Annotated in this window: 38 protein-coding genes and 1 rRNA gene (1 of these 39 cut by a window edge); 16 read left to right on the top strand and 23 right to left on the bottom strand. The window is 41.2% G+C overall.

The window, feature by feature from the left end:
• Positions 1 to 65: 65 nt before the first annotated feature.
• A 5S ribosomal RNA gene (rrf, locus tag ATH1_RS0111805) occupies positions 66 to 176 on the top strand.
• A gap of 278 nt (positions 177 to 454) precedes the next feature.
• Complete coding sequence (locus ATH1_RS0111800) at positions 455 to 2,299, top strand: tetratricopeptide repeat-containing sensor histidine kinase (protein ID WP_010421914.1); 1,845 nt, start codon at positions 455 to 457, stop codon at positions 2,297 to 2,299.
• On the opposite strand, the gene ATH1_RS0111795 is transcribed toward ATH1_RS0111800, so the two are convergent.
• The 4 genes from ATH1_RS0111795 to ATH1_RS0111780 form a co-directional block, all read right to left on the bottom strand.
• The gene (locus tag ATH1_RS0111795; protein ID WP_010421912.1) at positions 2,300 to 2,929 is read right to left on the bottom strand and encodes a ribonuclease H1 domain-containing protein; all 630 of its coding nucleotides are present in this window, start codon (positions 2,927 to 2,929) and stop codon (positions 2,300 to 2,302) included. It lies immediately after the preceding gene.
• A gap of 68 nt (positions 2,930 to 2,997) precedes the next feature.
• Positions 2,998 to 3,570 carry a MarC family protein gene (locus tag ATH1_RS0111790; protein ID WP_010421910.1) on the bottom strand — a complete coding sequence of 191 codons (573 nt, stop codon included), beginning with the start codon at positions 3,568 to 3,570 and terminating at the stop codon, positions 2,998 to 3,000.
• 214 nt (positions 3,571 to 3,784) lie between these two features.
• Positions 3,785 to 5,917, bottom strand: coding sequence for a S46 family peptidase (locus ATH1_RS0111785; protein ID WP_010421907.1), 2,133 nt, complete (start codon positions 5,915 to 5,917; stop codon positions 3,785 to 3,787).
• A 390-nt stretch (positions 5,918 to 6,307) separates the two neighbouring features.
• Positions 6,308 to 8,458, bottom strand: a complete 2,151-nt coding sequence (locus ATH1_RS0111780; protein ID WP_010421904.1) for a S46 family peptidase — start codon at positions 8,456 to 8,458, stop codon at positions 6,308 to 6,310.
• Between the two features lie 21 nt (positions 8,459 to 8,479).
• Here ATH1_RS0111780 and ATH1_RS22620 point away from each other — a divergent pair, with 21 nt between their 5' ends.
• The gene (locus tag ATH1_RS22620; protein WP_081467447.1) at positions 8,480 to 8,674 is read left to right on the top strand and encodes a hypothetical protein; all 195 of its coding nucleotides are present in this window, start codon (positions 8,480 to 8,482) and stop codon (positions 8,672 to 8,674) included.
• Between the two features lie 918 nt (positions 8,675 to 9,592).
• On the opposite strand, the gene ATH1_RS0111770 is transcribed toward ATH1_RS22620, so the two are convergent.
• From ATH1_RS0111770 to ATH1_RS0111745, 6 genes are all read right to left on the bottom strand, one after another.
• The gene (locus tag ATH1_RS0111770) at positions 9,593 to 10,390 is read right to left on the bottom strand and encodes an outer membrane beta-barrel protein (RefSeq protein ID WP_010421901.1); all 798 of its coding nucleotides are present in this window, start codon (positions 10,388 to 10,390) and stop codon (positions 9,593 to 9,595) included.
• Positions 10,391 to 10,529: 139 nt separating this feature from the next.
• Entirely contained in the window at positions 10,530 to 11,297 is a 768-nt protein-coding gene (locus ATH1_RS0111765; RefSeq protein ID WP_010421897.1) for a tetratricopeptide repeat protein, read from the bottom strand.
• A gap of 19 nt (positions 11,298 to 11,316) precedes the next feature.
• Positions 11,317 to 12,186 (bottom strand): hypothetical protein, encoded by an 870-nt coding sequence (locus ATH1_RS0111760; protein ID WP_010421895.1) that lies wholly within the window; start codon positions 12,184 to 12,186, stop codon positions 11,317 to 11,319.
• A 6-nt stretch (positions 12,187 to 12,192) separates the two neighbouring features.
• A complete protein-coding gene (gene yidD, locus ATH1_RS20155) occupies positions 12,193 to 12,630 on the bottom strand; it encodes a membrane protein insertion efficiency factor YidD (protein WP_010421893.1) in 438 nt (145 codons plus the stop codon).
• A complete protein-coding gene (locus tag ATH1_RS0111750) occupies positions 12,597 to 13,394 on the bottom strand; it encodes a hypothetical protein (protein WP_139035370.1) in 798 nt (265 codons plus the stop codon). Before ATH1_RS0111750 ends, yidD begins: the two co-directional genes overlap by 34 nt.
• 81 nt (positions 13,395 to 13,475) lie before the next feature.
• The gene (locus tag ATH1_RS0111745) at positions 13,476 to 13,895 is read right to left on the bottom strand and encodes a TM2 domain-containing protein (protein ID WP_010421886.1); all 420 of its coding nucleotides are present in this window, start codon (positions 13,893 to 13,895) and stop codon (positions 13,476 to 13,478) included.
• 691 nt (positions 13,896 to 14,586) lie between these two features.
• Here ATH1_RS0111745 and ATH1_RS0111735 point away from each other — a divergent pair.
• The 3 genes from ATH1_RS0111735 to ATH1_RS0111725 all read left to right on the top strand — a co-directional run bounded on the left by ATH1_RS0111735 (position 14,587) and on the right by ATH1_RS0111725 (position 17,923).
• On the top strand, positions 14,587 to 14,841 hold the full coding sequence (locus tag ATH1_RS0111735; RefSeq protein WP_010421881.1) for a hypothetical protein: 255 nt from the start codon (positions 14,587 to 14,589) through the stop codon (positions 14,839 to 14,841).
• 180 nt (positions 14,842 to 15,021) lie between these two features.
• Positions 15,022 to 15,660, top strand: coding sequence for a porin family protein (locus tag ATH1_RS0111730; protein ID WP_010421878.1), 639 nt, complete (start codon positions 15,022 to 15,024; stop codon positions 15,658 to 15,660).
• A 292-nt stretch (positions 15,661 to 15,952) separates the two neighbouring features.
• On the top strand, positions 15,953 to 17,923 hold the full coding sequence (locus ATH1_RS0111725; protein ID WP_010421876.1) for an IS1634 family transposase: 1,971 nt from the start codon (positions 15,953 to 15,955) through the stop codon (positions 17,921 to 17,923).
• Here the strand turns inward: ATH1_RS0111725 and ATH1_RS0111720 are convergent.
• The 9 genes from ATH1_RS0111720 to ATH1_RS19405 form a co-directional block, all read right to left on the bottom strand.
• The gene (locus ATH1_RS0111720; protein ID WP_010421874.1) at positions 17,920 to 18,552 is read right to left on the bottom strand and encodes a ribonuclease HII; all 633 of its coding nucleotides are present in this window, start codon (positions 18,550 to 18,552) and stop codon (positions 17,920 to 17,922) included. The genes ATH1_RS0111725 and ATH1_RS0111720 overlap by 4 nt on opposite strands.
• Positions 18,553 to 18,787: 235 nt before the next feature.
• A complete protein-coding gene (locus ATH1_RS0111715) occupies positions 18,788 to 19,813 on the bottom strand; it encodes a M28 family peptidase (RefSeq protein WP_010421872.1) in 1,026 nt (341 codons plus the stop codon).
• Positions 19,814 to 20,361: 548 nt separating this feature from the next.
• Positions 20,362 to 21,840: a cysteine--tRNA ligase gene (gene cysS / locus ATH1_RS0111710; protein ID WP_010421870.1), complete on the bottom strand. Its 1,479-nt coding sequence runs from the start codon at positions 21,838 to 21,840 to the stop codon at positions 20,362 to 20,364.
• A gap of 467 nt (positions 21,841 to 22,307) precedes the next feature.
• On the bottom strand, positions 22,308 to 23,087 hold the full coding sequence (locus ATH1_RS0111705) for a toxin-antitoxin system YwqK family antitoxin (protein ID WP_010421868.1): 780 nt from the start codon (positions 23,085 to 23,087) through the stop codon (positions 22,308 to 22,310).
• Positions 23,088 to 23,558: 471 nt separating this feature from the next.
• Positions 23,559 to 23,921, bottom strand: a complete 363-nt coding sequence (locus ATH1_RS19415) for a carboxymuconolactone decarboxylase family protein (protein WP_010421859.1) — start codon at positions 23,919 to 23,921, stop codon at positions 23,559 to 23,561.
• A gap of 36 nt (positions 23,922 to 23,957) precedes the next feature.
• The gene (locus ATH1_RS0111690) at positions 23,958 to 24,920 is read right to left on the bottom strand and encodes an L-histidine N(alpha)-methyltransferase (RefSeq protein WP_010421856.1); all 963 of its coding nucleotides are present in this window, start codon (positions 24,918 to 24,920) and stop codon (positions 23,958 to 23,960) included.
• A gap of 22 nt (positions 24,921 to 24,942) precedes the next feature.
• On the bottom strand, positions 24,943 to 26,256 hold the full coding sequence (locus ATH1_RS0111685; RefSeq protein WP_010421854.1) for a sulfurtransferase: 1,314 nt from the start codon (positions 26,254 to 26,256) through the stop codon (positions 24,943 to 24,945).
• A 99-nt stretch (positions 26,257 to 26,355) separates the two neighbouring features.
• Positions 26,356 to 26,601 carry a carboxymuconolactone decarboxylase family protein gene (locus ATH1_RS21950; RefSeq protein ID WP_010421851.1) on the bottom strand — a complete coding sequence of 82 codons (246 nt, stop codon included), beginning with the start codon at positions 26,599 to 26,601 and terminating at the stop codon, positions 26,356 to 26,358.
• 8 nt (positions 26,602 to 26,609) lie between these two features.
• On the bottom strand, positions 26,610 to 26,852 hold the full coding sequence (locus tag ATH1_RS19405) for an RNA polymerase sigma factor (protein WP_010421847.1): 243 nt from the start codon (positions 26,850 to 26,852) through the stop codon (positions 26,610 to 26,612).
• Between the two features lie 1,029 nt (positions 26,853 to 27,881).
• On the opposite strand from ATH1_RS19405, the gene ATH1_RS0111665 reads away from it, so the two are divergent.
• Positions 27,882 to 30,140, top strand: coding sequence for a PAS domain S-box protein (locus ATH1_RS0111665; protein ID WP_029164102.1), 2,259 nt, complete (start codon positions 27,882 to 27,884; stop codon positions 30,138 to 30,140).
• On the opposite strand, the gene ATH1_RS0111660 is transcribed toward ATH1_RS0111665, so the two are convergent.
• Entirely contained in the window at positions 30,070 to 30,369 is a 300-nt protein-coding gene (locus tag ATH1_RS0111660; RefSeq protein WP_245531778.1) for a 4a-hydroxytetrahydrobiopterin dehydratase, read from the bottom strand. The genes ATH1_RS0111665 and ATH1_RS0111660 overlap by 71 nt on opposite strands.
• A 758-nt stretch (positions 30,370 to 31,127) precedes the next feature.
• Between ATH1_RS0111660 and ATH1_RS19400 the strand changes: the two genes are divergently transcribed.
• The 5 genes from ATH1_RS19400 (at position 31,128) to metA (ending at position 39,085) form a co-directional block, all read left to right on the top strand.
• Positions 31,128 to 34,325: an efflux RND transporter permease subunit gene (locus ATH1_RS19400; RefSeq protein ID WP_010421835.1), complete on the top strand. Its 3,198-nt coding sequence runs from the start codon at positions 31,128 to 31,130 to the stop codon at positions 34,323 to 34,325.
• 57 nt (positions 34,326 to 34,382) lie between these two features.
• On the top strand, positions 34,383 to 34,907 hold the full coding sequence (locus tag ATH1_RS0111650) for a DUF3267 domain-containing protein (protein WP_010421833.1): 525 nt from the start codon (positions 34,383 to 34,385) through the stop codon (positions 34,905 to 34,907).
• Positions 34,908 to 35,126: 219 nt separating this feature from the next.
• A complete protein-coding gene (rnr, locus tag ATH1_RS0111645) occupies positions 35,127 to 37,289 on the top strand; it encodes a ribonuclease R (protein ID WP_010421832.1) in 2,163 nt (720 codons plus the stop codon).
• Between the two features lie 168 nt (positions 37,290 to 37,457).
• Positions 37,458 to 38,069, top strand: coding sequence for a TetR/AcrR family transcriptional regulator (locus ATH1_RS0111640; protein ID WP_010421830.1), 612 nt, complete (start codon positions 37,458 to 37,460; stop codon positions 38,067 to 38,069).
• A gap of 107 nt (positions 38,070 to 38,176) precedes the next feature.
• On the top strand, positions 38,177 to 39,085 hold the full coding sequence (metA, locus tag ATH1_RS0111635; protein ID WP_010421826.1) for a homoserine O-acetyltransferase MetA: 909 nt from the start codon (positions 38,177 to 38,179) through the stop codon (positions 39,083 to 39,085).
• Positions 39,086 to 39,446: 361 nt separating this feature from the next.
• Here the strand turns inward: metA and ATH1_RS0111630 are convergent, their stop codons facing one another.
• Positions 39,447 to 40,340, bottom strand: coding sequence for a hypothetical protein (locus ATH1_RS0111630; RefSeq protein ID WP_010421824.1), 894 nt, complete (start codon positions 40,338 to 40,340; stop codon positions 39,447 to 39,449).
• 90 nt (positions 40,341 to 40,430) lie between these two features.
• On the opposite strand from ATH1_RS0111630, the gene ATH1_RS0111625 reads away from it, so the two are divergent.
• From ATH1_RS0111625 to ATH1_RS0111615, 3 genes are all read left to right on the top strand, one after another.
• The gene (locus ATH1_RS0111625; protein WP_010421822.1) at positions 40,431 to 42,272 is read left to right on the top strand and encodes an Ig-like domain-containing domain; all 1,842 of its coding nucleotides are present in this window, start codon (positions 40,431 to 40,433) and stop codon (positions 42,270 to 42,272) included.
• A 27-nt stretch (positions 42,273 to 42,299) separates the two neighbouring features.
• Positions 42,300 to 42,587: an MTH1187 family thiamine-binding protein gene (locus tag ATH1_RS0111620; protein ID WP_245531777.1), complete on the top strand. Its 288-nt coding sequence runs from the start codon at positions 42,300 to 42,302 to the stop codon at positions 42,585 to 42,587.
• A 160-nt stretch (positions 42,588 to 42,747) separates the two neighbouring features.
• Positions 42,748 to 43,605: a DUF3108 domain-containing protein gene (locus ATH1_RS0111615; protein WP_010421818.1), complete on the top strand. Its 858-nt coding sequence runs from the start codon at positions 42,748 to 42,750 to the stop codon at positions 43,603 to 43,605.
• A gap of 341 nt (positions 43,606 to 43,946) precedes the next feature.
• Here the strand turns inward: ATH1_RS0111615 and ATH1_RS0111610 are convergent, their stop codons facing one another.
• Positions 43,947 to 44,417, bottom strand: a complete 471-nt coding sequence (locus ATH1_RS0111610; protein ID WP_010421815.1) for a hypothetical protein — start codon at positions 44,415 to 44,417, stop codon at positions 43,947 to 43,949.
• Between the two features lie 346 nt (positions 44,418 to 44,763).
• The gene (locus ATH1_RS0111605) at positions 44,764 to 45,870 is read right to left on the bottom strand and encodes a glycosyltransferase (RefSeq protein WP_245531776.1); all 1,107 of its coding nucleotides are present in this window, start codon (positions 45,868 to 45,870) and stop codon (positions 44,764 to 44,766) included.
• 115 nt (positions 45,871 to 45,985) lie between these two features.
• Here ATH1_RS0111605 and ATH1_RS0111600 point away from each other — a divergent pair, with 115 nt between their 5' ends.
• Positions 45,986 to 46,406, top strand: partial view of a DNA polymerase III subunit gene (locus ATH1_RS0111600; protein ID WP_029164101.1) — the beginning only. 719 nt of this gene lie beyond the right edge of the window; the window shows 421 of its 1,140 coding nt (coding positions 1–421); it begins with the start codon at positions 45,986 to 45,988; its stop codon lies off the right edge, out of view.

Genomic DNA, 46,406 nt, shown 5'->3' with positions numbered 1-46,406 from the left:
GCTTCCAATATGTCAACACATCACCTCCAATCCCCCTCCCTGGGAGGGGTTAGGGGAGGCCCTCTTAAGGTGGTTAAAGCAACAGGGTTCCACCTCTTCCCATTCCGAACAGAGAAGTTAAGCCTGTTAGCGCCGATGGTACTGCGTAAAAGCGGGAGAGTAGGTCGCCGCCGACTTTTTAGAAGAAAGCCGTTCCGGAACACCGGAGCGGCTTTTTTTATGTAACGGCTTGACTGCCTCGCGCCAAAGAAAGGATATTGTCGCGGCTTATCTTATCGTACTTTAATTGATGTCAGATGATTAGAGGTTAGTTTTATATTACATCTTACATCTAAAAATCTAACGATCTATTGTTTAATCGGTTTTTATCAGTTGATGTTACTTTTAAATGAGATAATTCCTTAGTTTTGTGTGACGAAATTGAGATATATCAGTTTTATTAGTGTTTCAAAGCATGAAGAAAGGTCAAGGATTTTCGTTTCTGGTTTTCTGCTTTATTATTCTGGGGTGCTCAAGTAAAGTGTTCTCAGAAAATGATTCACTTTTTGTTTTTGGAATTGAAGACAAGCTGAAAAAGTTATTGCCGGATTCGGTCGAAAAGGCCGATTCTCTTGCCAGGGTGCTGATTACTTATGCAGAAGACTCCGGGAATGACACTCTTGCGTCGAGCGGATGGTATTTTCGTGGAGAAGCGGCTTATTATCAGGGACATTTTGATTTTGCCGGTGATTGTTATGAAAAAAGTATTGGATACCTGAACGGTATTGAGAAGCCTGAAAAAAACGCCATTTATTTTAACAATCTTGGACTTACCAGGTATTTTAAAGAGCGATACAATGAAGCGCTTGAAGCATTTTTAAAATCGTCGGAGTATGAAAGAAAAACCGGGAATGACTATGGTTTTGCTCAATGTCTTCACAATATTGCTCTTGTACAAGACAAGGCAGGCAGGTATGAAAGTGCTGAAAAGTATTTTGATCATTCGTTAAATATATTTCTCGAATTGGATTCATTGGCCGATGCGGCAGCAGTTTTGAATGATTATGCCATTTATCTTGCCGGAAGAGGCTTGAATAATCGGGCGATAGAGAAATACGGTGAGGCTATTGAGATATACAAAAAAATTGGTGATTCAGAAGGCATTGCAAAAGTCAAATGTAATATTGGGGCCTTATTTTTGTACGAAAAGGATTATGCGAAATCTGCCAGTTATTTGAAAGAAGCACTCGATTATTTCAATACTCACTCATCTTCATCTTATCTCATCAACATCTATAGTCTTTTAGGTGATCTTTATTACGAACAGGGGAGAAATTCCCTTGCGGTGGTTTTTTATGAAAGGGCTGAACATACCGCCCGGAACATGGGATGGAATAATTTAAGACAGAAAAATTTGTATTCTTTATTTAAGGCATTAAAAGCGGAAGGAGATTATGAAAAAGCCATTGATGTTCTTGAAACTTATTCGCAATTAAAAGATTCCCTGATTATTTCCAATAAAGCCTATCTTGAAGAAACGATTGATAATGAGCTGGAGAAAGATTTGATGGAAAAAGAGTTTAATTTGATGAGAGCCAGAAATAACCAGAAAAATTTGATTCTAATTATCCTTGGCTTAATGGTTATTCTCGGTATTGTGGCCTGGTTTCTTTACGGACGAAGTAACCTTCTGAAAAAGGAGAAAGAAAAACAGGTTCTTCAGCAAAAGATTCATCAGCTTCAGATGAATCCACATCTGATTTTTAATGTATTGTCGTCGGTACAAAATTATATTCTTGAGGATAAGAAAGATGAAGCCGTTGAATATTTAAATGATATCGCTGATTTGGTAAGAAAACTTCTTGATGTAGGGGATATGGAACTTATTCCTCTTGAAGAAGAAATAGACCTTCTGAATAAATACCTTAAAGTACAATGCCGCCGTTATTTCCAGAAAATTGATTGTGGTGTAGATTTCCGCGTTATTTCCGGGTCGCGGTACTTGCTGGTACCGCCAATGTTGGTTCGACCGCTGATTGATGCATTATTTTCGAAAGGAAAAGTTAAGGACAATCAGTGCCCCGGAATAAATATTTACTACGAGCAAAAGGAAGATGGTTTGGAATTGACCCTTGAGAATAAAGGAGTTTATGTAAAGAATGACATATCCAAAGAGAGCATTGAGTTAATTGAAGAACGTCTCAGTCTCCTTTCTCCTAATGGCAAGAAGCCCCGTCTCGAGATTATTGATCTTATTTCGGAAGATGGAAAATCCGGAAGTAAAGTGAGATGTCGGTTGCCTCTTATCACAAAAAATTAATTATTTTCTTCCAAAATCGGCGGGAATCTCACCCCAATTTTCAGTATCCCATTTCAGAACGGGTTGTGACCATTTGTTGTTTTGGAGCCAGTTTTCGGCACGACGTATCCGTTTAAACAATTCTTCTGTTTTTTGAGAATCTTCCAGTTTTGTTATGCATTTTTTCTTTTTTACCCATCCGATGGCAATAGATGAATCGCTGTAAACCGGAATATTCAGGTTTTTGCGTTTCAGCTCGGCCAGACCATGTACGATGGCAAGAAATTCTCCTATATTATTGGTACCAAGGGGGAACTTTGCATGAAACCATTCCTTGTTGCTTTTCACGTGCACTCCGCGGTATTCCATGGGTCCGGGATTGCCGCTACAGGCCGCATCGACAGCCAGACTCTCCCAAAAAGGACCATCGTCTGAAATTTTTTTCCGGCTTTTTGGTGAAGTGGTTTTTTTGTTTGACGAAATATTTTTGGTCCATGGAGATTCATACGCTTTTTGGGCTTCCTCGAGGGTTTTAAAGGATTTATATTTGGCGCCTTTATATCCGTTGATGCGTTTTTTACATTCTTCCCAGTTGTCAACAATGCCTGTTTTATGGCCCAGCCATATCACGTAATACTTTTTAGAAGCCATTCTGGTATGCGTTTTTTCTGATTAATGGTACGGAAAAATTGTCCTGCTCCTATATGCCGGTCTTATGACTAAACCAGGTTTGAAACATTATTTAAAAAGAGTTTAATCGACATGGCCATCAGAATAATGCCAAAGAATTTCTTTAAGACATATATTCCGGCCTGACCGATAATTCTTTCTACCTGATTGGTAAGTCGAAGTACTATATAAACAAAAACAATGTTCAGAAAGAGTGCGATAATAATGTTGATGGTTTCATATTCAGCCCGTAAAGAAAGCAGGGTAGTAAACGATCCGGCCCCGGCAATGAGCGGAAAAGCAATAGGAACGAGTGACGCACCCGAGGGGGAATCGTGTTTGAAAATGGTCACCCCGAGTATCATCTCGATAGCAATCATGAACAATACAATAGATCCGGCAATGGCAAAAGAAGAAATGTCTACTCCGAATAAACCGAGAAGGGCTTTCCCCACAAAGAGAAAGACGATCAGAATAGAAAATGAAACCAGAGAGGCCTGAGCCGCATTAATTTTATTCCCTTTATTCCTTAAATCTACAATAATAGGGATGGAGCCGAGTATGTCTATAACGGCAAAGAGTACAATAAAAGCGGAAACGATTTCCAGAAAATTGAGTTCCATAACCGGGGAAATTTAAATTAACTGTTGGATGCAAATGTAGAAATATTTTCCCGGCTACAGCCATGTAAAATATCAGGGTTCAGATGGCTTATGAATACAGGAGATGGTTAAGAATCCTTCCGGCAGGATAATTATAGCCCCGAAAGCGGTCAAAAGTTTATAGCATCTTTCAGGATTTAAACTTTGCGTCATTGCGTTTCCGCAATCAGTCCTTTTAGCCGGCTGTAATTTTCAATTCTTCCGACAAATAATGTTCTCCCGCGAATTTCTCTATCAAAAACAGGATATAGCGGATATCTACACTGATACATCTTTGTAGTTCGGAAGAATATGAGATATCGGAGGCCATTCCTTCCCAGTTGCCGTCAAAAGCCAATCCCACTATTTCTCCGCGCTTGTTTAGCACAGGACTTCCGCTGTTACCACCTGAAATGTCGTTGTCCGAAATAAAGCATAATGGAAGATTTTTACCAAACGCCTTATCACCTGAATCAAATAATGATTGCACATCTGTTTTCGTCTGATAGGCGGGGTTTCCTGAATTGATTTTTTCCATCATTCCGCTACAGGTCGAAAATGAAGCATAAATAATACCGTCTTCAGGGGAATAAGGTTCTATTTTACCGAACGAAAGTCGTAGTGTACTGTTGGCATCAGGATATAAACTATCGATGGAATCGCCTCGCATTAACATGTTTAGATAGTGGTGCATCGAATAATTTATCTGATCGTCTATTCTGCTATACATGGCATATACGGGGCCAAATTCCTGAAAAAGATCATAGTAAAGACCAAAGCCGGGGTCTGACATGAGTTTTTCTGACGAGGGAGCATCAATGAAATCATTAAATTTTTCGGAATCGGCAAAGAGTGATCCTGAATAGATTTTATCACTCAAATCTCTTGTATTTGTCGCATTTTTAAAGAGTACATCATCGTTCACCCTCAGGCTGTCGTTTAGGTTCTGCAGATAATAAGTCAGCATTTCTTCAAAAACCTCTTTGTCAATAGCAGCCGAAAAATCTTCAAAAAACTCGTCGCCACTCTTTTTAAGTTTTTCGAGTTCTTTTGTCAATGCCTCCTGCCGGACATGATCTTCTTTGAGCAAGCCATACAAATTAAAGGATTCGATAATGAGTGAGCTGATTTCGGGACCGTTGATCAGGCTTTCGATGGTAATAATTGTTGTTTTTGTGAGGTTTTTACGCATCAGGTACAGTATTCTGGAAGAGGTAAGGATTCTCCGGAATTTTTCATCATCATTGATGCGTTCCTGAAGGTGATTTTCCAGTTCTTCTCTTGAATCAATCAGGCCAAGTTCCTCAATGCTTTCATTTTGTCCTGTTGCGTATTTCCGGAAGTTGGCTGAATTGGCATATTTATCGGCATACCGGATGCCTGTCACCTTCGAGTTCTTCATATTTTTTTCCCAGATGGCCTGTTTTATTTTTCTGACATCAGCAATAACAGGATTTATAATATCAAATGATTCCTTTATGCCGGCAGCAGTAATATATCTGTTGGTTTCACCCGGGTATCCGAGCGTCATCGTGAAATCGCCCTCTTTCACACCCTGTTTCGATATGGTAAGAAATCTTTTGGGCTGGAAGGGCACATTACCGGGATCGTAGTCGGCCGGCATTCCTTCGGGGGAACAGTAAACTCTGTAAAAGGCAAAATCGGCCGAATGCCGTGGCCACATCCAATTGTCTCTTTCGCCACCAAACTGTGCAATGTCTTCAGGGGGGGCCGCGACCAGCCGTACATCCCTGAATGTTTGTGTGATAAGGAGAAAGAATTGGTTTTGGAACAGAAAATCCTTTATTTCCGCATCTTGTCCTTTTGCAAGTGAAACCGTGTCGAGGATGACTTTTGAGATACTATCGATAATATGTTCTGTTTCAGGTCGACCGGAGGCATTTTTCAGTGCAGAATTGAAAACAGGCGTAAGATCCTTTGCATCAATCAGTATGGTTGCAGTCTTTCCCGGATTAGGAATTTCTGATGCCGGAGATTGTGCCCGGAAACCATTGCTCAGTAAGTTGTTGTCTACACTGCTGTGTTGCTGAATGTCGCTGTAAGCACAATGGTGGTTGGTAAGCAAAAGGCCTTTGTTGCTGACAAAACTTCCGGTACAGCTGCCATCGTCAAGAGAAACTATACTGAAATTGAGGGCGTTTCCACTGGAACTAAAAATTTCATCTGCCGATAATTCCAACCCCATCTCGTACATCTTTTCAATTTGAGACTGAGGTAAATGCCAGGGTAACCACATGCCTTCGTCGGCAAGGAGAGTAACGAAAAAAAATGTATTCAATAACGTCAGAAGTAATGCCCGCTTCCACATATCAACCAATAACTTAACAAATTCTTAATGTTGCGAAACTACAACAGAATGATTGCATTTACCGATTTTGTAAAATATTTTTAAGATTATTTAGGAATTCCATTTATCAATAATTTTTTAAAAACCTAAACGCAGAGACGCAGAGACGCAAAGTTTTTTATGACGATAATCCATTAAATTTCTGCAATATATTGAAAATCAATCGTCTATTTTAAAGATGTTTGTTTTTTTAAATGCAATATATCAAGGCTGTAAGAATCATCTCACATCTTATATCTAAAAATCTAATAATCTATTGTACGTTAGCTGCTGCAGCTAAAATAATACTCTCATAACATGGACTTTGCGTCTTTGCGTCTTTGCGTTCAGGCTTTAACGCACTATATTGAATTATTCAACAATCGTCATCTCATCAATCAGATTTTGAGCGCCTGCATATTTATCGATGATGAACAAGACGTACCGGATATCGACATTGATACATTTTTGCAATTCCGGTTCAAAGGCGATATCGCCGCTCATGGCTTCCCAGTTGCCGTCGAAAGCCAGTCCGAAGAGGTATCCTTCACCATTGATAACGGGACTGCCGCTGTTTCCGCCGGTAATATCGTTGTCGGTTGTAAAATTGACATACATTCTGCCATCTTTGTTGGCATAGCGGCCGTAATCTTTATCACGGTAGAGTTGCTTCAGCTTTTCGGGGACAGAAAACTCATAGTCGTCGGGTTTTTCCTTTTCCATAACCCCTTTGAGGGTTGTATAATGCTTGTAAATGACGGCATCCCGTGGTTCGTAATCACCGACTTCACCATAGCTCAGTCGCATGGTAAAATTGGCATCGTCGTAATATACTTTGTCGGGATTCATCTCCTGTAGCCCGGCAATAAACAGGCGGTGATTCTTGTCGATGGTAAGGTTCGATTCACGGATTTGACTCATTAATTTCAGATATAACTCCATCGTGGATTTTCCGGCCGAATATGCAGGATCCTTTTTCAGTTTTTTTAGTTTCGGATTTTCCAGAAAATCGTAAAGTTCTTCTTTGCTGACAAAAATGGATTTTCTGAATAATTTATCGGCATACTCTTCGAAGCCGTCTTCTTTGTCGGTCTTTATCTCTTCGAAGAAAGAAGGATAAAATTCTGCGTCGATCTCTTCATGGTAGAGTTCCAGCAGAGCACTCATTACCTTTTGGTCGGTGGGCGCATGATAATCTTTGTAAAAATCTTCGGCATTTTTTTTCAGATTTTCGGTTGCCTGCTTTATCTTTTCTTCATCTTCGGATTCGAGGGCCTGTTCCAGTTCCCGGGCTGCAAGAGAAAAACCAATGATTTCGGTGCCCCTCAGCATACATTCGCGTACGAAATTCTGGGCAAGATAGTAAGGCGCCCTGTTTTCGTAAGCTGCTTTAAGGGAGGGCAGCACGTCGCCATATTTTTCCTGACGCTCGGGAGACTCGTTTACCCAGTCACTGAATTTTTCTTCCAGTTTCTGTTTCTTTTCGATGACATTCAGGTTTTTCAGCCCTCTGTTCATCCCGATGCTGTTTTTCCAATAGTTGGAACTGCGCGAATATTTCGAGGCATATTGAAGTCTTATCTTATCGCTGGAGTTCATGGCCTTCTCCCATATTTCCTGTTTTACCCCTCTGGGTTTGATCAGCGAGAAATTGAAGATATTCATCCGTTCGTCAATGCCCCAGGATGTCAGGTAACGCTGAGTGCTTCCCGGGTATCCCAACGTCATGGCAAAGTCACCTTTTTCATATCCTTTGAGTGATATGGGAAGGTGATGCGCAGGTTTTAGCGGCACATTGTCGGGAGAATATTCGGCGGGTTTTCCGTCTTTATCGGCATAGACCCTGAAAAGGGAAAAATCGCCTGTATGCCGGGGCCACATCCAGTTATCGGTATCGTGTCCGAATTTTCCGATTGAGGAGGGAGGAGCACCGACAAAGCGAACGTCGTTGAACACTTCGTAAACCATCATGAAATATTGGTTACCGCCATAAAAATCGCGTACCAGCACCCGGTAATGTGAGTCGCCTTTTACGCTGTCGGCAATTTGTGTGGAGATGCTGTCGATAGCAGACCGGCGTTCTTCTTCGGTCATATCGGCGGTGAGTCCTGCTTCTATTTTACTGGTGACATCTTCCATCCGTTTCATAAAGGTGACGGAAAGTCCGGGTGCGGGAATCTCATCGTCAGTGGTTGGCGCCCAGAAACCATCTTCCAGATAATTGTTTTCCATGGTACTCAACGCTTGTATGGTTCCGTAACCACAGTGGTGGTTGGTCAGTATGAGACCTTTATCCGAGATGAGTTCTCCGGTACATCCGCCACCGAAGATAACAACGGCATCCTTCAGACTCGAATGGTTGACACTGTAAATATCTTCTGCGGAAAGTTGCAGTCCCATCGACTGCATTTTTTCAATGTTCAGTTTTTTGATCAACGGCAGTATCCACATGCCTTCATCGGCCTTCGATAAGCCTGAGAAAGCAAATATCATGGCCATTGCAAGGGCGGTCATTTTTTTCATCATAGGTGTTTTTTTGTTTTTATGTTCTTGAATTATACGAGTCGTTTTTCTCTTTTAAGAGTTGAGTGCAGTCTAAAAAGCCTTTTGACCCCTAAATCCCCTAAAGGGGACTTTTTCAAACTGCTGATTTTTAGCAGTTCCCTTTTAGGGGTCAGGGGTAAAAATGGTAAAAATCAGCAGTTTGAAGGCTTTTTATACTACACTCAGAGTTTGTAAAGATAATATTAACTGTACAAAATACATTCTATGAGGCCGGTCTAAAAAGCATCTTTATTGCCAAACTCGTTGTTGTTTTAAATTTTTGCATCCTCATTAACAACAAGTTAACTCTGGCACAAAAATTTAAAACGCCTGGATTTTGACAAAAATATGCTTTTTATACTGCACTCATTCTATAAATTTATTAAGGTCGAATAGTCTACCCCGATTTATCGGGGGGAACTCGCATGCAGGTATTAATTGTCAACATATCACAATTTAAAAGAATGTCACAATAATGAACGATTTTAACTATTAAAAAGGCGCGGTGGCCTGTCCGCTTTCCGGGCCGGCGGATGGCGGGAAGCCAAAATGGGCGACGTTCATGGCCTTGCGCAATGGCCGGAAATTTTGGCTTTCGCGGGGAGATAGGTTTAAGCGGACTAGACCTTTTTGGTTCTTTTTGGGGCAATGCCAAAAAGAACAATAGAAAATAAATTTGAAACAGACTGCTGACTTTTTTAGCAGCCTCTAATTAGTCTAAGTCATTGGTCGAATGGAACTCGCATGATTGATTTTGTTCATCAACTTTTGTGACAAACCTTGCCATGCTCGTTTCATTTGTTTGTAAACAATGTTGTGGAAGCTTTCTGCTTCTGAAGGGAACAGGTTGAATCCTCACCCAATCGGTTAAGGAATCAGATGGCTGTTTTTATTGCTGAGAGCTAAGTGTTTGTAGTTTTAAGTGACGATTAATATGCCCTTTGTTCGGAAACGTAGGCGTGCAGTAGACATTGTTCCTCTGTGTCTGCTTTGTGGTGTTCCGGATCATTTGTTGTTATGCTGAGTTTCACAAGGCAATTACAGGGCACCACAGAGCTACACAGAGGAATCACTGAGTTTATTTGGTAGTTGTAATTATTTGCAGGATGAACCTTAGAAATATACGGATATTCCGCCATTTAGGGAAAATCCTTTGATCGTTTGTTCTATATCTTCATCTATGTATTCGTCTTCATATTCACCCGAAATATTTGTATATCCCAATCCTAAATCAAGTGAGATGTTTTTATTCAGGAAGAATGCGACACCGGCACCTAATCCCCAGCCATTCATTTTTATTTTTTCTTCATCTGAATTATACTCTTGTTTGTTGTTTCCAAACATATATTCTCCCTGAATAAAAGGTTTAATGTTGGAATCACCGAAATAGTATATGACACTTGGTCCAATTAAAAAACCAGAGTTTTTATATTCGTCTCTATCATCCTCTTGTTTAGTTGATTCGTAATCGATGGTTAAACCTATGGCAAAACCGTCAGCAACAAACCATCCGATGGAAGGCTTAAATGAAAATTCATTAATGTCAATTTCATAGTCTCCACCCTGGTATTCTTGTTCGTTGGTCACAGAAGAATATGATAAATTGGTGCTGCCCGAAACAATCATTTTCCCTTTAGCAGTTGGAGAAGTGAAGTCCTGGTCGCTATTGCTCCTCGAAGACTGGCTTTCTGAAATTTTTTCCTTCGACATCTTCGCAATTTCATTCATTTTATACACGAAAACACTTCCATCCGAAGTTTCGATTTTAATTTGTTCGTTGGGAACCTGTTCAATTATGATTCCTTTGATGATGCTGCCGTCCTTCAGGTGTACGACATCGCGATAATTGTTTTGTGATAATGCGTTGACTGTCAACGCAACCACAACAATGGTCAAAAGCAATTTTTTCATGATGTTAATTTTTAGGGTTTAAATTATTGATGCCTAAATTAAAGAAAATATTCAATTTTTTGTATTGAATATGCTTCGGCCAGGCTTAACGAGAGACGAGTTTTAATACTTGTAAATCAACACATAGGCTGTTAGCCCTTTAGAAATCAAATTTTTGTATTATTTTTCTGTTGAATTCAGAGGCATTTTCAATGTTCTTTTCACGGGCAATGATTTCTGCTCTGTGTTGACCGCCGGAGTGAAACTTTTGTAATAAGGTAACACCAACCACGTAACCGGTAAAATAATAACCGTTCCATACCTGCCATGCCCCGAATCCGAGCGCCGATGCGTTCAGCAGGAAATTGAAGCTGCCTTCAACTATTTCCCCGCAATACACTTGTCCTAAGCCGGGAAGGAGAGAAAGATGCCGGGCTTTCTCCGGATTTTTATATTTAGGGGAATTGACGTACATATTTTTAATTTCCTGGAAATTGCCATTGGTATTCGACAGTTTTTCCAGCTTTGTTAATGTTTCGTTTGCTTTGTCAAATTCAAAAAGGTGATTGTAACAGAAAATTTTTATAGTTAATATTTTGGGTTTGATGGTGTTTTCTTTTGATGAGATTGCTTCATAAAGTTCAATGGTATTAATGGCATCATTGTAATTACCGTTCATATACTGGCAAAATGCCAATTGATAATTTTTTTGTGCGAAGAGAGTATCTTCGGGATTTCTTATGTTGAGTCTTTCAAGTGTGACAGAAGCTTTTTCATATTTCCCGGCATTTTTATATGTCAATGCTTTTTTGTAAATGGCTTCTCTTTTGCTATCTGCATCGTCTGAAAAAAATACAATTCTTTCATATTCAACAGCACTTCCTGTCATATTTCCTGAAACGGCCAATGAATCGGCCTTTCTGAACAATGTGTTTATATTTTGTGCCTCAATCGTAAATATTACGAAGAGGAATATGGAGATTAAACAATATTTGTTTGTCAGTAAGTTCATTGTATTCATTGTTTGCAATTTTTGCTGAAAATGTGGCGCCCCAAATATTTCCTATGTAAAAGACTGAAAAGACCGTTCCAAAGAATATGGTTTCAAATCGCTCCGGTCCCCGTTTGGAATAATTTTCAATAGTGACTAAGGCAAGTCCTGATGACATGAGGAAAGCGGCGATTCCCTGTCCGGTTTTCCCTGAGTATATCTGTCCGGAGCCGGGAATTATTCCTGAGAGAATACCGGCAATAACAGGCGACTTTTTATGTCTGTTCTCCAGCTCCTTCGAAATTTGATCCATTCTTTTCAGTTCACTTGAAAACCCAAAGTAATCGGAGGGTATATCTTGCCGGGTTGTTTTGTAACCTTCAATATCTCTTTTTAGCAGATAAAGGCCAGAATTTAAAAAGGATTTAAAGTTTCTGCCTGTTTCTGTGAGGGGGTAATAACGAGATATTGCAGAGTCTGCACTTTCGAAATTCTTCAGATGAGTAAGGTTGTATATTCCAAAAAGTCTTGATTTTTCATAGAATGTTGAATTTTTCGTGACTTCATTAAGATAGCCGGCAGATTCCTGTAGTTGTTTTTGGTTGTAAAGCGACCATCCTTTCAGATAATAAAGAGAGTCTTGCTGTGAATGAGACAAGTTTTTCAAGAGTAGCTCATCAGCTTCATAGATACTTTCGTCAAACATTCTCTGATTGACGAGGTATGATGTGAATTTTATCCTTGCCGAAACTTCCTGGCTGAAAGCGGAAGGGATTGAAACAGCCCAACCCAGAATGATAATGGTTATTGTAATGTAATACCGCATTTACGTTTATTCATGGATTCTGAAACGATATTTTGTATAATCGTCTGTGGCACGTCCTGAATTCGTGTCAATTGTCAGGGGATGAAGAGACGTCTGAGCTATTCTGTTGCACCTGCTGAGTCGGTCTGCTGTAAGGAATACGCCTTTTAATATGCCATAATGTTGTATAACATCATTGCTGAAGTTTGAACAGGATGGTTCATACAGGCAATCGGCTGAAAAATGTTTCGACAGGGATGTCTGGTAGATATAAAGTACCCCCCCCAGTGTCCACCTGACAGGATTTAGCTTTTCCACAAGCGGGGCATCTTTAGCGATTAAAAACTCTCTTTTTCTGTTTCTTTCTGTTTCTATTTCCCTGATTTTAGAATTTTCCGATTTTAGTATCAGGGATAAATCCTGTTCAAAGTTTATTTGAGCAGGAGCATTAATGAAGATGAGCAAGACAAAAAAGAGGCTAAAAAATCAATTTTTTCAGCATCAGAAGGGATTTTGAAATTAAAAATATCCATTTGAATATCCTTACCCGAGCAAATGTCAGAAAAGGTAGTTCTTTTAACTGTGCTATCCTGTCTGGCAGTATAAGCTACTTCCGTGATTTTTTTTGGAAAACTGAAGTTTTCCAAATGAATGTAATCGTAGTAATATATCTTTTTTAGTGATTTTCCATTGTTATCTACATATTCGGCAAAGACGGGAAGAAAATTATCAAAAACCAGTTCAACGGTACTTATTGCTCTCATTCCCGGAGGGGCCTGCCATGTTGCTACGACATATTTCCCGTCACGTTCTGTGTTTACGGGCGTAAACCCTTCCTTCCTCAGCCCCATATCCTGTATCTGATTGTTTACAAAATAATAGATTAACTCATTAGAACTTGAGTATTGGCTGTTTTGAGTGAATGTAACAGTATTTTTTCCGGGATTGTAAATAGTGATTTCTCCCAAAGAGTTTATTTTTTTATAGAATTCTTCCGGCTGAAAATAATGAAATATTATTTCTGATGATTCGCCGTCGTAAAGGATTGCTGATTTGGCATTAAAGAGGTTTCCTTCGTGGTACACCTGATGCAAAGCCTCTATGCTTACTTTTCCCTGATAATTCTGGCTGGTTACCTCGGGGAAAAGAAGAAAAGAAAGAAACGTTACGATAATTATCGTCCGAAGGTTTAAACTGATGCGATGCAGGTGCTTTCCAATGTTATTCATAAAAGTGATGAAAAATCTTAAAATCATCCACAGGTCCATCAGGACCCATGGATAATAGATGTTTTAGCTTTTGGTTAACAGCTACCACATAAAGAATTTGGGATTATCAACATAAGCGCTGATATCGTTCCAGTTGACTGCCAAGACAATAAGGTCGATAAGAGGCATCAATCCAAAAAAACCTCCAAAAGTCAATATATACCCAATCCCGGTCATTACCTTTGTTCCCAGATAAAAACGGTGTATCCCTAATCCACCCAGGAAAAAGTCAAGCAAGACAGCAATCAAAGGATCTTTTTCGCTAACAGCTGATGCAACGGCTGAAGTCGGAACTGCTTCAAAATCAAGAGCACTTGAAATCATGCTGAAAGAAGTATGAGTTGCGGAAGCAAATAAATTTTCCACAGCATTGTCATCAATTGTGTAGGAAGTTGCAGATGCCTGACTACTGAACACCGCAATCCCTAACAACAGAGTCAGAGTAATTAAAACTTTTTTCATAATAATGATTTTTAAATTATTTAATTCAACATTCGTAATTTAAGATAAATTTTCTTCTTAAGGACTATTTTTTGATGCATTAAATAATTTAGAATTATTATTAATAATAAAATAGTTTGGTCAGATAAGTTATCATTCCAGCCAGAGATTTTGTATCATTGAAGACAGCAATAGGTTAGACGGGATTGAGGGAGTTAATGTTGACGTAACTGAGAGCCTCGATTATATTGATATTCCTTTAATGTTAAAATAAGAAAATGAGCTGTAACCATTAAAAAATAATACGCATGATTCATGTCGAAATCAGAAAAGGGGGTGTTGTTCTTTTTCTGAAAGTTCTTTTATACTCTTGTTAATTAGCTCGTCAGCTCCGTATTCATGTGATTTACGAACGATTGTTCGACCTTGAAATAGTGATCTTCTCCGGCTTTTAGCAGCATTTTATTTTCCTTTTTCCTTTGACCATTTTGCACGCAACGCATAAATAATAATAGCCCTCCACGACCTGAATTTTTTCGCTTGTTGAAGATAATTTTGTTATTTTCGAGCTCATAAAAGATAGTCTTATTTGTGAAATGATGAAGTGTCGTTTTTTTATTTGCCTCTAATACACACATTATCATGGAAATAAACAAAACATCTTTTATTTTTTTTACTGAAAATCGCTCAATATAAGTAAAAATAACTGACCATGAATGGCAAATTAATAATCATTTTTTTACTTAAAAAAATGATTTTAGAACTGATTATATTAACTTTATTTGAAGGATTGGGCTTATTTTTTCATCCGTACATAATTTATTTATTAAGGTTTGATGGAACTCGCATGCAAGAACTTATACATATTCTTGTTGTGACAAACCTTGCCATGCTCGTTTCATCTTTTATATTTAAAAAAAAACAAGTGATTATTTTTATTAGCCGTAATTTATTTAAATTATTATAGTAGCATGAATATTTTGATTTTATTGTTTTGGTCTCTGGTCAGCAAAAGATATTAATTTATCCACAATTTATATTCATTAGTCATAAAAATGCTAATATAATCTGTCTCTATTTATGGTTAACTATCCAATTTTATTACTTTCGTATCGTTATTTTATTGTTCAACTTAAAACTTTAAACTATGAAAAAGTTATTTTTTATTGCTGCAGTAATGCTGCTTTGTGTTTCAACAGCTTCGTTTGCACAAGCTAAATTTGGCGTTAAAGCCGGTTTGAATATTGCTAGCTTGAGTGGGGATGATGCAGAGGATCTTGATTCAAGGCTAGCTCCGTTTTTTGGGGGGTTTGTCAATATTTCTTTTTCTGATAAACTGTCTTTTCAGCCTGAGTTGCTTTACTCTATGAAGGGAGCCAAATATTCTGACTCCGGCTCTGAAAGCATTGGCGGGATCACTTATAATTATGAAGAGGAAAGCAAGGTTAAGTTAAATTATTTGGATATTCCCTTAATGCTGAAAATAAATCTTGGTTCTGGCTTTAATTTACAAGCCGGACCTCAAATTGGATTATTGCTTTCTGCAGAGGAAGAATTTGAGTATACTGCCAGTGGCGGGGATATGAATGAATCAGAATCAGAAACAACAGACATCAAAGATGATTTAAAAGGAATGAATTTTGGATTAAATGTTGGTGCTGGCTATGACTTTGGTTCTTTAGGAGTAGATATACGTTACAGTCTGGGGCTTTCCAATATTGCTGATTATGATGATGGCGATTTAAAAAGTAATGCTTTTCAAATTGGTGTTAGCTATGCTTTCTAAAAAACAGATATTCAATATTTTCAAAATATCTTGACAAAAAAAAAGGCTGTCTTCTTTCTGAAGACAGCCATTTTTTTTGTCTTAAAACGTCAACTTCAGTTGTTGCTCCGTTAATTTAACCCAACTTGCGGGGTTTTCTATAAAAATGCAGCTATTTTAGGGTAAAAACGTGTTATTATTTTCATTTTTATTGTGTAAGTAACTGATATTCAGCTATGGCATTCCGCCTGTTTTCATTTGTAGTACACAGGGGGGTATTGGTTATCAGCTAATTTGGTGGTAATTTGCAGCCATGTATTTCAAGGTATCCATGCGCACCAATCCTGTCACGGGAAGCTACTGCGGTTATTACCGGTTAGTGGAGAGTTATCGCGACCATAGCGAGAGGGTATGCCATCGGACTATTTTGAATGCCGGGTATCTCAACGGGCTGACCACAGACCAGCTGAACCTGATTCAAAAGATACTTACCGCCAAGGTGGCCAACCACGACAACCCGCTGTTTGAACTTCCTTACACCGATGACCCAACGGTGATCCGCTATGTCGATGAGTTTTACAAGCGGATGGTTGCCGACAAACGCATCGATGTGTTTGTAGGGGAAAAGGATAAAAAGGCAAACCAAAGCGGTAAAGACATGCAAATGATTGATCTGAACAGTATTCGAAACAAAGACGTGCGGGAGATTGGTGCCGAATGGTTGTCGTACCAGGCCATACGCCAGTTGCAGATAGCTCCGTTTTTAGAAAGCCTCGGATGGAATGAAGACCAGATTAAACTGGCCCAGACCCACCTCATCAGCCGGGCAGTTTATCCGGCCTCTGAGCTGGAAACCACGCGGTGGATCAGGGAAAATTCGGCGGTATGCGAAGTCACCGGGTTCGACATCAAACAAATTACCAAAGACCGCCTGTATGGGATATCAAAAAAACTGTATGCCCAAAAGGAAGCCTTGGAGCAACATTTATCAGTGCGCACCAACGAATTGTTCGACATTCAGGATAAAATAATACTTTACGATCTGACCAATACTTATTTTGAAGGCCGGAAACAAGGCAGCAAACTGGCAAAATACGGGCGCAGTAAGGAGAAACGCAGTGATGCAAAAATAGTTGTGCTTGGGCTGGTGATCAATCCTGAAGGGTTTATCAAATACTCCTCCATACTGGAAGGGAACATGACCGATAGCAAAACACTGGAAGGGATGATCGGCAAATTGCGCATCAAAACATCTTCATCGGCAAAGAAAGCCTTGGTGGTAATCGATGCGGGCATTGCCACCGACGATAACCTGAAGATGATATTGGACAATGGGTATGATTACCTGTGTGTGAGCCGTTCAAATTTAAAAAACTACCACAACGAAGCTGGTGCAACCAGTGTTTTAGTAACCGACAACCGGAAACAGAAGATTGAACTGTGTCGGGTAAATTCGGATGGTAATACGGATTATTATCTCAAAGTAGAAAGTCACTCCAAAGAGCTGAAGGAACGTTCAATGAACGAGCAGTTCCGTTCGCGATTTGAAGCCGGACTGCAACAAATAGCCGACAGTTTGACCAAAAAAGGTGGCATAAAACAAGAGGACAAAGTACACCAGCGTATTGGGCGGTTAAAGCAAAAATACCCTTCCATCGGGCGGTACTTCGATATTGAAACACAAGTGAGCGATGAGCCTGAACTCAAACGGAAAAAGAAAGGCGCCCAACCAGGCAAAGAGAAAAAGCGGATTGTAAGTTCCATCAAATGGGCGGTTAAAAAAGGGGTTGACATTAACGCCCGCAGTGGGGTTTACTTTCTGCGTACATCACTTCAGGCCCAATCGGAGGAAAATGTATGGCAATTTTACAACACGATTCGCGAAATTGAGGCCTCGTTCCGGGTCTTGAAAACCGACCTTGACTTGCGCCCTGTGTATCATCAAAAAGATGAAAACACGATGGCTCATCTGCACTTGGGGCTGTTGGCTTACTGGGTGGTAAACACCGTCCGTCACCAACTAAAGCAAGAAGGCATCCATAGTGGCTGGCGCGAGATCGTAAGAATGATGAACACGCAAAAAGCCGTAACGACTTTGGCCCAAAACGATCACGAAAAAGTGATCATGATACGACGTTGTTCCGAACCAAACGGACAGGTACGCACGCTTTATGATGCCCTAAAATATAAATATGCACCTTTCGTAAAACGAAAATCTGTAGTACACAAATCTGAACTCAAAAATTGCCAATTCATTGAAAAGCAACAATTTCATTCGGATTAACTGCAAGTTGGGTTAAAAGACCTGCGGTGCAGTGGTGATACCCCGTGTTGTTCAATACCGGCCCGGTGCATTTTTGTGGGGTAACCTTTGTTTTTGTCCCAGGCATAAAAGGGGTATTTCTCATGCTGCTTCACCATGTACTCGTCGCGATGTGTTTTGGCCAGTATGCTGGCGGCGGCTATGCATTTATAGATGCTGTCGCCTTTAACAATGCACTTGTGCTTCGTTTTTTCGTAAGGGTGAAACCGGTTTCCGTCGATAAGTAACGACAGTGGTTGGGGCTTCAGTTGTTCGATGGCCAGATGCATGGCCCGGATGGAGGCGTTGAGAATGTTGATCTGGTCGATTTCTTCGTTGTGTACCATTGCTACGGCCCAGGCCAGGGATTCCTTTTCTATGATGGTGCGAAGAAGGTCGCGTTTCTTTTCGGAGAGTTGTTTGGAATCGTTCAGTAAAGGGTGGTCAAAATCTTCGGGTAATATGACGGCGGCTGCCACTACGGGACCGGCCAGACAGCCGCGTCCGGCTTCGTCGCAACCTGCCACCAAAGGCCCATCGGCCGGGAGCAATTCCTGCCTGACTTTTGGTTGTTTGGTGCCTGATAAAACGCTTTGTTTTATGCCGGTCATATTTTGGGTTTTTCTGAGGCTGTCTATAAACCCTGTGATACTCTTTGTGTCATTTGGGAAACTCTCCCGAAGGAATCAGGATGAGTTTTGTAATTTATTGTTTCACAGAACATCACGGAGAATAAACAGGGTCACTCAGAGTGGTGGATGAACCTTTTTATTCACTCTCAATCAGAAGAGTACCTTTATCCCCCTTGGGGGAGTCAGAGGTGGCCTTCTCCTCCCTTTGTGGGAGCTAGAAAGGACTGTTGTACAACACTTCCATAACCGTTTGCCCTACTGCTTTAAGGGTGTTTTTGTCAATGACGTCCATATTATCATCGTGAGTGTGCCAGTATTTACCAAAGGAAGTATTACTTGCCGGGTCAAATTCTATAATATCAACAGTGGGGATGCCGGTATGCTTGTTTACATAAAGGTGGTCGTCTGTAATGTATCCGCCTTCTCTGAAAATAAAAAATTTGCCATAGCCGATTTTTGCGGCGGTGTTCCAGATTTGATCAACCAGGTCGGGAGCCATATCCAAAGAGTGTCGCTCCTGAAAGAACCTGGCCTCTTTGGCGCCAACCATATCCAGCAGAATGCCATAACGGGCATAATAGTTTTTTTTATGCGGATTTTTGCCCCAGTACTGGCTCCCCAGGCACCAGGTATCTTCCTTGTAGGGAAGATTACGATGTTGCGGGGTGCCATAATCTTCGGCATCGAAAAAGATGATGTCGATACCCGTATGTGTCGGGTTGTCTTTCAGGTGACGTGCCATTTCCATCAGTACACCTACGCCACTACCCCCGTCGTTAGCTCCGTCGATGGGTTGATTGCGCTTGTCGGGATCGGGGTCATAATCGGCAAACGGACGTGTGTCCCAATGGGCAAATAGGAGAATGCGATCATTCTTTTCGGGCTGGAACTGTGCAATGATGTTTTTGATGTTTAAGACCGAGTTGTCAAAAGCCGTTACTTTACCTTCCTGCACAATGACTTCGGCACCCATGCTTTTCATTTTCGCTTCGAGCCAGTTGGCACAAGCTTCGTGCTCCGGGGTGTTTGGCACGCGTGGACCAAATTCAACCTGCTTCTGTACATATTGATAGGCCGAATCTGCATTGAAGTCGGGGGTCTGAAGTTCGGGAAGTGTTTTTTCATCCTTTCCTGATGATTTCTTCGAACCTGTGTTGTTACATCCCGAACCAAAGGATATCAAAGCAACCACTGATAATACCAATGGAATTTTAATGAATCGGGTGATTTGCTTTTGCATTTAATTCAAATTTTATTGAACAATATTCCGTTAAACTTTTGCAATGCCCTGCAAACCAATTGCTTGTGTTTACAGAGATTTGTTTATTAAAATACAGTATATCAAGGTTGTACGAAACGAGCATGACAAGACTTAACACAACAAGAACATGGATGAAACGAGCAAGGCAAGTGTACCGTTCTATTTATTTTTTTGTTTCACAGAGTTTCACGGAGTAGACACAAAGTCCCACAGAGTAAAAAAATAGTCTTTTCAGACAGCCTTTAGCCCGGCGCAAGGTTTTGATAAATTGTTTTTTTCCGTATTTGATTGGCTCAAGTTATGGGTGATCTTCAACCTCAACCTCAACCTCAGCCTTAACCTCAACCTTAGTCTCTATTGTTGCCGGAGGCAAGGTAATCTTTTAATTCTAAATTGATAATTGCTCATTGAAAATCTGCATTCATCTGTGTAATCTGTGGTGAATATTGGTTAATTCGTTGATTGGTTTTTGAACATTGAAAACACTTTTTGCACTTGCCCTCTCTCTCACCTGAACCTTGGGGGATTTAGGGGGCTTTTACCACCCACTCAGCTCCGTCTTTACTGTCGCGCACTTCAATACCGAGTTGTTTAAGCCCATCCCGGATGCGGTCGGCCGTTTCAAAGTCTTTGGCATTTTTTGCCTGTTGGCGGACTTCAAGAAGGAGTTTCATAACCCCTTCAAGGATTTGGGGATTTGCCGTTGCTCCTTCCGCTTCAACTTTCAGGCCAAGAATATCCTCAGAGAAAAGGTGCATAGTTTGGGTGAAAATTTCGAGGTCTTCTTTCGTAAATGATTCCTTTCCGGCTACTGCTGCCTTGATGATTTTTGCTCCTTCGAAAAGGTGAGCAATCAGTACAGGACTGTTCAGATCGTCGTTCAATGCGGCATAACATTTATTTTTGAAATTTTGAACATCGAAGGTTGATTGTCCGGCGGGTTTTATTTTTTCCATCTGTTCCAGCGCATTCATCAGTCTTTCCAGTCCTTTTTCGGCGGCCTGAAGCGCCTCGTTTGAGAAATCCACAGTGCTGCGGTAATGTGCCTGAAGGATAAAGAAACGGATGGTCATTGGCGACCAGGCCTTGTCAAGTAATTTATGGTTACCTGTAAAAAATTCTTCCAGGGTTATGAAGTTGCCGAGCGATTTTCCCATCTTCTGCCCGTTGATGGTAATCATATTGTTGTGTATCCAATAGCGTGCCGGGGTTTTCCCTTTGGCAGCGACAGACTGGGCAATTTCGCACTCATGATGGGGAAAGAGAAGGTCCATTCCGCCTCCGTGTATGTCGAACTGATCGCCCAGGTACCTGGTGCTCATGGCCGTGCATTCGATGTGCCAGCCGGGGAATCCTTCACTATATGGAGAAGGCCAGCGCATGATGTGGGTAGGGGTTGCTTTCTTCCACAACGCAAAATCAAAGCTGTTGTGCTTTTCCGATTGACCTTCCAGTTCTCTTGTGGTGCTTAGCAATTCGTCCAGGACACGACCCGATAAGATACCGTATCGATGGTCTTTGTCGTATTTTTCCACATCGAAATAGACCGACCCGTTTTTCTCATAAGCATACCCTTTGTCAAGAATTTCTTTGACAATTTGAAGCTGTTCGATGATGTGCCCGGATGCCCGTGGCTCAATGCTTGGGCGTTTCACGTTAAGGGCATCCATAAACAGGTGGTAGCGGTTTGAATAATACTGCGCGATTTCCATGGGCTCGAGCTGTTCGACCCGTGCTTTTTGGGCTATTTTGTCTTCCCCGTCGTCGGCATCGTTTTCCAGGTGCCCCACATCGGTAATGTTACGTACATAACGAACTTTATAGCCGAGATGCGTCAGATAGCGGAAAAGCAAATCGAAAGTGATGGCAGGGCGTGAATGGCCTAAATGGGGATCTCCGTATACCGTTGGGCCGCAGACATAAAGACCTACGTGTGGCGGATTGATCGGTTTAAATTCTTCTTTTTTCCGGGAAAGTGTGTTGTAAAGCGTCAGATTATTGTCCATAGTAGTACGTCGTCTGCTTATTTGAAATTTTTCAGACGGCTAATTTAAGACAATCGTCAGTTAAAAAAAAGTAAAAACGATAAGATGCATTGACGCAAAGGTTTTATTTAGTATCTGTCCATAAAGAGTCCCATTTACTGTGTTACGCTTGTCCGAAAATTACACATTTACGAAACGAGCATGGTAAAGTTTGCCACAATAAGAATATCTTTCCGATTTTAGCGGTCCTTTAATTTTGTGATCTCAGCGTGGAATAAAAAAGATTAGACAAAACCTGTAACACATCGGGATAATATTTAGTTGTTTGTGATTTCAGCAACTTGTTATCTTTCGGAAACCAAAAATAAATGATGAGCCCGGTCTAAAAATTTAAAACGCCTTGATTTTGATAAAAATATGCTTTTTATACCGCACTCAATGATTGTTTGTCATGTGGGTGTAAAAGTTTACCGTAGCATTTCTGAAGTCTAATGCGTTGTATATTCTCCGTTTTCCACTGTTCTCACTTCAATAAGAGAATCTTTTTCGTTATAGATAAAATGTTTTCCGTCCTGAAGAATACCGTCGCGGAAGTAACCTTCTTTAATGACGCGTCCGTCGAGCGACTGAAGCGTATAGTTACCGGTTCCGTAGAAAGGAGGGATTTTTTTGTCCGGGTTTTCCTGCGCGTTTAGTGGACGCGTGGCTACTTTGTTGCTTTCTCTGAAAGAGCCTTCGGCATATTTCCGTTTCTCCGTCAGTTGTCCGTTTTCGTTAAAGACGCGGAGTTCGCCGGCGATGTTTCCATCTTCCCAGGTACCTGTATATTTGAGTTTTCCGTTGGCATGGTAGTATTTTTGTTCGCCTTCCCGCCTTCCTGATTCGTTATAGTACCACTCGTAATACTTTTTCCCGTTGGCATGATAGAGATTGTATTCGCCCTGCCAGTGGTTTTCGTTCCAGTATCCTTCTTCCCAGAGGTTACCGTCGAGGTAATAAAACCGGGCGGGACCTTTTGCAATACCGTTGTCGTAAGTGATTTCGTGTTTCAGTGTTCCACTTTTGTAGTACGTTTTCCACAACCCGTCGCGTTGACCGTTGACATAGATACCGGTCTCTTTCAGTTCGCCGGTGTCGTAGTATATTTCCCATTTACCGGTACGTTGATTGTCTTCATTCACGCGGTTTAGCCGGGCGTCGTCATTTTGCCCGACAGCCACGGATGTAACGGCAAATATCAATATAAATATGGGAAAAGCGGTTTTCATCCGTATATAATTTATTTAAGTTATTGGCCTAATGGAACTCGCATGCAAGAATTTATACATATTCTTTTGTGGTAAACCTTGCCATGCTCGTTTCATCTTAAATCTTAAATCTAAAAATCTAATAATCTATTAAGGCAAACCTTGCCATGCTCGTTTCATCATTCCTTTAAGACTACATTTATTGTTTTTTAAGGTCTCATATAGAGAAAAAACACTCCTGTTTCTGTTTTTCGTAAAATGGGTGTAAAAGGTTTCAAAAAACCATTTGATTAAAACTGTAAATGTGGCATTTAATCTTGCCACTCGCTCGTTCACCATCTTTGGTGAAACGGGGAAAAAGGCGTAATTTTTCATGATTCTGTTTATTGGTTTTCTGAACTGAACTGTCTTAACACCGCGAGAAGCAGTCCGCCTGAAAGTCTGGTAGAATAATCGGGGTTAATGTATTCGAACAGGATAACGCCCTCGTGGTCAACCACAAAGACTGAGCGCCTCCAGTTTTGGATCACTTTTGATGGGCGTATTATTGCGGATGGCATCGATGACATCATCGGGCACTTTAGACATTTTTGCCGTCATTGTATGAATGGGCAGGCAATAATGACAATTGTTGGTCTTACTTACCGTGAGCCATACCAGATTTTGTTCAACCCGCGAAAACGTTGTCTGGCCGAATAATTTGCCCAGTTGTTGATAAGCCTTAATAACTGCCGGGGAATTGGCCATGATGCCGTAAAGATTGGGGAGAAACCCGTTTTGTTTTTGCACACTGCTTAGTATCTCTTTTGCACCTTCGGGAGCAGTTTCCGGAGTATGAATTTTGTAATTTTCCATCTTTTGACAGGCCATAACTTTTTTGCATTCCAATTTTCATCTTTTTTCCCACAGTGAGTCCACAAAATAACCCCGTTTGTCTGTAAAGTTTTTAACGGGTTGGAATCCATGTTCAGCTGCAAGTTGGTCTATGAAATCAAAGTCGAATTTCCGGGAAGTTTCCATAAATATGGATTCCCATTTCCCGAAATGAAAAACCTGTTCCAGGGCCTCTATTCGTACTTTATGTTCTTTTGTCGCAACCAGGTAACTTTTTAGTGTTCCGCTTTCAGGATTATAGGTGCAGTGATGAATGAAGTTTTGAGGATCAAAGTCAGCACCCAATTCCTTGTTCAACCGGTGAAGAAGGTTGAAAGTAAACCGTCTGGTGTGGCCGTGTGGATCGTTATAAGCCTTCAGAATAACGTCGGGCGACTTTTTCAGGTCAAACCCTATAAGCACTTTGTCTTCCTGATTGGTATAATTCGATAAATGCCTGAGGAAGTCGTGGGTTTCCTCTAACGAAAAATTTCCGATGTTGGAACCCAGGAAAAATATCACTTTTGGTGTACCATCGTTCGAGTTGATTTTTTGTAACTCATGAAAATAATCTCCTGTTTTGGGAGTTACCTGCAAACCGGGTATTTCGGAATTAAGGCTCTCTGCCAACTCATTGTTTGCCTTTTGACTGATGTCAATCGGTGAATATTGAAAGTTAGCATCTTTATTGAAGAAATATGACAGAAGGAGTTTTGTTTTTAGTCCGTCTCCCGAGCCAAGTTCAACAAGGTTAAAGTGGTTGCCATCGTTGTTTAATGCTTTCAGGAGATCATCTTTCTGTTCCGAAAATATTTCGAGTTCACAATCGGTGAGGTAATACTCCTTCATGCGCATGATGTCCTGAAAAATGATGGTGCCCGCATCATCGTAAAAATATTTCGAATGAAGGTATTTTGGATTTGAGGACAATCCTTTTAATGTATCGGTTGCCAGATCGGATATAAGTAGTTGCTGTTCCATAATTTTGCCTGATAAATGTTATCTACTTTTGTGTATCCATTTCAGTTTCTTCGGGAATCCCTGTTTCAAAGGGATTTTCCGAATCGTTACTCCACTCGAACCAGCCCCCGTCATATACGGAAACATTAGGCCATCCCATCAGCCAGGCATTGAACCAGGCTTCACTGCCGCGCCATCCGGTTCCGCAATAGAAGGCCAGATGTTTATCGGGTGTTATACCGAGGTCATTCCAGATTTTTTCTATTTCCTGATACTCGCGGGTGGTGTGGTCGAAATTTCTGTAATTTTCCATGTGATAGGCATCCGAGCCACAATCGGCAAATATGGCCCCTGGAATTCGACCTTTTTTCTCAATATAATTGTACCCGCTTACTTCTCCGATATATTCGGGCCAGCTTCGCACGCAAACCAGTTCGGCCTTGTCGGATGAAAGCATTTCTTTGGCCTGAGGTGTATCAACGGCCAGCGATGGTTTGGAGGGGATAACAGCGCCAAAATCGCCAACAGGATGTTTTATTTCATCATTTGTAGAAACCGGGTATCCGGCATCAATCCATGACTGGAAACCACCATTTAAAACCCGCACGTCTTTTACCCCGGCATAAAGCATGATAAAGGCACAACGGATGGCTCCGATGTCACCTGCGGCGCTCCCGGGGAAAGGATCGTTGTTGTCGGGCGACATGAATTTCCCATACATGATAACCGTGGTATCAGCCGTGATGCCATGAGCTTCGAAAACAGCCTTTAGCTCTTCAGGTGATCTGCGATTCCATGTTTCCGTTGACTCTACATCGTTGGTGTCAAGGTCGATGGCCCCTGGAATATGCCCGCTCAGATAGGCTTCCCTGTTACGGTAATGAGCATGAATAATTACAAATTTATTATTGTTGTAATGAATGGGCTTCTGACCTTCAATTAGTTGATTTACCCACGATGCGGGAACCAGGTTACGGAACCTTTCCAACTTGTCAAGCGGAAGTTCCGGGTTGGCCAGCCATTCTTCAAAAAAAACGGGGTAAACTTTAATATTCGTGTATCCGGCTTTCAGGAACATTTGGGCCACTGTTTCTGCTTCACGTGCTGAATAACCATAAATAATGAGATGGTTGGAAGGGGCAATCTTTTTATGATGTACCATTTCGATCCAGTCCATGTATGTGGTCCACTTCAGTGGCAAACTTTTGGCTCCGGGTATATGTCCACCGCGTTTCTCATTTCTTAGCTCCCAGCCATTGTAAGCATCAACAGGTCTTACGTCAACAATGATGGTTTGCGGATTGTCCATTTGTTTAATAACCGATGTTGTGGAAATGGTCTTGAAAGTTGTTTGCATATTTTATTGTTTTAAGGGTTTGAGACGATAATGAGTAACATTTTTATTCATTGTTATTGTTTAACTATTAGTCGGCCAAAATGAAAAACCTGACAAAAATTAATATTTGTACCCTTTAATTTCCTGCTCATCTGCTTCAATACCTGTTCCCAGTACAATACGGTTGACAAAATTAAAATAGGAAATCACCAGTGTGGCATCCGGAATACCCAAATCGGAAACGCCATAATCTTTTAATTTCTGCAAGAAATCATCTTTGGCATGGTGCTCGGGGAATAGTGTCAGGTGTTCAGCAAAGCGGCAGAGTTCTACCCGGTGTTTTGAAAGACCTGCTTCCGTGATCATGGCCGAAATTATCCCATACCGGAACCTGAAGGGCTCCTATGTTTAATGCCGTTTGCAACGCAATGGATGGCAAAAAGCCATGTTTTGGGTGAACTCTCATTTCTGAAATCCTCAAGACTTTCGGCTGCTGCCATAAAGGTGTCCTGTACCAGATCACTGGCAAGATGAGGGTCTCCGGTTTTATGCCGGGCTCTTTGATAAAGGTCGTCGGTAAAGTCATTTACCCATTTGGAGAGTTGAGTTTTGTCCATGTCATTAAGGTGTATTGTTTGAATTTGATTTTATTTTCCAGGTGATCAGCGGATTGATTTTAAACGAATGTTTTTAGAAATTTTTTCGAAATGTGTCAGGTAATTTAAAAAGTATCGAATATTCAATCGACAACAAAATAAAAACTTAAAATTTTAAAACCATGAAAAGCAATCAAAAAAACATTTTAAAAGGCGGTTTGGTTGGCCGGGACTTTATTAACAGCAACAGGTATTCGGGCAGAATCAGCAAGTATTTTCGTTTATTCCGAATAATATTGAAAATCTCGTATCAATTACTTAGATTTATGTTAATATTGATGGGAAAAAGCATCTTGAGGGCAACAATGATATTGGAAAAAGGAAAATTATGATAGTGACAATAGGCCGTTAAACTTTTTCAAAGGCTGAAAACCAATTGTTTGTTGCCAAATCATCCTGTATCTTATATCTAAAAATCTAACGGTCTATTAAATATTGATAGAAAATCCAATGATCTGTCGTATAGGCTGAATTTTTTCAGAAGAAACGAGCATGACAAGGATTTCTATAGTAGATTTTTAGATATAAGATATTAAGATTTAAGATGAAATGAAACGGGCATGGTAACGTTTTGCCACAACAGAACATGTATAAGTTCTTGCATGCGAGTTCCATCCGACCTTAATAATTAAATTTTATACGGATGAATAAAATACGACCACGAATGGATGATGGCCATCCGGATTTCGGGAATGTTTCTGGTGTTGAGTGCTTGTAAATTCAGTCATTATTGCTCTGTTATCAGAGACAACGAATTGTTAGTCCTTCGATGAGAACCAAGGGACAGGAGAAGGTAATCCAAAACTCCCTCTCATAATAAAAACTTTGCGTCACTGAGTCTTTGCGTTTAGACTTAACACTATATGTCCATACAAAAGACACTCATTCGGGCGAAAGTATTGGGGCATAACAAATTTTCCGGAAAGGGGAACAATTTATGTATTGTTTTCGTAGGCTGCAAAGTAGAGAATTTTTTCAAGGGTTAATTTAATGTACAGCACTTCAAAAATATTGTTACTCAACAACAGGCCTGATCTTGCCGGGGACTTGCAAGCTTTTCTCACGGGGAAGTTCGGTGCGACCGACTGTTTGCATGAAAGTCGCGATGCTATACCACTACTGGCCAATGGTGAATACGACCTGTTGGTGCTTTCCAATCATCTGAACGACATGGATGGGATTGAATTTGTCCGGCTCCTCAGGAAACGGGGCATTAGCGTGCCGTTTGTTATGCTTGCCGGCGATGGGGATGTGCTTCAGGCAGCAGAAGCAATGGAGGAGGGAGCCGTAGAATTCATACAATGGTCCGACAACCGCCAGGCTTTTTACCCTTATTTGGAAGAGGTTTTTAAGAGAGTGCTTCAATATAGTACTTTTGAGAAATTCTTCACCGGGGGTGAACTTATTTATAAAACACTGTTTGACAACCTGAGGGATGCGGTTTTTCTGCACCTCATCGATGAAGAGACGCGGATTCCGGGTACGTTTGTGGAAGTTAACCCGGTTGCCTGCCGCAGGCTTGGATATTCACGCGAAGAATTGGCAACGATGACACCGGACGATATCGATGTTCGGGGAGCAGTTGACATGGGAAAAATTGTTGATGCCTTGTTTACCAACGGGTCAGCCATTTTTAAAACCGTTCACATGACCAAAGATGGGAAAGAAATTCCTGTTGAGGTTAATTCCAGGCTTTTCGATCTGAAAGGAAATAAGGCTGTTTTGTCGGTTGTCCGTAATATTACAGATCAGCAAAAGATGCTGGACGAACTGAAAAACAGCGAGCTTCGGTTTCGCTCCATCATTGAAAAGAGTATTGTGGGTATCAGCATAACAAATGAAGAAGGTGTTTTTGAATATGTGAATGATGCATACTGTAAAATTTACGGTTATACTCCTGAGGAAATAATCGGTCAGCACTTTACAATGGTTGCCCCGGACGAAACCAGACAATTACTTTCGATGCGTCATGCCGGCTTTTTCAGGACAGGAAAAGGAGAAAAGGGAGAATGGAAGGCCATTGACAAGAAAGGGAATGAAAGATTTGTTGTTACCGATTCGACATTAATTACCGATGTTGATGGAAACTATAAAAGAGTAACGTTTGTAGAAGATGTCACGGAAGAGCGGATGGCCGAACAGGCACTTGAAATGAGTGAACTCAGATATCGCACCATGATGGAGAACCTTCAGGACCCCGTTTTTATAAGTGATGAGAACTTTACCATCAGGTATGTCAATAAAGCATTTGAAAAGAGGTTTGGCGATATAAACAGGCGTAGTAAATGCTATAACCAGGTCTTTGGTGAGAAGAGAGGACCGTGCCCGTGGTGCATGGTGGCGATCGAGAATTTGTCGGGGGTCAGGAAACGACTCGAAAAGACAATAAACAAGCGGGTTTATCAAATAACAACTGTGCCGATTCAGTTTGAGGGTGTTTACAAAGCTAAGATGACTATACTCCGCGATATTACCAATGTTGTAAAAGCTCGTAAAAGGGCAGAGGAAAGTGATAAGCTGAAATCAGCATTCCTGGCCAACATCAGCCACGAAATACGTACTCCGCTTAATGCAATTCTGGGTTTCTCTAACTTGCTGAAGGACGAAGAACTGACCCGTGACGAAATGAAAATGTACATAAACATGATCAATGAGAGTGGTTCTCATCTTTTGCATGTCATGGACGATATTATCGAATTTTCGTTCATCGATTCAGGACTTGTTCAGGTCAAACCGGTCCGGATAGAAACAGACCGTCTGCTTGATTATTTGTATAAGGAAACGAGACGGCTGCAAAAGAAAATGAACAAGGATCATCTTCAGGTTAACTTTAAAAACCAGTTGCCCGAAGACGTCAGGTTTGTCAATGATGAGACCCGTGTCAGACAGGTTTTACAGAACCTCCTGTCCAATGCAGTCAAATTTACGGAAAAGGGACAAATTTCTCTTCGCGTTTATCGCGATGAAAACAAATGGGTGGTTTTCTCAGTTAAAGACACTGGCATTGGGATTCCCCAAAAACTTCATAATGTTATTTTCAGACGCTTTCGTCAGGCCGACGAAGGTCATAGCCGGATGTTCGGCGGCAACGGACTTGGCCTTACCCTCTCAAAGCATCTGGCAGAGATGATGGGTGGCCATATAAAAGTAGACTCGGAACCGGGAAAAGGTTCTGAGTTCAGGTTGTACGTTCCCGAGAAATTTGATGAGTCTCTGGCCCGTGCCCTGTCCGTTGAATATGTGAGATGATTTTTTCCGCCAGCTTTACATCGCGTTCCGTGATTTCACCCACGTCATGCGATATCAGCTTAATTTTTACTTTTTTGTAATCAAAGATTTCAATATCCGGATGATGGTTTGCCTCTTCGGCAATGGGGACAATTTTGTTAACAAAATTAACAGCGTCAACAAAATTACTCAGAGTAAATGTGCATGTCAGCTTGTTGTTTTCTATTATCCAGTTTTCCGGTGTTCTCATGGCCATTATTTTTTATTGGTTTTAATGGGGACAAATACATAGTGGTATTTGTTCACTTCTTCACTTCCTCTGCCATCGCAACCGTCACTTTCTGAACAGACACATATTGTGAAAATTTTTGCGGGTTTATAGACACAATACTCAGTTCTATTTTACAGATGTCTGATAATTAATTGTTTTCACAATCAATGGCACAAACCACAACTCTCTCATAATAAAAACTTTGAGTCATTGCGTCTCTGCGTTTAGGTTTTTTAACTGACTATTGAAGACACGCACTAATTAAAAAAAACGAATGATTTTCAGCTTTCATCCGTATAAAATAAGTCTAAGTCATTGGAATTATGCAACTTATTATACTTTAATTGATATAAGATTCTTCGCTCCGCTCAGAATGACAAACAGCTAAGGTTGAGATTAAGGTTGAGATTGAAGTTAAGGTTGAGAGTTCACCACAGTTGACGCAGATGAACGCAGATTATTTTTATTAACATCAATAAAAACCACATTTTAGTCTGTTTGTTTTTTTAGATTCTCCCCTTCGTCAGAATGACAAAGGGCCTCTTGTCATTCTGAGGAGGTAACGACGAAGAATCTGTTCCCTGTTTTTGGTTTCTTTGATGATTAGAGGTTAATTATACATTTTCTTTTGTAACAAACCTTCTCATGCTCGTTTCATCAGTCAAAAAATAAAAAACAATTTTTCACATTTCGTTGTAAAATTCGTAAATTGGGCATGATCCAAATATTACTTCTCTATGATAGAAGCCATTGTCCGTTTCAGTGTCCGCCACAAATTAATGGTTTTTTTGTTTACCGCTACCGTGGCTGCTTTTGGAATTTTCTCTTTAACGCGTCTGCCAATCGGTGCAACACCTGATGTAACCAATAACCAGGTACAGGTGATCACTACATCCCGAAATCTGTCCACCCTTGATGTTGAGAAATTTCTGACTTATCCTGTAGAAATGGAAATGGCAAATTTGCCAGGTGTCCGGGAAATACGATCGGTTTCGAAGTTTGGACTTTCTGTGGTAACCATCGTTTTTGACGAAAGCATGGGAACCTACCTCCCGCGTCAGTTGATTGCCGAAAAAATTGAGTCGGCGTCCGAAAATATTCCCGAAGGATTCGGGAAGCCTTTTATGGGGCCTGTTTCTACCGGGCTGGGTGAAATATATCAATATACACTTGAAGTAAAGCCCGGTTACGAAGACCGCTATTCAGCTATGGAACTCCGTTCGATTCAGGACTGGATAGTGAGACGTCAATTATCAGGAATAGAAGGTGTTGTTGAGGTCAATACCTGGGGCGGGCAGCTGAAACAGTACGAAGTGGCCATCGATCCCTCGCGAATGAAGGCGCTGAATGTGACATTGGAACAAATTTTCAAAGCGGTAAGGGACAACAACAGCGTGGCAGGCGGCAGTTATATCGAACGGGCGGGTCAAAGCTGTTTTGTCAGGGCTGATGGGTTGATCGAAAACCTGGATGATATCCGGAATATCGTTGTAGGTGGTGAAAAAGGCAATCCTATCCTGGTTGATGATGTGGCAGAAGTACGTATTGGTCATGCCAATCGCTTTGGAGCCCTTACAGGAAACGGGGAAGGAGAAAAAGTAATGGGGCAGGTAATGATGTTGAAAGGAGCCAATCCCAAGGCGGTTGTCGAAAGGGTCAAAGAGCGGGTGGCCGAAGTACAGAAATCACTTCCTGATGGTGTATACATCAATCCTTTTCTGGAACGTAGTGAACTTATCGGCCGTACAACAACCACCCTTGTTGAGAATCTGATTTTGGGAGCCCTGATAGTAATTTTTGTGGTTGTACTGGTGTTGGGAAGCTGGCGTTCCGGACTGGTGGTTGCTTCCATTATTCCTTTAAGCTTGCTTTTCGCGCTTTCGTTGATGTACATTACAGGGATCGATGCCAACATGATGAGTCTCGGGGGCATTAATTTTGGTATCATTATTTCTGGCGCAGTTATTATCGTTGAGTATATTAGCTATAAGATCCGGGTGCGCCGAAACGGATTGTTGAAACTTTCGGAACAGGAACGGCTAAATGCACGCGATTCCCTTTCAATCGAAGGAGCCACTAAAATGATGAAGTCTGCCGTTTTTGGTCAGATCATTATTATCATTGTCCTGGTTCCCATTCTGGCATTAAGTGGTGTGGAGGGTAAGATGTTCAGGCCCATGGCATTGACCTTCAGTTTTGCTTTGGTCGGCGCCATGATTTTTGGGTTCACTTTTGTGCCTGCCGTCTCTGCGCTGTTTATCAAATCTTCCTCTTTTGATAAAAGAACAATTTCCGATCGTTTGATGGATTTTCTGGGTAAACTGTATGCACCGACCATCGATTGGGCGCTTTCACATAAAACGGCTGTGATATTGATGGCGCTTGCTTTGCTTGGCGGAGCCGGTTTTATTTTTAACCGAATGGGCGCTGAATTTGTTCCTACGCCGGATGAGGGAGATATTTTGATACATCCGGTTCTCAAAACGGGAACCAGTCTTGGGGAGACCATTGACACCATGACCCGGATTGAGAAAATTGTCAAATCTTTTCCCGAAACCCGTCAGGTAGTTAGCCGCATAGGATCGGCCGAAGTACCTGTCAACTCCATGTCGATGGATGAGGCCGATGTAATTGTTACTCTAAAAAGAAAAAGCGAGTGGGTCACTGCCGGCACCAAAGATGAACTGGTTAATATATACAAAGAAAAAATAATGAGCCGGATTCCCGGCATTGAGCTGGAATTCACACAACCTGTCGAGATGCGTGTTAATGAGCTTGTCACGGGCGTACGTGCCGACCTGGCAATTAAGGTTTTTGGTGACGATTTGGATGAGCTGAACCGAAAAGGACGGCAAATTAAAGCATTGATGGACGATGTTCCCGGTGCTGCCGATGTGGTACTCGAAAAAACGACCGGGCTGTCCGAAATGCGGGTGAAATACCAGCGTCGGAAAATAGCTTCATTGGGGTTGAACATCGCGGATATTAACCGGTTGGTAAGTGCTGTTTTTGCAGGGGCAACAGTCGGGACCGTTTTCGAAGGGGAACGCCGTTTCGATCTCGTTGTCCGGGTTAATGAAAATTCACTAAAATCGTTGGAGAACTTCAGAAATATAACTGTTGACTTACCCGGTGGCGCCCGTATTCCGTTAAAGGAGGTGGCAAACATTGAAATGATGGAAGGCCCGGCATTGATATCCAGAGACGATACACGGAGACGAATAGTGGTGGGAGTTAATGTCCGGGAGCGCGACCTTGAATCGGTGGTTGAGGATGCCAGAAGGCTGATCAGCGAAGAAGTCGATTTGCTTCCCGGTTATTACGTTGAATACGGAGGACAGTTTGAGAATCTTAATAGTGCGCGGAAACGGTTGATGATAGTGGTTCCCATCGCACTTATACTGATCTTTATCATGCTTCATTTTGCCTTCGGGAACATGCGGTCTGCCATACTGGTTTTTTCTGCAATTCCCCTATCGGCTGTCGGAGGGGTGTTGCTGTTGTGGATTCGGGGGATGCCTTTTTCTATTTCGGCCGGGGTTGGTTTTATTATGTTGTTCGGAATATCGGTATTTAATGGTATCGTATTGATAGAGCATTATTCAGAATTAAAAAGAATGGGAATGAACAATTTACGTGAGCGCATACTCAAAGGGGCCCGTCAAAGATTGAGGCCGGTTCTTCTTACAGCTGCAACCGCTGCTTTTGGGTTTTTGCCGGTGGCATTTTCAACCGGGACCGGTGCTGAAGTGTTGCGTCCTTTGGCCACTGTCGTTGTCGGCGGACTGGTTACTGCAACACTTTTGACGCTTGTGGTTTTGCCGGTGTTGTATTGTTTGATGGAAGATAAGCAAAAGCGGCGACGATTATTGATGCCCGACTGGCTGGCGGTGCTGGCTCTTTTGTTTACCGTAAAGGAGCTTTTACTTTCATAAACTGAATAATGAAGTTAACTTTGTCCCTGATTAGAGTTTGATGACTGTTCGCTAAAAGTGACTGAAATATCTTTGACCATAGAAGAAACTGCCAAAAAGGCTGCAGGAATGATTCTTCCTGTTCTGTTTGCAACAGGAATTCCGTTTTTCGTGATTCACGGCACTGAACCGTTCCTGCATTGGTCTGTAAATGGTCTCCTTCTTTTTTTGTTAATGGTTGTTGTAGGTGTTCCGTTGCATGAGTTACTACATGCGCTGGTCTTTGGAGCATTTGCCAGGGGAGGATACAAAACGGTGAAATTCGGGATAGATAAGTCCACTTATACACCTTATTGTCATTGTACAGCTCCTATGCGCGTGCAGTATTACCGGGTTGGTGCATTGCTCCCTCTGATAGTCCTTGGCGTGGTTCCGTTTGTGATTTCTCTTATTACAGGTTCTTTCGGGTTCTGGCTCTACGGCTTTATTTATATTATAGCAGCGGGAGGAGATTTAGTGGCATTGAATATGCTGAAAAAAATCCCTGCGCACCGGAAAGTTCTCGACCATCCTCAAAAAATGGGGTTCTACGTGTTGGACTGATAATTCGAAACAAAGCTTCCAAAGAAATCAAAAATTATCGAACAAATTAATCGACTACTTTACAAATGTTGTCGATATTCTTATCTTTGAGTTTGATAAAAGATTCAAAACATTGTATATTTTGGTCGATTGATTCAGAGTGGTATCCGGGAACGAGTCCCGATTAATCGGGACTCGTTCTGTTTGACCTTAAAAACAAATTTTATATTAATAAAACTTATGCCTAAAAAGAAAAAACGAAACAATGAATTATTTAAAAAAAGTGATCTGCGTTCATCAGTAAAGAATTTATTCAAAAATAATCCGCATAAAACGTATAATTACAAGCAGGTTTCGGCAGCTTTGGGAATTACAAAGAAAAAAACAAGACTGCAAATCGAAGTCTTTCTTTTTGAACTGAGTGAAGAAAACTTTCTGAAAGAAGTATCTACGGGCAGGTTCAAGTTGCTCATGGCGCCGGGAATTTACGTCGAGGGTATTGTAGACATGACCACGCGGGGTACGGCTTACATCGTTCCAGATGAAGGAGATGAAGATATTTTTGTAGCTCAGAGTAATTTGGGACATGCCCTGAACGGCGACCGGGTTAAGGTGCTTCAGTATGCACGTAAGCCCAGGAAACAGGCCGAAGGTGAGGTGGTCGAGATTATTGAGCGCAGCCGTGATCATTTTGTCGGTACCCTCGAAGTCTCCAAAGGCTTCGCTTTTCTTGTCGCGGATTCGCGTGTTATGCATCACGACATTTTTATTCCTCCCGAACATCTCAAGGGTGGAAAAAACGGACAAAAGGCCGTGGTATGTATTACTGAGTGGCCCGGGAGAGCCAAAAATCCTATCGGAAAGGTTGTCGATATTCTTGGTAATCCCGGTGAAAACAACACCGAAATGCACGCTATCCTTGCAGAGTTTAATCTGCCGTATAAATATCCGGCTAATGTGGTGGCTGCTGCCGAAAAGATTAAAGATAAGATTCCTGCAGCTGAGATAAAGAAAAGACGGGATTTCCGAAAAGTGACCACTTTTACTATTGATCCGGCCGATGCCAAAGATTTTGATGATGCCCTCTCGCTCAGAAAACTAAAAAACGGGAATTGGGAAGTGGGCATTCATATAGCCGATGTCACCCACTATGTTCATCCAAATACTGTTATCGATAAGGAAGCGGCAGACCGGGCGACTTCTGTTTACCTGGTTGACAGGGTGGTGCCTATGCTTCCCGAACGGTTGAGTAACGAATTGTGCTCTTTGCGGCCCGACGAGGACAAGCTTTGCTTTTCGGCAGTATTTGAGCTTGATAATGATGCCCGGGTTCTTGACAGTTGGGTTGGGCGTACTATCATTCGAAGCGACAGGCGGTTTACTTATGAAGAGGCACAGACAGTCATTGAAACCGGGGAAGGAGATTTGAACAGCGAGTTGAAGGTGCTGAACGATTTGGCCCAAAAACTCCGGAAGGAACGGTTTAGCAAGGGCTCTATTGATTTTGAACGCGTTGAAGTGAAATTTGAGCTGGATGAAAATGGAAATCCGTTAAGCGTTTTCTTCAAAGAGGCCAAAGAAGCCAATAAGCTGATTGAGGAATTCATGTTGCTGGCCAACAGGCGGGTGGCTGAAATTATTGGACAAAATGAGTTGGACGGTAAGAATTCAGCGCCAGGGAAAAACGCCAAAACTTTTGTTTACCGGATTCATGACGAACCTAATCCCGAAAAGTATGAAACTTTCAGCAAGTTTGTAAGAAAACTTGGATTTGAAGCTATGCCTAAAGGGCACGAAACCATCGGTCACTCGCTGAATCGCCTTCTGGATGAGGTTCAGGGGAAAAAGCATCAAAATATTGTGGAAACACTGGCCATACGTACCATGTCGAAAGCTGTTTATTCGACGCATAACATAGGCCATTATGGACTTGGTTTTAAGTATTACACGCATTTTACCTCGCCTATAAGACGTTATCCCGACATGATGGTACACCGGCTTCTGCAACGATATCTTGATGGCGGGCGTTCGGTGTCATCCGAAAAATACGAAGAGCTATGCGATCACAGCACCAAAATGGAAATAAGAGCAGCCGATGCTGAGCGTGCCTCTGTTAAGTATAAGCAGGTGGAATTTTTGAAGGACAGAGTTGGTGAGGTATTTGACGGCGTTATTTCGGGTGTGACCGAATGGGGCATTTACGTTGAACTGGACGAGAACAAATGCGAAGGAATGGTTCCCATCCGTGACCTTGATGATGATTTTTACCAGTTTGATGAGGAGAATTATTGCCTCGTGGGGCGCCATAAAAACCGCAAATATCAATTGGGAGATTCGGTTCGAATAAAAATTGCCCGGGCTAACCTCGAAAGAAGACAACTTGATTTTACCCCGGCACCCTGATTTTAAGGCAAAATCTAACAATTTAACAACCTAACAACCTAACAACCTAATAGCCTAATAACCTAATAACCTAATAACCTAATAGCCTAATAGCCTAATAACCTAATAACCTAATAACCTAACAGCCTAACAGCCTGACGTCTATCCTGTAACCTTAAGTTTAATATTATGAGCAACATCTTTAATTCATTTGTATTGGAACAAGACACTGTCCGGAATTCGATTCTTAAATCGGCCCGGGATCTTTTTGCTAAATACGGGTATCGCAAAACCACAATGGAGGATATTGCACTTACTCTGAGGAAAGGGAAGAGCTCTCTTTATTATTATTTCAGGAATAAAGAAGAGATATTTCAGGCTGTCATCGAACTTGAGGCTGAACTACTTGAAACCCGGCTTCGCGATGTGGTTAACAGCAATTATAAACCCCGTCAGAAATTTCATGACTATGTAGTTATCAGAATGGAAACTTTGCGGGAGTTGGAAAATTATCAAAAGGCCATGCGTGATGAAACTTATGGCGATTACTATTTTTTTGAGGAGGTAAGGGAGAATTCGGAAAAGGCCGAACAGGAAATGCTGAAGACCATTATGGAAGAAGGAGTCACATCGGGAGAGTTCGATATTAAAAATCTAAAACTTGCTGCCATCGGCATCAGTACGGCTCTGCGCGGCCTGGAAATGCCTTTGTTCAGGGGAGTAGAAAATTTTGACGATTTCAGGTTGCAACTCGACAATATTCTGAACATTTTATTCTATGGAATATTGAAGCGTTCATAACCTTTATTGATTCAGGCAGACAATGGAATAGTCGGGCATGCAGGGTTGATTTTTCTTTTCTTTGAACTATCTTTGTAAGCTCTTTTTAGAACAAATCAAAATTTATCATGCCTGTTAATATTCCTGATTTATTACCTGCCAAAAGTTTGCTGGAGGCGGAGAATGTATTTGTAATGGGAGAAAGCCGGGCGGTCACTCAGGACATCAGGCCGCTGCGCATTCTCATTCTGAATCTTATGCCTTTAAAAATAAAAACCGAAACGCATCTTCTGCGGGTTTTGTCTAATACCCCTTTGCAAGTAGAGGTAGAGTTGCTGTTTACCTCAACGCATACCCCAAAAAATACACCGAAGGAGCATTTAATAAGTTTTTATAAAACTTTTGAGGAAGTTAAAGACAGGCATTACGACGGGTTTATTATTACCGGGGCACCGGTTGAATTGCTCGACTTTGAACAAGTAACCTACTGGAAGGAACTCAGCGAGATCATGGAGTGGAGTAAAACCAACGTGACCTCTACGCTTCATATATGCTGGGGAGCACAGGCCGGGTTATATTATCATTACGGGATACCGAAGCATGAACTTTCTTCAAAACTTTTTGGTGTTTTTGAGCATTATGTAAACGATCCTACCGAACCATTGGTACGCGGATTTGATGATGTTTTCTGGGCACCCCATTCGAGGTATACCGAGGTTAGAAGGTCTGATATAGAGAAAGTAGATGATTTAATCCTGCTCTCCGACTCTGTGCACGCCGGTCCATACCTGATGCTGTCCAAAGACCGGAGCCAGGTCTTTGTTACAGGACATCCCGAATATGATAAGTTTACACTGGATGAAGAGTATCAGCGTGATCAGAAAAAGGGATTGAAAACCCCTCTTCCTGAAAATTATTACCTTAACGATGATCCGGGAGAGAAAGCCCTGGTTCGCTGGCGAAGTCATGCACAGCTCATGTATTCCAATTGGCTCAACTATTACGTCTATCAGTCTACGCCTTACGAATGGAGCTGAATCTGCTATTCATCTGACTTAAATTATAAGTTGCTTAAAATAACTATTTTATATAATATTATTGGTTTTTTTGAGCGTCGGTAGCTGAAAATCGGCTAAATGTTATTTTGAGGTGCTGATAAAATTTTCCACGCAAAAGCCGCAAAAGATTAGCACGCAAAGGCACCAAAGATCATAAAATTTTTCCATGTCTGGTTCTTAGCGATTTTAGCATTCCTTTTAATTTTGCGTTCTTGGCATGGTATAAAAATAAACAAAACTTCCTGGCAGTTCAAAATAATATTTAGTCTGAAAATCCTCACTACTGCCTAAAAACTACTGCCTAAAAACTATTGCCTAAAAACTATTGCCTAAATTACCTTCATCTAAGTTCAAAAGTGAATCTTCCGATATTAGCCCCGTCGGCAAAAATGTCGGTAATATACTTGCCGGGGAGAAGTTCTCCCATATCGACATCATAATAAATACAAATGTCTGTTTCTTCTCCGCCATATTCAATGGTGCGCATGGCGGAAAAATTAATCTCCCTGCCTTCGTATTCAAAAAGATCATCGCGACTGTTGAGCAAAAGCTGTCCGTCGGGTCGTTCGAGCCTGATGTAAAAGGGTTTCATTCCTACCGGTGCAGTGACGTTTTTCTTTACTGTAAAACACACCTCAATTTTGTCAATTCTGTTTATTCGATCTGTCGGGCGTCCTCTTGTATTTAAGCCGTTTGCCCGCATATTAGTGGTCTCAAGCCGGCTGGCTATTTCAACTTTTTCCTCCAGTTCGGATTTTTCACCCTCCAGTTCTTTGTATGAGCTTTCGATTCGTGTATATCGCTGCTGATATTCTTTGTTCTCCTTTTTCAATTCTTCATTAATACGATTGAGGCTGTCAATCTGTACAATATAACTTTTAAGAACCCCTCTCAGAGTAGACAGCTCTTTGCGGTATTCCCTTATTTTAGAGGCATTAGTGGCTTTTATGGTTTTAATTTCTTCGATGAGGTGCTCCACCTTTTGCCGTTCTTTTTCCAGCATGGTATTCAGTGTGTCGCTGGTAGATTTCAGAGAGTCATATCCAAGAGCAAGTTCCTGATATTCTTCTGTTAAAATTTCTTTCTCTTTCGTCATTTCTTCCACCACTTCTTTCATCTCCATGCTCTGGCTTATGTAGAGAGCGGCAATAATGGCCAGCAGACCTCCAAGTATGGATAGAAAAATATAGAACTTTTTCTGATTGGTATGTTGTGTGTTATTTTCGTTTTGCATGGTTTTTGTTTGGCAATTGCGGGGCAAATTTAAAAAGTTTCAGCATTTTACTCTAACTTTGTGCCGGTGTTTACCAAAAATAAACGTCTGATGATTAAAAATATTTCCTTCGTAATAATTTCCTTCGTTAGTCTGATTTTCATCTCCGGTTGTGCCAATCAGGGATATCCTGAAGGCGGCCCGAAAGATGAGTCTCCTCCCAGAATGGTAGCTTCCGATCCTCCCATGAATGCCACTAATTTTAAAGGCGATGAGATTGAAATTGAGTTTAATGAGCTGATTGTTCTCAGGGATGCTATGCAAAAGGTTGTGGTTTCTCCGCCTTTAAACAAACCCCCGATCATCAGGGGGTTGGGCAATAAAGTAACTGTTATTCTCGATGAAGAGCTACAGCCTGCCACAACCTATACCATTGATTTTGCGGATGCCATTCAGGATAATAATGAGGGCAACCCGCTGACAGGATTTACATTTTCCTTCTCTACCGGAGAAACACAAGACTCGTTGCAGGTTTCCGGTCACCTGTTTGAGGCTGACACCCATACTCCTGTGGCCGGTGCCCTGGTAATGGCCCACAGCAATCTTGCCGACACTGCTTTCACAAAAACCGTTCCTGCAAGAGTGGCAAAAACAAATGAAAAAGGTGAATTTACCATCATGAATCTGGCTGAAGGAAAATACCGGATTTTTGCATTGGAAGATATGAACCGCAATTACCGGTTTGATCAGCCGGGAGAACGCATTGCCTGGTACCCCGACTTGGTTGAACCCACTTTTGAATGGCGTGACAGGGTCGATTCTCTCTTTAAGGATTCGGTAACACTCGATACCGTGCTCTATACAAAGGAATTGGTTTATCTGCCCGATAGTATCCAACTGTTCCTGTTTCAGGAAGATTTTGAAGATCAATATCTCGACACCAGAGAAAGAAAAGAACGGCATCGTCTCGATTTTATTTTTAACCGTCCGTTGGAAGATTCTTTACGGGTTAAACCCATCCCCTCAGTTACCGAAAAAGATGACTGGTTTATTTATGAGCGTTCTCTTCGTCATGATTCGGTTATGATCTGGATTACCGACAGCTCCTTAATTGCCAGGGATTCATTGACCATAGAAGCGGTCTATCCTGTTCGTGACTCTCTTAATAATCTTGTAGATCGTGTTGACACGCTGAAAATGTTTTACAGAGACAGGGATACGCAGGAAAACAGAAAGCGGCGCGACGGGGATGAAAAAGAAAAACCCGCCAGAGTACCGCTAAGTGTTCGCCTTCCCGGCGGAAACCTTGATATCGGCACCTCTGTTCTGTTGAGTTTCCCGGTACCACTTTCCGGAATTGTTATTGATTCAATGGAGCTGACGCAAAAAGCAGATACGGTATTTCAGCCTGTGAATTTTAATATTTTTCAGGATTCTATCCGCATTCGTAATTTTAAGATAGTACATCCCTGGATGCCCGGAGGTGAATACCGGTTGGTGATTGACTCGGCAGCATTTCAAGGTATTTACGGGCGCGTTAATAATCCGTTGAAATCCGAATTTAAAATTAAAACGGAAGAGAGCTATGGAACACTTTATATTGATGTCCCCAATGCCGGAGATAATGCTTTGCTTCAGGTATTAAACAGCAAGGAAGAAGTAATCAGGAAAGCGTGGTTGCCCGAAAACGGTAAACTGGCTTTCCGATATTTGAAACCTGGTGAATATTTTTTACGAATTCTGGAAGACCTGAATGCAAACGGCAAATGGGATACGGGAGATTTCAGTGAAGGGCGGCAACCCGAGAGAGTTCATTATTATCCCGAAAAGATACAACTGAGAGCAAACTGGGATCAGGGTGTAACATGGGATTTAAATGAATTTACCATTTACGATTTTGTGAACAGAAACCGTATAAAAGAGAAAAAGACTCAATCTTCAGGAAGGAGGTAGCTTATGTCAATTTTGTTGAATTTTGCAATGTTTCCGACAGACAAAGGCGCAAGCGTAAGTCAGTATGTCAGTAAAGTTCTGGAATATGTGCGCGATAGCGGCGTCCCTTATCGGCTTAATCCGATGGGTACCACCATTGAGACCGAAAGCATGGAAGAAGCACTTGCCATTGTTAATGGAGCTTACAAAATTCTGGAACCTGTAGCCGATCGTATTTATTCTACCATTAATATTGATGCCAGGAAAGGATCGGTTGGCAGGATGGATGGCAAAATTAAATCTGTAGAGAGCAAAATAGGAAAGGTAAATACATGAAACGAACATGACAAAGATTGCCACAATAGATTATCAGATTTTTAGATATCAGATTTAAGATGAAATGAAACGAACATGACAAGGTTTGTCACTAAAGAACATGTATAAATCTCAATCATACGAGTTCCATAGGCCAATAACTTAGACTAATTTTATATGGATGAAATACTTCGAAAATGCTTTTGCTTTGTCACACAGATTACTGTTATCCTTTTTGTTTTTGTTGGTCTTTTTTTGCCGGGGAGCAGCGTTTCAGGCCGAAGGTCAGTGTTATGCTAACCGAAAGGTTTTTGCACCCGGCGAGGAAGTTACCTATCATGCGTATTACAACTGGGGATTTATCTGGATTAATGCAGGGATTGTCACTTTTGGCGTGGAAAAAGATATTTGGGAAGGGAAACCGACGTGGCACATGAAAGCTTATGGGTCTACCTATAAGGCCTATGATCTGCTTTTTAAAGTGCGTGACAGCTTTGAGGTCTGGGTGGATCCTCATTCTCTTCAGCCGCTGGAATTTCATCGCAAAACCAATGAAGGCTCCTATAAGGCTCATTTTCATTATCTGTTCGACCAGGATGAACGGGTTGTCAGAGCTTCTATAAGTAAGAGAGAACGTCCGTACCGCGATACTACTTTTACATGGCCCGAGTGTTCCTACGACTTATTGTCTATGGTCTATCAGGCCAGAAATATCGATTTTTCCAAATATGAGATCAATGAGAAAATACCCATAAAGTTGATCGTTGACGGTGAAGTTTACGATTTGTATATTAGATACCGGGGGAAGGAAGTTATTAAAGACCGAAGCGGCAGGAAATTCAGGTGTTTAAAGTTCTCACCATTGCTTGTCGAAGGGACAATTTTTGAAGAGGGAGAGGATATGACTGTTTGGGTGACGGACGATGACAGTCGCATTCCCATTATCGTTGAAGCTAAAATTCTTGTGGGGTCGGTGAAGGCTGTTTTCGTTGAAGCCAAAGGACTTAAACATCCAATGAGCGCCGAAATAGGTGATTGAACTCAGACTCAAATTTTTCGGAAAAAATTGATGTAAATTAAAATAAAAAGACGAAATTGCCCTTAAAAAGGAGAACACCCGGTCGTCTTTGTTTCACTATCAAGGGCCATGAAGAATAAGTGAGATTACGAACCGGGTGTTCATTTTTTTGAAACTTGCTATCGCTATTATTTTTTCATCCGTATTAAATTAGTCTAAGTTATTGCTCTGGTGGAACTCGCATGATTGATTTTATTCACATCTTTATTGAGGCAAACCTTTCATATTCATTTCATCTTAAATCTTAATATCCTATATCTAAAAATCTACTATAGAAATCCTTGTCATACTCGTTTCATTATCTATATAGGGTTTCTACTTATATGGGCAGCATGCTTTTGCGTTATTACTTGTTCTTTATTCTTATTCGCGGATTGATGATAAAGGGTTTGGTTGTTCCCTCCACCCGGAGCAGGATAATTAAGAAATGTTTCATAGAATTTCACCTGCTCAAAATAATTCAGCTTAATCGAGGTCGGACTAAAGAGATACCTTTTTAACCAGAAGTTGGTTCCCGAATTAATATCTACAGTCTGTAACCCTTTTATTTTGAAAAAATAGTCAAGAATATCCTCATCACTGAACCGTTCATCAGTGAGTTTACGGAATGTTCTTATAACTTCGGATTTTTGCCAGTATCCTTCCGGGAAAAGAATATTCTCGAGCTGCTTTATGGCTTTTTTTCTTACCAATCCGGGGAATATTTTGCGAACCGTAATGTAGCATAAAAGCACGGTAACGCCCGAAATTAGTACAACCGGTAAGAAATTCATAAGCTGTTTTCTTTGACTTGTTTTGAACTATTACGGGAACTGTTCTGAAAGGTTTCCCGTTTCAGAATTTTCCTTCTCAAGAATACTCGATTTTGTTATTAAAGGTTTCTTTTTTGTGATGAATGCTGCGAATTTTTAGATTAACGTCACTCGTAGTTTATTTGCTTTATTATCCGGCGTTTACATAATGCTAATGTTCCAATGAATTAAAAATCAATACTTTAATGTTTTGCTGAAAAAACAAACGCATGGGCGTCTTTTTTAATTTTTAACTTTATTAATAATAAGTAAAAGTAAGTTTATTAAAACGATAATCTAACTGGTTGTCTGTTTTATCAGATACAATTCAATACAATTCCTTAAGGACTTCCCGAAAATTTTTCGTCGCCGAAATATTATTTAACACTTTCGGAGGAAGGGGATGCGGAAGGTTGTCGAAGGTGTTGATGTGTTTAATGTTCAGAAGTTTGTGTAAGTTGTTGTGATGATGCTTAGCCAGATACTCCTGCTCTGTTTGCCCCGGCGTAGGAATCATCAGAATACTTTTTTTCAGCGTATACATATCCATAATCGTTGAATATCCAGGCCGTGAAATGATTACATCAGATTCTTTTATTTTTTTCAGCAGGTATGGAGTCTGTAAGTGATTGTATATCTTCATGTTCTGCGTGGTCTTTTTTACCTCGGCCGATTTTATATCGGTTCCTCTTACAATGCATATTTCCCCCGGGTAATTATTCAGAATGTTTTTCAGTTTTTCTTCCAGTAAAGAACGTTGCGGTTCCGGGCCCGAAATAATTGCCAACAGACTTTTTGGGGCGGGCCGTTTGCTTATGTCAACGGGAAGCTCCGGATCGTCGAAACGGGAAAGGGAACCAATTAGTCTTGCATTTTTCGGCAGGGGGTATTTGTGCACCAGATCACCGGCGAGGGAGTGTTCTTTTTCAAAATCGGGCACCCAACATTCCCTGAATGGTCGTATCAGCCTTTTTATCAAAAGATACACGGGGTATTCGGCCCATCTCAGCAACAAGGGCATTTTTAACATTAACTGGTGAGTAATAATTACAGAATACACCGAATAGTGCCTTGCTCCGTATCGATTATCCGACACTATTAGATCGGGGTGATATTTTTCTACCAGTACTGATGTGATATTTTTCTCTTTTATCAGCCATCGAAACAAGTGCGGTAGAATAAATATCATTTTCAGAAACAAGGCACTGTTTTTGGTGTAACGGATATCCGGCCCTTCGAATAAAGTTGTTTCTACCTGGGGAAATTCTTTTTCAAGCCAGTCGATAAGTGTCTGAGAGGCAGCAACGATAACCCGGTGGCCGTGTTTACTGAATTCTTTAATGAGTGGTAAATCGCGGGCAATATGTCCCAGTCCCCAGTCAAGCGGACAAAACAGTACCGTCTTTTTTGCAGCTATTTCAGTGTTTTCTGTCACCTGGCTTCTTATGGCTTTCTGTTTAATGATATTACAAAAGTAGGACAATAATTTAGAAAAGACTGTCCGGATGTTTTTCTTATCTTTGACCATCAACTTTAACAGAGCGAACGGTATGCTATTTAAGGACATCGTAGGACAACAATCTGTAAAAAAGCACCTGATATCAATGGTTCGTGAGGAGCGTATCAGTCATGCACAACTTTTTACGGGCCCGCCCGGCGCCGGTCAGATACCGCTTGCCCTCGCTTTTGCACAATATGTTAACTGCAAAAATCCGGGAGCTGAAGATGCCTGTGGAGAGTGTTCGGCATGTAAGAAGATGTCCAGGCTCGTTCATCCCGACCTGCATTTTGTGTTTCCCGTGGTTAAGAAAAACAGCAGTAAACCTGTAGTAAGTAGTGACTACATGGATGAGTGGCGCAGATTTATTATTCAAAGTCCTTATTTTAATGAGCGTGAATGGTTTTCATTTATCGGGGCCGAACGTGGGCAGGGAATGATCTATACTCAGGAAGGCAACGAGATCATAAAAA

This window comes from Anaerophaga thermohalophila DSM 12881 (assembly GCF_000191885.1).
In the GTDB taxonomy this organism is placed as follows: domain Bacteria; phylum Bacteroidota; class Bacteroidia; order Bacteroidales; family Marinilabiliaceae; genus Anaerophaga; species Anaerophaga thermohalophila.
The sequence above is the reverse complement of the archived record's forward strand: the minus strand, read 5'-3'. Positions and strand labels throughout refer to the sequence as shown.

Excerpts from the sequence above, each read along its gene's own strand:
- ATH1_RS0111735 (WP_010421881.1), top strand. The coding sequence starts at position 14,587 with ATGAATGGCAAATTAATAATCATTTTTTTACTTAAAAAAATGATTTTA.
- ATH1_RS21950 (WP_010421851.1), bottom strand. The coding sequence starts at position 26,601 with ATGATCACGGAAGCAGGTCTTTCAAAACACCGGGTAGAACTCTGCCGC.
- ATH1_RS0111730 (WP_010421878.1), top strand. The coding sequence starts at position 15,022 with ATGAAAAAGTTATTTTTTATTGCTGCAGTAATGCTGCTTTGTGTTTCA.
- ATH1_RS0111760 (WP_010421895.1), bottom strand. The coding sequence starts at position 12,186 with ATGCGGTATTACATTACAATAACCATTATCATTCTGGGTTGGGCTGTT.
- ATH1_RS19415 (WP_010421859.1), bottom strand. The coding sequence starts at position 23,921 with ATGGAAAATTACAAAATTCATACTCCGGAAACTGCTCCCGAAGGTGCA.
- ATH1_RS0111620 (WP_245531777.1), top strand. The coding sequence starts at position 42,300 with ATGTTTCCGACAGACAAAGGCGCAAGCGTAAGTCAGTATGTCAGTAAA.
- ATH1_RS0111640 (WP_010421830.1), top strand. The coding sequence starts at position 37,458 with ATGAGCAACATCTTTAATTCATTTGTATTGGAACAAGACACTGTCCGG.
- ATH1_RS19405 (WP_010421847.1), bottom strand. The coding sequence starts at position 26,852 with ATGGACAAAACTCAACTCTCCAAATGGGTAAATGACTTTACCGACGAC.
- ATH1_RS0111665 (WP_029164102.1), top strand. The coding sequence starts at position 27,882 with ATGTACAGCACTTCAAAAATATTGTTACTCAACAACAGGCCTGATCTT.
- ATH1_RS0111770 (WP_010421901.1), bottom strand. The coding sequence starts at position 10,390 with ATGAAAAAATTGCTTTTGACCATTGTTGTGGTTGCGTTGACAGTCAAC.
- ATH1_RS0111790 (WP_010421910.1), bottom strand. The coding sequence starts at position 3,570 with ATGGAACTCAATTTTCTGGAAATCGTTTCCGCTTTTATTGTACTCTTT.
- ATH1_RS0111610 (WP_010421815.1), bottom strand. The coding sequence starts at position 44,417 with ATGAATTTCTTACCGGTTGTACTAATTTCGGGCGTTACCGTGCTTTTA.
- ATH1_RS0111685 (WP_010421854.1), bottom strand. The coding sequence starts at position 26,256 with ATGCAAACAACTTTCAAGACCATTTCCACAACATCGGTTATTAAACAA.
- ATH1_RS0111780 (WP_010421904.1), bottom strand. The coding sequence starts at position 8,458 with ATGAAAAAAATGACCGCCCTTGCAATGGCCATGATATTTGCTTTCTCA.
- ATH1_RS0111660 (WP_245531778.1), bottom strand. The coding sequence starts at position 30,369 with ATGAGAACACCGGAAAACTGGATAATAGAAAACAACAAGCTGACATGC.
- ATH1_RS0111615 (WP_010421818.1), top strand. The coding sequence starts at position 42,748 with ATGAAATACTTCGAAAATGCTTTTGCTTTGTCACACAGATTACTGTTA.
- ATH1_RS19400 (WP_010421835.1), top strand. The coding sequence starts at position 31,128 with ATGATAGAAGCCATTGTCCGTTTCAGTGTCCGCCACAAATTAATGGTT.
- rnr (WP_010421832.1), top strand. The coding sequence starts at position 35,127 with ATGCCTAAAAAGAAAAAACGAAACAATGAATTATTTAAAAAAAGTGAT.
- ATH1_RS0111745 (WP_010421886.1), bottom strand. The coding sequence starts at position 13,895 with ATGAAAAAAGTTTTAATTACTCTGACTCTGTTGTTAGGGATTGCGGTG.
- ATH1_RS22620 (WP_081467447.1), top strand. The coding sequence starts at position 8,480 with ATGTTCTTGAATTATACGAGTCGTTTTTCTCTTTTAAGAGTTGAGTGC.
- ATH1_RS0111690 (WP_010421856.1), bottom strand. The coding sequence starts at position 24,920 with ATGGAACAGCAACTACTTATATCCGATCTGGCAACCGATACATTAAAA.
- ATH1_RS0111795 (WP_010421912.1), bottom strand. The coding sequence starts at position 2,929 with ATGGCTTCTAAAAAGTATTACGTGATATGGCTGGGCCATAAAACAGGC.
- ATH1_RS0111705 (WP_010421868.1), bottom strand. The coding sequence starts at position 23,087 with ATGAAAACCGCTTTTCCCATATTTATATTGATATTTGCCGTTACATCC.
- ATH1_RS0111625 (WP_010421822.1), top strand. The coding sequence starts at position 40,431 with ATGATTAAAAATATTTCCTTCGTAATAATTTCCTTCGTTAGTCTGATT.
- cysS (WP_010421870.1), bottom strand. The coding sequence starts at position 21,840 with ATGGACAATAATCTGACGCTTTACAACACACTTTCCCGGAAAAAAGAA.
- ATH1_RS0111800 (WP_010421914.1), top strand. The coding sequence starts at position 455 with ATGAAGAAAGGTCAAGGATTTTCGTTTCTGGTTTTCTGCTTTATTATT.
- ATH1_RS0111725 (WP_010421876.1), top strand. The coding sequence starts at position 15,953 with ATGTATTTCAAGGTATCCATGCGCACCAATCCTGTCACGGGAAGCTAC.
- ATH1_RS0111785 (WP_010421907.1), bottom strand. The coding sequence starts at position 5,917 with ATGTGGAAGCGGGCATTACTTCTGACGTTATTGAATACATTTTTTTTC.
- metA (WP_010421826.1), top strand. The coding sequence starts at position 38,177 with ATGCCTGTTAATATTCCTGATTTATTACCTGCCAAAAGTTTGCTGGAG.
- ATH1_RS0111720 (WP_010421874.1), bottom strand. The coding sequence starts at position 18,552 with ATGACCGGCATAAAACAAAGCGTTTTATCAGGCACCAAACAACCAAAA.
- ATH1_RS0111750 (WP_139035370.1), bottom strand. The coding sequence starts at position 13,394 with ATGAATAACATTGGAAAGCACCTGCATCGCATCAGTTTAAACCTTCGG.
- ATH1_RS0111715 (WP_010421872.1), bottom strand. The coding sequence starts at position 19,813 with ATGCAAAAGCAAATCACCCGATTCATTAAAATTCCATTGGTATTATCA.
- ATH1_RS0111630 (WP_010421824.1), bottom strand. The coding sequence starts at position 40,340 with ATGCAAAACGAAAATAACACACAACATACCAATCAGAAAAAGTTCTAT.